47 protein-coding genes (1 of these 47 running past the window's edge) are annotated in these 57671 nt (G+C 72.8%); 30 read left to right on the forward strand and 17 right to left on the reverse strand.

Annotation, left to right across the window (positions count from 1 at the left end; genetic code table 11):
* Positions 1-612 precede the first annotated feature (612 nt).
* Complete coding sequence (locus tag P3T39_RS26935; RefSeq protein ID WP_280701604.1) at positions 613-1428, forward strand: tetratricopeptide repeat protein; 816 nt, start codon at positions 613-615, stop codon at positions 1426-1428.
* Between the two features lie 95 nt (positions 1429-1523).
* Here P3T39_RS26935 and P3T39_RS26940 read toward each other — a convergent pair whose 3' ends face one another.
* On the reverse strand, positions 1524-2894 hold the full coding sequence (locus tag P3T39_RS26940) for a DUF1015 domain-containing protein (RefSeq protein ID WP_280701548.1): 1371 nt from the start codon (positions 2892-2894) through the stop codon (positions 1524-1526).
* A gap of 112 nt (positions 2895-3006) precedes the next feature.
* Here P3T39_RS26940 and P3T39_RS26945 point away from each other — a divergent pair, with 112 nt between their 5' ends.
* Both P3T39_RS26945 and P3T39_RS26950 read left to right on the forward strand, forming a co-directional pair.
* The gene (locus tag P3T39_RS26945) at positions 3007-3528 is read left to right on the forward strand and encodes a tetratricopeptide repeat protein (RefSeq protein WP_280701549.1); all 522 of its coding nucleotides are present in this window, start codon (positions 3007-3009) and stop codon (positions 3526-3528) included.
* Between the two features lie 105 nt (positions 3529-3633).
* Positions 3634-4677 carry an HAD-IIA family hydrolase gene (locus tag P3T39_RS26950; protein ID WP_280701550.1) on the forward strand — a complete coding sequence of 348 codons (1044 nt, stop codon included), beginning with the start codon at positions 3634-3636 and terminating at the stop codon, positions 4675-4677.
* 86 nt (positions 4678-4763) lie between these two features.
* Here P3T39_RS26950 and P3T39_RS26955 read toward each other — a convergent pair whose 3' ends face one another.
* On the reverse strand, positions 4764-5111 hold the full coding sequence (locus P3T39_RS26955; RefSeq protein ID WP_280701551.1) for a sterol-binding protein: 348 nt from the start codon (positions 5109-5111) through the stop codon (positions 4764-4766).
* Between the two features lie 205 nt (positions 5112-5316).
* On the opposite strand from P3T39_RS26955, the gene P3T39_RS26960 reads away from it, so the two are divergent.
* The 5 genes from P3T39_RS26960 (at position 5317) to P3T39_RS26980 (ending at position 8780) form a co-directional block, all read left to right on the forward strand.
* Positions 5317-6126, forward strand: a complete 810-nt coding sequence (locus P3T39_RS26960; protein WP_280701552.1) for a hypothetical protein — start codon at positions 5317-5319, stop codon at positions 6124-6126.
* The gene (locus P3T39_RS26965) at positions 6119-6286 is read left to right on the forward strand and encodes a hypothetical protein (protein WP_280701553.1); all 168 of its coding nucleotides are present in this window, start codon (positions 6119-6121) and stop codon (positions 6284-6286) included. The genes P3T39_RS26960 and P3T39_RS26965 overlap by 8 nt, the downstream gene beginning before the upstream one ends.
* A gap of 52 nt (positions 6287-6338) precedes the next feature.
* A complete protein-coding gene (locus P3T39_RS26970) occupies positions 6339-7145 on the forward strand; it encodes a TlyA family RNA methyltransferase (protein WP_280701605.1) in 807 nt (268 codons plus the stop codon).
* Positions 7146-7322: 177 nt separating this feature from the next.
* Entirely contained in the window at positions 7323-8225 is a 903-nt protein-coding gene (locus P3T39_RS26975) for an NAD kinase (RefSeq protein WP_280701554.1), read from the forward strand.
* 12 nt (positions 8226-8237) lie between these two features.
* A complete protein-coding gene (locus P3T39_RS26980; protein WP_280701555.1) occupies positions 8238-8780 on the forward strand; it encodes an MOSC domain-containing protein in 543 nt (180 codons plus the stop codon).
* 24 nt (positions 8781-8804) lie between these two features.
* Here the strand turns inward: P3T39_RS26980 and P3T39_RS26985 are convergent, their stop codons facing one another.
* Positions 8805-10307 carry a PLP-dependent aminotransferase family protein gene (locus tag P3T39_RS26985; RefSeq protein ID WP_280701556.1) on the reverse strand — a complete coding sequence of 501 codons (1503 nt, stop codon included), beginning with the start codon at positions 10305-10307 and terminating at the stop codon, positions 8805-8807.
* A 130-nt stretch (positions 10308-10437) separates the two neighbouring features.
* Here P3T39_RS26985 and P3T39_RS26990 point away from each other — a divergent pair, with 130 nt between their 5' ends.
* The 3 genes from P3T39_RS26990 to P3T39_RS27000 all read left to right on the forward strand — a co-directional run bounded on the left by P3T39_RS26990 (position 10438) and on the right by P3T39_RS27000 (position 14538).
* Positions 10438-11142 carry a hypothetical protein gene (locus tag P3T39_RS26990; protein WP_280701557.1) on the forward strand — a complete coding sequence of 235 codons (705 nt, stop codon included), beginning with the start codon at positions 10438-10440 and terminating at the stop codon, positions 11140-11142.
* 185 nt (positions 11143-11327) lie between these two features.
* Positions 11328-13061 (forward strand): DNA repair protein RecN, encoded by a 1734-nt coding sequence (gene recN, locus P3T39_RS26995; protein WP_280701606.1) that lies wholly within the window; start codon positions 11328-11330, stop codon positions 13059-13061.
* A 289-nt stretch (positions 13062-13350) separates the two neighbouring features.
* Positions 13351-14538: a glycosyltransferase family 4 protein gene (locus tag P3T39_RS27000; protein ID WP_280701558.1), complete on the forward strand. Its 1188-nt coding sequence runs from the start codon at positions 13351-13353 to the stop codon at positions 14536-14538.
* 102 nt (positions 14539-14640) lie between these two features.
* Here P3T39_RS27000 and P3T39_RS27005 read toward each other — a convergent pair whose 3' ends face one another.
* Entirely contained in the window at positions 14641-16638 is a 1998-nt protein-coding gene (locus P3T39_RS27005) for a glycoside hydrolase family 15 protein (RefSeq protein WP_280701559.1), read from the reverse strand.
* 764 nt (positions 16639-17402) lie between these two features.
* Between P3T39_RS27005 and P3T39_RS27010 the strand changes: the two genes are divergently transcribed.
* The 10 genes from P3T39_RS27010 (at position 17403) to P3T39_RS27055 (ending at position 30544) form a co-directional block, all read left to right on the forward strand.
* Positions 17403-19037: a CTP synthase gene (locus P3T39_RS27010; RefSeq protein WP_280701607.1), complete on the forward strand. Its 1635-nt coding sequence runs from the start codon at positions 17403-17405 to the stop codon at positions 19035-19037.
* A 107-nt stretch (positions 19038-19144) separates the two neighbouring features.
* Positions 19145-19786, forward strand: a complete 642-nt coding sequence (locus P3T39_RS27015; RefSeq protein WP_280701560.1) for an NUDIX hydrolase — start codon at positions 19145-19147, stop codon at positions 19784-19786.
* Between the two features lie 219 nt (positions 19787-20005).
* Positions 20006-22453, forward strand: a complete 2448-nt coding sequence (locus P3T39_RS27020; RefSeq protein WP_280701561.1) for a tetratricopeptide repeat protein — start codon at positions 20006-20008, stop codon at positions 22451-22453.
* A gap of 243 nt (positions 22454-22696) precedes the next feature.
* Positions 22697-23812, forward strand: coding sequence for an alanine dehydrogenase (ald, locus tag P3T39_RS27025; RefSeq protein WP_280701562.1), 1116 nt, complete (start codon positions 22697-22699; stop codon positions 23810-23812).
* Positions 23813-24199: 387 nt separating this feature from the next.
* The gene (locus tag P3T39_RS27030) at positions 24200-25372 is read left to right on the forward strand and encodes a ParA family protein (RefSeq protein ID WP_280701563.1); all 1173 of its coding nucleotides are present in this window, start codon (positions 24200-24202) and stop codon (positions 25370-25372) included.
* On the forward strand, positions 25369-25899 hold the full coding sequence (locus P3T39_RS27035) for a hypothetical protein (protein WP_280701564.1): 531 nt from the start codon (positions 25369-25371) through the stop codon (positions 25897-25899). The genes P3T39_RS27030 and P3T39_RS27035 overlap by 4 nt, the downstream gene beginning before the upstream one ends.
* Positions 25900-26064: 165 nt before the next feature.
* Complete coding sequence (locus P3T39_RS27040; protein WP_280701565.1) at positions 26065-26973, forward strand: segregation/condensation protein A; 909 nt, start codon at positions 26065-26067, stop codon at positions 26971-26973.
* A 242-nt stretch (positions 26974-27215) separates the two neighbouring features.
* Positions 27216-27827, forward strand: a complete 612-nt coding sequence (gene scpB / locus P3T39_RS27045; RefSeq protein ID WP_280701608.1) for an SMC-Scp complex subunit ScpB — start codon at positions 27216-27218, stop codon at positions 27825-27827.
* A gap of 55 nt (positions 27828-27882) precedes the next feature.
* Positions 27883-29328: a pseudouridine synthase gene (locus tag P3T39_RS27050; protein ID WP_280701566.1), complete on the forward strand. Its 1446-nt coding sequence runs from the start codon at positions 27883-27885 to the stop codon at positions 29326-29328.
* Positions 29329-29563: 235 nt separating this feature from the next.
* Positions 29564-30544: a helix-turn-helix domain-containing protein gene (locus tag P3T39_RS27055; RefSeq protein ID WP_280701567.1), complete on the forward strand. Its 981-nt coding sequence runs from the start codon at positions 29564-29566 to the stop codon at positions 30542-30544.
* A gap of 234 nt (positions 30545-30778) precedes the next feature.
* Here the strand turns inward: P3T39_RS27055 and P3T39_RS27060 are convergent, their stop codons facing one another.
* The 10 genes from P3T39_RS27060 to P3T39_RS27105 form a co-directional block, all read right to left on the reverse strand.
* Positions 30779-31141, reverse strand: coding sequence for a DUF952 domain-containing protein (locus P3T39_RS27060; RefSeq protein ID WP_280701568.1), 363 nt, complete (start codon positions 31139-31141; stop codon positions 30779-30781).
* Between the two features lie 62 nt (positions 31142-31203).
* Positions 31204-32778 carry a mucoidy inhibitor MuiA family protein gene (locus P3T39_RS27065; protein WP_280701569.1) on the reverse strand — a complete coding sequence of 525 codons (1575 nt, stop codon included), beginning with the start codon at positions 32776-32778 and terminating at the stop codon, positions 31204-31206.
* Between the two features lie 3 nt (positions 32779-32781).
* Positions 32782-34839 carry a DUF4139 domain-containing protein gene (locus P3T39_RS27070; protein WP_280701570.1) on the reverse strand — a complete coding sequence of 686 codons (2058 nt, stop codon included), beginning with the start codon at positions 34837-34839 and terminating at the stop codon, positions 32782-32784.
* 431 nt (positions 34840-35270) lie between these two features.
* Positions 35271-36785, reverse strand: a complete 1515-nt coding sequence (locus tag P3T39_RS27075; RefSeq protein ID WP_280701571.1) for an MFS transporter — start codon at positions 36783-36785, stop codon at positions 35271-35273.
* Entirely contained in the window at positions 36782-38572 is a 1791-nt protein-coding gene (locus P3T39_RS27080; RefSeq protein ID WP_280701572.1) for an IucA/IucC family siderophore biosynthesis protein, read from the reverse strand. Before P3T39_RS27080 ends, P3T39_RS27075 begins: the two co-directional genes overlap by 4 nt.
* Positions 38569-39156, reverse strand: coding sequence for a GNAT family N-acetyltransferase (locus P3T39_RS27085; protein WP_280701573.1), 588 nt, complete (start codon positions 39154-39156; stop codon positions 38569-38571). Before P3T39_RS27085 ends, P3T39_RS27080 begins: the two co-directional genes overlap by 4 nt.
* Before the next feature lie 8 nt (positions 39157-39164).
* Positions 39165-40463 (reverse strand): SidA/IucD/PvdA family monooxygenase, encoded by a 1299-nt coding sequence (locus tag P3T39_RS27090; protein WP_280701574.1) that lies wholly within the window; start codon positions 40461-40463, stop codon positions 39165-39167.
* A 42-nt stretch (positions 40464-40505) separates the two neighbouring features.
* A complete protein-coding gene (locus tag P3T39_RS27095; RefSeq protein WP_280701575.1) occupies positions 40506-42065 on the reverse strand; it encodes an aspartate aminotransferase family protein in 1560 nt (519 codons plus the stop codon).
* 114 nt (positions 42066-42179) lie between these two features.
* Entirely contained in the window at positions 42180-43049 is an 870-nt protein-coding gene (locus tag P3T39_RS27100; protein ID WP_280701609.1) for a siderophore-interacting protein, read from the reverse strand.
* A gap of 17 nt (positions 43050-43066) precedes the next feature.
* Positions 43067-44107, reverse strand: a complete 1041-nt coding sequence (locus tag P3T39_RS27105) for an ABC transporter substrate-binding protein (protein ID WP_280701576.1) — start codon at positions 44105-44107, stop codon at positions 43067-43069.
* A 281-nt stretch (positions 44108-44388) separates the two neighbouring features.
* On the opposite strand from P3T39_RS27105, the gene P3T39_RS27110 reads away from it, so the two are divergent.
* From P3T39_RS27110 to der, 8 genes are all read left to right on the forward strand, one after another.
* Positions 44389-45351, forward strand: a complete 963-nt coding sequence (locus P3T39_RS27110; RefSeq protein ID WP_280701610.1) for an iron chelate uptake ABC transporter family permease subunit — start codon at positions 44389-44391, stop codon at positions 45349-45351.
* Complete coding sequence (locus P3T39_RS27115; protein ID WP_280701577.1) at positions 45348-46376, forward strand: iron chelate uptake ABC transporter family permease subunit; 1029 nt, start codon at positions 45348-45350, stop codon at positions 46374-46376. Before P3T39_RS27110 ends, P3T39_RS27115 begins: the two co-directional genes overlap by 4 nt.
* 92 nt (positions 46377-46468) lie before the next feature.
* Positions 46469-47287 (forward strand): ABC transporter ATP-binding protein, encoded by an 819-nt coding sequence (locus P3T39_RS27120; protein ID WP_280701578.1) that lies wholly within the window; start codon positions 46469-46471, stop codon positions 47285-47287.
* An 84-nt stretch (positions 47288-47371) separates the two neighbouring features.
* Positions 47372-49489, forward strand: coding sequence for a penicillin acylase family protein (locus P3T39_RS27125; RefSeq protein ID WP_280701579.1), 2118 nt, complete (start codon positions 47372-47374; stop codon positions 49487-49489).
* The gene (locus tag P3T39_RS27130; protein ID WP_280701580.1) at positions 49479-50096 is read left to right on the forward strand and encodes a GNAT family N-acetyltransferase; all 618 of its coding nucleotides are present in this window, start codon (positions 49479-49481) and stop codon (positions 50094-50096) included. The genes P3T39_RS27125 and P3T39_RS27130 overlap by 11 nt, the downstream gene beginning before the upstream one ends.
* Positions 50097-50236: 140 nt before the next feature.
* Positions 50237-51322, forward strand: coding sequence for a prephenate dehydrogenase (locus tag P3T39_RS27135; protein ID WP_280701581.1), 1086 nt, complete (start codon positions 50237-50239; stop codon positions 51320-51322).
* Positions 51323-51510: 188 nt separating this feature from the next.
* The gene (gene cmk, locus P3T39_RS27140) at positions 51511-52224 is read left to right on the forward strand and encodes a (d)CMP kinase (protein WP_280701582.1); all 714 of its coding nucleotides are present in this window, start codon (positions 51511-51513) and stop codon (positions 52222-52224) included.
* A gap of 141 nt (positions 52225-52365) precedes the next feature.
* Positions 52366-53823, forward strand: a complete 1458-nt coding sequence (der, locus tag P3T39_RS27145) for a ribosome biogenesis GTPase Der (protein ID WP_280701583.1) — start codon at positions 52366-52368, stop codon at positions 53821-53823.
* A 162-nt stretch (positions 53824-53985) separates the two neighbouring features.
* Here der and P3T39_RS27150 read toward each other — a convergent pair whose 3' ends face one another.
* Complete coding sequence (locus tag P3T39_RS27150; RefSeq protein ID WP_280701613.1) at positions 53986-54732, reverse strand: hypothetical protein; 747 nt, start codon at positions 54730-54732, stop codon at positions 53986-53988.
* 346 nt (positions 54733-55078) lie between these two features.
* Positions 55079-55900, reverse strand: coding sequence for a hypothetical protein (locus tag P3T39_RS27155; protein WP_280701584.1), 822 nt, complete (start codon positions 55898-55900; stop codon positions 55079-55081).
* Between the two features lie 575 nt (positions 55901-56475).
* Between P3T39_RS27155 and P3T39_RS27160 the strand changes: the two genes are divergently transcribed.
* Positions 56476-57195 (forward strand): transglycosylase family protein, encoded by a 720-nt coding sequence (locus P3T39_RS27160; RefSeq protein WP_280701585.1) that lies wholly within the window; start codon positions 56476-56478, stop codon positions 57193-57195.
* A 121-nt stretch (positions 57196-57316) separates the two neighbouring features.
* Here the strand turns inward: P3T39_RS27160 and P3T39_RS27165 are convergent, their stop codons facing one another.
* Positions 57317-57671: the end of an MBL fold metallo-hydrolase gene (locus tag P3T39_RS27165; protein WP_280701586.1), read on the reverse strand. 449 nt of this gene lie beyond the right edge of the window; the window shows 355 of its 804 coding nt (coding positions 450-804); its start codon lies beyond the right edge, outside the window — the gene reads right to left on this strand; its stop codon occupies positions 57317-57319.

Here is a 57671-nt window from a genome sequence, read left to right on the forward strand (position 1 = left end):
CGTGATGACCGTCCGCGCCGTGACGACCGTCCGTCCGGTGGTTTCAACCGTGACGACCGTGGTGGCTTCCGCCGCGATGACCGTCCGCAGGGTGGTGGCTTCCGTCGGGACGACCGTCCGTCGGGTGGTTTCAACCGTGATGACCGTCCGCGCCGCGATGACCGTCCGCAGGGCGGCGGTTTCAACCGTGATGACCGTCCGCGCCGTGACGACCGTCCGTCCGGTGGTTTCAACCGTGACGACCGTGGTGGCTTCCGCCGCGATGACCGTCCCTCGGGTGGTTTCAACCGTGATGACCGTCCGCGCCGCGATGACCGTCCGCAGGGCGGCGGTTTCCGCCGCGATGACCGTCCCTCGGGCGGTTTCCGTGATGACCGTCCGCGCCGCGATGACCGTCCGCAGGGTGGTGGCTACCGTCGCGACGACCGCCCCCAGGGTGGTGGCTACCGTCGTGACGACCGCCCCCAGGGTGGTGGCTACCGTCGTGACGACCGTCCGTCCGGTGGCTTCCGCGACGACCGTCGGGACTACGACGACCGCCGTGGCAACTACGAGCCCGTTCGCCGTCTGCCGATCCCGGAGGACGTCACGGGTTTTGAGATCGACGCCGATGTGCGCCAGGACCTGAAGAGCCTGCCGAAGACGCTCGCCGACGATGTCGCGCGCAACCTGGTGATGGTCGCCCGACTGCTCGACAACGAGCCGGAGGAGGCGTACAACTACTCGCGCGTCGCGCTGCGGCTCGCCTCGCGGGTGGCCTCCGTCCGTGAGGCGGCGGGCTTCGCGTCCTACATGACCCAGCGGTACTCCGAGGCACTGACCGAGTTCCGGGCGGCGCGGCGGATGACCGGTCGTGTGGACCTGTGGCCGGTGATGGCGGACTGCGAGCGCGGTCTGGGCCGTCCGGAGCGGGCGCTGGCGATGGCCGGTGAGCCCGAGGTGAAGCAGCTGGACAAGGCCGGTCAGGTCGAGATGCGCCTGGTCGCGGCGGGTGCCCGTACCGACATGGAGCAGTTCGACGCGGCTGTGGTGACGCTGCAGAGCCCGGAGCTGGCCTCCAGCGCCATTCACCCGTGGACCGCCCGTCTGCGGTACGCGTACGCCGAGGCGCTGATCGCGGCCGGCCGTGCGGACGAGGCCCGGGACTGGTTCGCCAAGGCCGCCGAGGCCGACACGGACGGTGCGACGAACGCTTCCGAGCGGCTGGCCGAGATCGACGGCCTGGAGTTCACCGACGCGCTCGACCCCGAGCTGGACGAGGACGAGCAGGGCTCCGCGTCCGAGGCCGCCCCGGCCCGCCGCAACGTCGCGATCGACGACACCGGCGAGGACCGGGTGATCTTCGAGGACGAGGAAGACGTCGAGGAGTACTACGACGAGGACGACCTCGAGATCGACGAGGACCGCGAGGGCGAGGCCAAGAAGTAGTCGTCGCGTCGCCGCGAGACAACGCACCGGAGGCCCGGTCGGTACGCACTTCACCGTGCGCACCGGCCGGGCCTCCGGTGTTTCGACCCGCTGCCTCAGCCCAGTTGGAGGCTGCGGATCACGAGCCCGGTGGCCGGTTTGGGGCCGAAGGACGTGGACTTCCTGGGCATCGTCACACCCTGTTCGGCCAGGCGCCGGACCACGCTCTCCGCCACCGGGTGGAGCAGGACGGCCGTGCCGCCGCTGCGGGCGGCCTCCCGCTCGGCGGCCTCGGCGGCGTGCAGATAGCCGATGTCGTCGGGGCCGTCGGGGATCCGCCAGGTGTGGTCGAGCAGGGTGGCGTGCAGCACGGTGGCGTCCAGGCGGCGCCACTCCTCGGGCTTTCCGGCCGGCACAGTGGCGGCCAGCAGGTTCTCGTCCGGCTCGGTGAGCAGCCAGAACACGCCGTTGCCGCCCGTCAGCAGGAAGGCGTTGTCACCGTGCTGCTTGGCCTCGGCGAGGGCCTGGAGGGCGGGTTCTATCGACCCCGGTACCTCCTTGACCTGCCACTGGTCGCCGAGCCGGTCGAGTGCCTCGGCGATCGGCAGCCGGTACAGGACCCGGTGGATGGCCCGGACCCGCAGGGGGTAGCGGGCGGTGTCGACCAGCAGGACCATGCCCCGGTCCCAGGGGCTGCGCGGGAGGTGCCGGTGCTCGCGCTGGAGCCGCAGGTACATCTCCCAACGGTGGTGGCCGTCCGCGATGAGGGCCCGGCAGGTGGCGAGGTCGCGGGTGACCTCGGCGAGCTCGGTGGGGTCGGTGACGGCCCAGAGGCGGTGGTGGGTGCCGTCGCTGGTGGTCGTGGTGAGCAGCGGCTCGCCCAGGACGGCGCGCTCGATCACGCCCGCCGTCCCGCCCTTGCCGCGGTAGGTGAGCAGCAGCGGCTCCAGGTTGGCCCTGGTGGTACGCATCAGCCCGACCCGGTCGGCGACCGGGCGGGGCATCACGTCCTCGTGCGGCAGCACCACGCCCGCCTCCCGGCCGCTGACCGCGAGAGCTCCGATCAGGCCGCGTTGCAGGCTCTCGGTGCCGGAGCCCGCCTCGCCGGTGCGCTGCTCGTAGACGTAGAGCGCGGGTTCGGGGTCCGGGGCCAGGATGCCCTCGCGCTGCCAGTCTGAGAGCAGCCTGGCGGCGTGCCGGTAGCGGGTGTCGCGGTCGGGGCGGTCGCCGCTGTCCTCGGGCTCGGGCCTGGGGAGGATCAGCCGGACGATGTTGTAGGGATCGGCGGTCTCCAGGTCCAGTCGCCGGTTGGGGTCCACCACGTCGTACGGGGGCGAGGTGACCGCCGCCAGCGTGCCGACCCGGTCGGGGACGTACCGCAGGCCACGGAACGGCGAGAGGGACAGCCCCGCAGTGGCGACATGCCCGGGGTCACCGGGGCCGCCTGCTGGAGCCTCTGCTCCTTTGTCTGCACTGGGTGTGCTCATTCTGGGCATCGTAATCGGGTACGCGTTGTTCAGAGATCTCAAAGATCACAGTGCCCGGTCTTTTCGTCGGAAACGGCAGGAACGGGCAGTCGGACGGGAGGCGGGGTACGGGATGAGCGACGGGCAGCGGTGGCCGGACGGCGACGGCGAAGGTGCGAGCATTCCAGCGCAGGGCGGGCCCGGGGCGCCGGGGGGTGGGGTGTACGACTGGTTCCGGCGCGGGGCCCGGTTGCTGGAGCAGGGGCATCCGGCGGCGGCCGAGCAGTTGCTGGCGCGGGCCGCCGAGATGGAGCCGCACTCCAGGAGCATTCGGGAGACGCTGGCGAGAGCGCAGTTCGACGCCGGACTGTTCGAGGCGGCGCTGGGGAACTTCCGGGCGGTGGCGCTGGCCGATCCGGCGGACGACTACGCTCAGTTCGGATGGGGAGTCTCGGCGGCCCGGCTGGGCGACTTCGAGACCTCCGCCGAGCACCTGGCGCTGGCGGTCGCCATGCGGCCGCAGGCGGAGCACTACCGGGCCGCGCTGCGGCAGACCAGGGCGACGCTGGCGGCTCGGGCCGGGGCGTACGGGCCGTTGCAGCCCGGTGCGCCCGGGTACCCGGCGGTGCCGGAGGGGCCCGAGCAGACCGGTTGAGCCCGGCCGGCGGCGGTCCGTGCGGCGGTCGGGACGGACGGCGCGGGCCGGGACCGGCCGCCGGACGAGAGACGACGATGAGCAAGAGGACGAGGTAGAGCACTGATGACGGACACCGTAGGCAGCCAGGCCCGTACCGCCCCGGGAGGATCGGACCGCCCGCTGACCGAGGCGTACGACACCGCACTGCTCGACCTCGACGGTGTGGTGTACGCCGGGCCGCATGCGATCGTCCACGCGGTGGACTCGCTGGAGGCGGCGCGGGCGGCCGGGATGCGGCTGGCGTACGTCACCAACAACGCCTCGCGGCCGCCCCGGGTGGTGGCCGAGCACCTGACCGAGCTGGGAGTGCCCGCCGAGGCCGCCGACGTGATCAACTCGGCGCAGGCGGCTGCCCGGCTGGTGGCCGAGAAGGTGCCGGCCGGTTCCAAGGTGCTGGTCGTCGGCGGCGCCGGACTGGTGGAGGCGCTGACCGAGCACGGTCTTGTCCCGGTCCGTTCGCTGGACGACGAGCCGCTCGCGGTGGTGCAGGGCTACGACCCGACGGTGGGCTGGCAGCACCTCGCGGAGGCCTCGTACGCGGTGGCGCGCGGGCTGCCCTGGGTGGCGTCCAACACCGACCTGACGGTGCCCACCGCGCGGGGCATCGCTCCCGGCAACGGCACGCTGGTGGCGGCCGTCAGTACGGCGACCGGTGTCGAGCCGGAGGTGGCGGGCAAGCCGCTGCCGCCGATGCACCGGGAGACGGTGATCCGTACCGGCGCGGAGCGGCCCCTGGTGGTCGGCGACCGGCTCGACACGGACATCGAGGGCGCGTTCAACGGCGGCGTCGACAGCCTGCTGGTCTTCACCGGTGTCACCACGCCCGCGCTGCTGCTGGCGGCCCCGCTCCGGCACCGGCCCACCTACCTGGCAGCGGACCTGCGCGGACTGCTGGTCGCCCAGCCCGAGGTGACGGCGCTGGGCGGCGGCCGATTCCGCTGCGGCGGGTACGAAGCCCGGGTGGACGGCGGCGAGCTGCGGCTGGAGGGCGCGGGCGACGATTCGTACGACGGGTTGCGGGCACTGTGCGCGGCGGCCTGGACGGCGGCGGACGCGGACGGCAGCGCGCCGGACGGACGCAAGGCGCTCGCCGAGCTGGGGCTCTAGGGGCTACGCGCTCTGCCCTGGGGGTGCGCGGTTGGCCGGGTGTTCGTGACGCTTGGGTGGTGCGGGGTTGTTCGCGCCCCTGGGGGCTAGAGCAGGGAGCGCAGGCGGAGGAGGTCGCGGAAGCCGGCCTCCAGCCGGACTCGGCCGCCGGCCCAGGCGGAGGCGAAGTTGAGCTGTCCGCCGACCATGGCCACCAGGTCGTCGCCGCTCATGGCGAGGCGGATCTCCGCCTTGGCGGGCGGCGGGCCCGGGGTCTCGACCACGTCGGTGATCCGGCCGCCCTTGAGGCGGCCGGAGAAGGTCAGGTCGAGGTCGGTGATCCAGCAGGTGAGCGAGCGGTCGAGGGCGGCGGCCTTGCTGACGTCGCCGTTGGCGGCGCCCAGGTTGCGGCTGAGCTGCTCAAGTGCCTCGCGGCACTGCTCGATGGTCGCCATGGCTGCTGGTCTCCCGTTCTGCCCGTCTCCCGTTCTGGTTCCCGGGGTGTCGGCTGACCACGCTATCGCAGCAGTGTCGGGGACCGGCCGGGCGGCTGCGGCAGCGTGCGGCGGAGATGAGGCGGTAGCGTCGTGGGTGTGGTGGGGCCCGGTCCGGTACCGGTCGGGCTCGCGGGCGGTGCGAGGCGCGGAGGAGGCACTCGGGATGCTGCGGGATGCGGTACGGGGAGTCGTGGTGGTCGCCACGGAGCTCGCCGAGGAGACCGGCAAGCGGGTCGTGGGTGCGGCCGCAGGTCTGCTGGAGCGCAGTGGCGTGGACGTCGCGGCGATCGAGCGGACCGTGGGCGAGCAGTTCCCGCCGTCGGCCAAGTCGTTGCAGACGCTGGCCGAGGAGGCGGTGACGGCCGGCCGGGCCGGTCTGGACATGGCGGTGGGGGTCGCGCGCGGTGAGATCGACAAGGTCTTCGAGCGGGTCGGTGACCAGGTGGTGAAGGTGGGCGTGGTGCTCAGCTACCTGGAGAGCAAGCTGCGCGAGGTCGAGGAGCAGCCGCACGTCCAGTCGCAGGCCCGGCCGGAGGGGCGGGCCGACGGACTGTTCGACGCGGGCTGGGACGAGCGGGCTCCCGAACCGGAGAAGGCCGTCGGGACGGACGAGGCGGACGGGGCGGTCCGTCCCACCCCCGCGAAGCGGACCGGGGTGAAGCGGGCTGCGGCTGCGGCGAAGCCCGTCGCCAAGCCCGGGGTGACGACGGCGGCCGGCCGGGCGAGCGGGCGGAGCACCGCGAAGGCGGCCGGGCCTGGTGCAGCCAGGAAGACGGCCGCGACGAAGACGACGCCTTCGAAGACAACTGCTCCCAAGACAACTGCTCCTAAGACGGCTGCCGCGAAGCCGGCCGCGCCGAAGACCGGCGCGAAGGGTACGTCCGCGACGAGGGCGACGGCCAAGAAGGCCGGTCCGAAGAAGGGCGCCGCCGCGAAGAAGGCCGCGCCGAAGAAGGCCGGCGGCGATGTCTGAGGACGTGCGGGTGGAGCCGACGGGCCACCCCGAGGTCGATGCCGCGCTGGCCCGGCTGGAGGAGCAGGCCGGGGTGGAGACCGGTGCCCGGGTGGCGGTGTACGAAGATGTACACCAGCGGTTGGTGGACACCCTGGCCGCGCTCGACGAGCAGCAGTAGCCGAGCAGCCGAGCACAGCAGAGCAGCAGTAGGAGCTGAAGCACCAGTGGCAGTGGCACGACGCCGACTCGACGCGGAGCTGGTCCGCCGCAAGCTGGCCCGTTCGCGTGAGCACGCGAGCGAGCTGATCGCGGCGGGCAGGGTCACCGTCGGTGGCACTACCGCGACCAAGCCCGCGACGCAGGTGGAGACCTCGGCGGCCGTGGTGGTGGCCAAGGACGAGAACGACCCGGACTACGTCTCGCGCGGCGGCCACAAGCTGGCGGGGGCGTTCGCGGCCTTCGTCCCGCAGGGGCTGGTGGTGGAGGGGCGGCGCGCGCTGGACGCGGGTGCGTCCACCGGTGGTTTCACGGACGTACTGCTGCGCGCGGGTGCGGCCCACGTGCTGGCGGTGGATGTCGGCTACGGCCAGCTGGCCTGGTCGCTGCAGAGCGACGAGCGGGTCACCGTGATGGACCGGACCAACGTCAGGGAGCTGACGCTGGAGCAGATCGGCGGGGCGCCGGTCGACCTGGTGGTCGGAGACCTGTCGTTCATCTCGCTCGGCCTGGTGCTGCCCGCCCTCGCGGGCTGCTGCGCCGAGGACGCCGATCTGGTGATGATGGTCAAACCGCAGTTCGAGATCGGCAAGGAGCGCCTGGGCAGCGGCGGTGTGGTGCGCAGCCCGCAGCTGCGGGCGGAGATGGTCAGGCAGGTGGCGGACCAGGCGTGGGCGCTGGGACTGGGCGTACGGGCGGTGACGGCCAGCCCGCTGCCGGGCCCGTCCGGGAATGTCGAGTACTTCCTGTGGCTGCGCCGGGGTGCCCCGCAGCTGGATCCGGCCGATGCGGACCGGGCGGTGGCCGAGGGGCCGCGGTAGGGCGGTCGGTCCAGGTCGAGGGGGCGGATGACAGGGGGACCGGATGACAGGGACCGGATGACGGGGGCCGGATGACGGAGCCCCCGGATAGGGTGCTCTGCAGGCGTCCGACCGTCATGCTGAGTGGCGGCCGTACCGGGCCAAGGGCGACCCGGCAGGCGTAGGGAGAGGGCAGGCATGAGTGAGGAACGTACGGTCTTCCTTATCGCGCATACCGGCAGGGAGGCCGCGCTGCGCAGTGTCGAGGGCCTGGTGCACGGCCTGCTCAAGGAGGGGATCAGGATCAGACTGCTCGCCTCCGAGGCGGTCGGCCTGGACTTGCCCGACGGGGTGGAGCGGGTGCCCGGCGGGCACGGTGCGGCGGACGGCTGCGAGCTGATCCTGGTGGCCGGGGGCGACGGCACGCTGCTGCGGGGTGCCGAGCTGGCCCGGGAGTCCGGGCTGCCGATGCTGGGCATCAACCTGGGCCGGGTGGGCTTCCTGGCGGAGGCCGAGCGGGACGATCTCGCGGTGGTGGTCGAGCGGGTGGTCAAGGCCGACTACGAGATCGAGGACCGGATGACCCTCGATGTCCTGGTCCGGACCAACGGCGATGTGGTGCACGAGGACTGGGCGCTGAACGAGGCGTCGATCGAGAAGGCCGCGCGGGAGCGGATGCTGGAGGTCGTGACGGAGGTCGACGGCCGCCCGGTGTCCAACTTCGGCTGCGACGGGGTGGTGCTCTCGACGCCGACTGGTTCGACCGCGTACGCCTTCTCGGGTGGCGGGCCGGTGGTGTGGCCGGAGGTGGAGGCGCTGCTGATGGTGCCGATCAGCGCCCATGCGCTGTTCGCCAGGCCGTTGGTGACCTCGCCGAACTCGGTGCTGGCGGTGGAGGTGCAGCCCAAGACCCCGCACGGGGTGCTGTGGTGCGACGGCCGCAGGTCGGTCGAACTCCCGGCCGGGGCGCGGGTGGAGGTCCGCCGGGGCAGCACACCGGTACGGCTGGCGCGGCTGCACCGGGCGCCGTTCACGGACCGGCTGGTGGCCAAGTTCGCGCTGCCGGTGACGGGTTGGCGCGGGCGCGGCGGGGCCTGCTGAGCGGGGGGCGAGGTGAACGGGACGGTCGCGGCGGTCAGCCGTGGCGCGGAGCACGACTTCAGCAAGCCGAACGAGGAGTTCGTACGGCTGCTGGCCGGTCTCGGTGCGGAGGGTGACGCGCATCTGGGGGTGACCGTCCAGCACCGCTCACGGGTGGCGCAGGACCCGACCCAGCCGAACCTGCGGCAGGTGCACCTGATCCACGCCGAGCTGTTCGAGGAGCTGGCGGCGGCCGGATTCCGGGTCGGGCCGGGCGAGTTGGGCGAGAACATCACCACGTGCGGGCTCGATCTGCTCGCCCTGCCGCGCGGGACTCGGCTCCACCTCGGTGCACAGGCGGTGGTCGAGGTGACGGGGCTGCGCAACCCGTGCCCGCAGATCGACGCCTTCCAGCACGGGCTGCTCAAGCAGGTCGTGGGCCGCGACGGGCAGGGCCGTGTGGTCCGCAGGGCGGGGGTCATGGGAATCGTGCTGGAGGGCGGCGAGGTGCGGCCCGGGGACGGTATCCGTGCGGAGTTGCCGGCGGGGCCGTTCGAGGTGCTGGAGCGGGTGTAGGGGCGGCCTCGGGCCGCCCCTGCGTCAGACCGCGAGTGGTGGTGCTCCCTCGGAGGTGCGCCAGCGGCCGGTCGCTGCCAGACCGGCGATCGTGGCCAGCCGGGCGACGGCTGCCTCGGCGGCGGGGGAGGGGACGGTGAGCGGGATCCGGATGTGGTGCTCGAAGGCACCGTCCACGCCGAACCGGGAGCCGGCCGCGATGCGCACCCCCATGCGCTCTCCGGCCTGCGCGAGCGCGGCTCCCGAGACCTGGCCGGTGGTCGCCCACAGGCAGAGGCCGCCGGGCGGTTGGGCGAACTGCCACTCGGGGAGCTGTCGTTGGAGCGCCGCGGTGAGGGCCTGGGTGCTGGTGCGCAGTCGCTCGTGCTGGTGGGCGCGGACCTCGGCGAAGCGCTCGGTGAGCATCGCGGCGGCGATCAGCTGGTCGAGCACGGGCGTGCCGACGTCGGTGTAGACCCGATCGCTGGCCAACTGCCGTACCAGCGCCGGGTTCGCGCGCAGCCAGCCGATCCGCAGGCCGCCCCACAGAAGCTTGCTGGCCGAGCCGACGGTGACCACCTGGGCAGCCCGGTCGAGCGCGGCCATCGGCCGGGGAAGTTCCTCGGACCTTACGCCCCAGCCGAGTTCGGCGGGCGTCTCGTCGACGACGACGGTCGTCCCGGCGGCCCGGGCGGCGGTGAGCAGCTCGCGGCGCTGGTCCTCGTCGATCAGGGCGCCGGTCGGGTTGTGGAAGTCCGGGATGAGGAAGGCGAGCCGGGGTGCGGCGCCGCGCAGTACCCGCCGCCACTCCTGGACGTCCCAGCGCGGCTGCGCGGTCGGTCCGCCCGGCCAGGCGTGCGGGACGGGCACCAGGCGGGCGCCGCTGCGCCGCAGCGACTGGAGGGTGTGCGCGTAGCCGGGGGCTTCGACGGCGAGACGGTCGCCGCGTCCCGCCAGCGCCTGGCGGGCCAGGTGCAGGGCGCCCATGGCGCCGGTGGTGACCAGGATCTGGTCCGGGGTGGTCGGCAGGCCGCGCTCGGTGAAGCGCCGGGCGATCGCCTCGCGCAGGACGGGCACACCGGTCGGGTAGTGGCCGTGTCCGGAGGCGTACGCGGGCAGCTGTTCGATCACGCGGGCGGCCGCCTCGCCCAGGTACGGCTGCGGGGCGGGCAGTGCGGCCACGCCGAGGTCGAGGATGGACTCCTGCTCCTCCGGTGGCACCGGGTGCAGCGCGTCGCTGGGCGGCCGGCTGCCCTCGGGCAGGGCCGTCCAGCTGCCGGAGCCCCGGCGGCTGCGCAGATAGCCCTCGGTGCGCAGGGTCTCGTAGGCGGTGGCCACGGTGGTGCGGCTGAGCGCGAGCGCCTGGGCAAGCTCCCGCTCTGCCGGCAGTCGGGCGCCGACCGGCAGTCGGCCCTCGGAGACCAGGAGCCGCACCTGACCCGCCAGCGTCCGGTATGCGGGCCGGTGCCCGGCGGGCTCGGGCAGCTGCGTACCGCGCAGCAGCCGGGCCAGCGCGGGCGGGGTCACGACGCTTTGCCACTCACTCATGGGAATCAGTCCACCTGGCCTTGATTGGACCTGGATGTGCTCCGGTTGGACTGCCCATCATGGCAGTGCGGCCACCGAGGCCGCCATGACACGGGCGCCGACCCGACCGAGCACGATCCGAGGAGCCGCGATGGCTACCGCATCCCCGACCGCATCCCCGAGCGAACCCTCGACCGAACCGTCGACCGCATCCGAGTCCGCACCTGCGCCCACGTCCGCCGAGAGCGGAGCGCGGGCCGCCTGGAGCACCGACCGCCTCGGACGGCGGGTGCCGCAGCTGCTGTTCGGCCTCGGCCTGTACGGCTCCAGCGCGGCGCTGATGATGCGGGCATCGCTGGGCGTCAACCCGTGGGACGTCCTGCACCAGGGGCTGCAACGGCACCTCGGGCTGAGCATGGGCGCCTGGGTCACCATCACGGGGGCGCTGGTGCTGCTGTTCTGGATACCGCTGCGCCAGCTGCCCGGCATCGGGACGGTCGGCAATGTGCTGATCCTCGGTGTCGCGATGGACCTCACCCTCGGGGTGGTCGCCACGCCGGACGGCTGGGCGGCGCGGACGGCGCTGCTGGCGGCGGGCATCGTGCTCAACGGTCTGGCGACCGGCCTCTACATCGGCGCCCGCTTCGGCCCCGGACCGCGAGACGGGCTGATGACGGGGCTGCACCGGCGCACCGGCCGTTCGCTGCGCCTGATCCGTACCGGCATCGAGCTGACCGTGCTCGTGATCGGCGTCCTGCTCGGCGGCACGGCGGGTGTCGGCACGGTCGCGTACGCGCTGGCGATCGGGCCGCTGGCGCAGTTCTTCCTGCGCTGGTGCACGGTTGCACGACGCTAGGCCCTGTCCGGCCGATCTTGCCGGGCGCGCGATGAGGACGCGCCCGCCGGGATACACGCTCGGTGGCCGGTTGCGCACGGAGTCGGTGGCGACGATGCCGGATGGGATGAACTTGGGTCGCCCCGACCTGGGCTCGTCGCGCTGCGGGGGTCGGACCTCGTAAGGTCGTCTCCGTGTTGGACGAGATGCGGATACGGGATCTTGGCGTCATCGACGACGCGGTGGTCGAGCTGGCACCGGGCTTCACCGCCGTGACAGGCGAGACCGGCGCGGGCAAGACCATGGTGGTGACCAGCCTCGGCCTGTTGCTCGGCGGTCGTGCCGACCCGGCGCTGGTGCGGGGCGGCGCCGACCGGGCGGTGGTCGAGGGCCGCTTGGAGCTGCCCGCAGGCTCCCCGGCGGCCGCCCGCGCCCTGGAGGCCGGTGCCGAGCTGGACGACGGGGCGCTGCTGATCAGCCGTACCGTCTCCGCCGAGGGCCGCTCCCGTGCCCACGTCGGCGGCCGGGCGGTACCGGTCGGACTGCTGGCCGAGCTCGGCGAGGACCTGATCGCCGTGCACGGCCAGACCGACCAGCAGCGCCTGCTGCGCCCCTCCCGCCAGCGCGGCGCACTGGACCGCTACGCGGGCGAGGCGGTGGCCGGGCCGCTGGCCCGCTACCGCGAGGTGTACCGCACCCTGCGCGAGGTCTCGGCCACGCTGGAGGAGCTGACCACCAAGGCCCGCGAGCGCGCCCAGGAGGCGGATCTGCTCCGCTTCGGCCTGGACGAGATCGGCGCCGCCGAACCGGTGGCCGGTGAGGACGTCGAGCTGGCCGCCGAGGCCGAGCGCCTGGGCCACGCCGATGCGCTCTCCGCCGCCGCGACCCTCGCGCACGCAGCCCTGGCCGGAGACCCGGCCGATCCCGACTCGCTGGACGCGGGCACCCTGCTCGCCCAGTCCCGTCGGGCCCTGGAGGCCGTCCGCCACCACGACGAGCGGCTCGCCGCCCTCGCCGACCGCCTGAACGAGGTCGGTTACCTGCTCGCCGACGTCGCGGGCGACCTGGCCGGGTACGCCGACGATCTGGACGCGGATCCCGTACGGCTGGCGGCGGTCGAGGACCGCAGGTCCGTCCTCGCCCAGCTGCTGCGCAAGTACGGTGGCGCGGAGAACTCGCTCGCCGAGGTGCTGGAGTGGGCCGAGGCCGGTTCGCTGCGGCTCGCCGAGCTCGACGGCGACGACGAGCGGATCGACGAGCTGGGTGCCCAGGAGACGGCGCTGCGGGCCGAGTTGGCCGAACTGGCCGCCGAGGTCTCGGCGGCCAGGCACGGCGCCGCCGACCGCTTCGCCGCCGCCGTCTCCGCCGAACTCGCCGAACTCGCCATGCCACACGCCAGGGTGAGCTTCGCGATCAGCCAGGTCGACGACCTCGGAGGCATCGAGATCGACGGGCGCACGGTCGCGTACGGCCCGCACGGCGTGGACGAGGTCGAGGTGCTGCTCGCCCCGCACCCGGGGGCCCAGCCGCGGCCGATCGCCAAGGGCGCGTCCGGTGGTGAGCTCTCGCGCGTGATGCTGGCCGTCGAGGTGGTCTTCGCCGACGCCGACCCGGTGCCGACCTACCTCTTCGACGAGGTCGACGCGGGCGTCGGCGGCAAGGCGGCGGTCGAAATCGGCCGTCGGCTGGCCAAGTTGGCGCAGAGGGCCCAGGTGGTCGTGGTGACCCACCTGCCGCAGGTCGCGGCCTTCGCCGACCGGCACCTGGTGGTGGTGAAGACCAACGACGGCACGGTCACCCGCAGCGGGGTCAAGGTGCTGAACGACGAGGAGCGGGTCCGGGAGCTGTCCAGGATGCTGGCGGGCCTGGAGGACTCGGAGTTGGGCCGCGCCCACGCCGAGGAGCTCCTCGCCACCGCCCGCGCCCCTCGGAGCCACTGAGGCAGCCCCGGCTGTCGCCCCGGTGCAAGGGGGAACCCTTCAGGGGCGCGGGGCTCTGGGTAGTGCATGGTTGGCGAGCAGTTCCAGCGCCCGCGGCCGGTGCATGGCCGATCGTGCGCCCAGGAGGGCCTGGGCCGCGGCACGACGCGCCCGCGAGGGCCTCCGACTGTCCAAGACCCCTCTCGACCTGGCATGGTGGCGGCTGGACACTGGCATCCCAGTCCCGAGCGCCGCTCGCGGGGACTCCCGCACGCGGCGTGAGTTCGGATTCGAGTCGGAGCGAGACGACGTGGACCATTCCGCGACCCGGGCCACAGTGGCCGGTCCCACGGCGGCCCATGAAAAGCCGGGCCAGCTGCACGTGGTGCTCGTCCTGGCAGCCAGCAGCGGCGGCATCGGCGCGCATGTGCGTTCCCTCGCGCAGGGCCTGGTGGCGCACGGCGTCAGTGTGACGATCTGCGCCCCCGCGGGGACGGACTCGCTGTTCGGCTTCTCCGGCACCGGCGCCCGGTTCCACCTGGTGGACATCACCCCGACCGCCGGAGCACGCAGCGACGCGGCCGCCATCGGTGAGCTGCGGCGCGCCTTCACCGGCGCGGACGTGGTGCACGCGCACGGCCTGCGCGCCGGACTCCTGTCCGACCTCGCGCTGCGCACCGCCGGACGCTTCCCCGGCCTGCGTCCGCAGACCCCGCTGGTGGTGACCTTCCACCACGCGATGCTGGCCACCGGCATGGAGCGCCGACTGCAACGGCTGATGGAGCGCCGGGTGGCCCGCGCCGCCGACCTGGTCCTCGGCGCCTCCTCTGACCTGGTCGCCCGCGCCAGGGAACTCGGCGCCACCGATGCCCGGCTCGGCCCGGTCGCGGCCCCGCCGATGCCGCCCGGCGAGCTCGGCCGGGAGGAGTCCCGGGCCCGCCTGGTCGGTGACCGTCCCGACCGGCCCGTGGTGCTGGCGATCGGCCGGCTGGTGCCGCAGAAGTCCTTCGGCCTGCTGCTGGACGCCGCCCGGGACCTGGGGGAGAGCGATCCACTGGTGGTGATCGCGGGCGAGGGGTCGGAGCGCGCCGGGCTGCGGGAGCGGATCGCGGCGGAGAAGCTGCCGGTCGAGCTGCTCGGCTTCCGCATCGATGTACCCGAACTGCTGGCCGCCGCCGACCTGGTGGTGGTGAGCAGCCGCTGGGAGGCCCGCTCACTGGTCGTCCAGGAGGCGATGCGGGCGGGCGTGCCGGTCGTCGCCACGGCGGTCGGCGGTATCCCCGAGCTGGTCGGCGAGGCGGCCGTACTGGTGCCCTACGGCGATTCGGCCGCGCTGGCGGCGGCCGTCCGTGAGCTGCTCGCCGACCCGGCCCGCCGGGCCGCGCTGGCGGCAGCGGGCCGCTCCCAGGCCGAGACCTGGCCGGACGAGGCGGCCACGGTGGCCCAGGTGCTCAGCACGTACGACGAACTGGTCCAGCGCGAGGGCAACCGAGTCTGACCGGGCAAGCCGAAGCGGGGGACCCTGCGCCCCCCTGTTTCGCCTGCCCGATCGCGCTGAGTTCCCGTTACCCCTGAAACCTCTCTCATGCCCCCGGAGGGGTCACATCATGGCCTGCTCGGTGCGGTCGGCGGAGCGGGCGTCGGGCTGGGCGGAGAGGTAGGCGCCGCCGCAGGCGGTGAGGCGGAGGGCGGTGTCGATCAGCGGCACGTGGCTGAACGCCTGGGGGAAGTTGCCGACCTGCCGCTTGGCCCTCGGGTCCCACTCCTCGGCGAGCAGCCCGAGGTCGTTGCGCAGCCCGAGCAGCCGGTCGAACAGCTCGCGGGCCTCGGTGACCCGGCCGATCATCGCCAGGTCGTCGGCGAGCCAGAACGAGCAGGCGAGGAACGCCCCTTCGTGCCCGGAGAGCCCGTCCACGTTTTCGACGTGCTGTCCCTGGGACGCGTCGTGGGTGGGGTACCGCAGCACGAAGCCGTCCTCGGTGGACAGCTCGCGCTGGATCGCCTCGATGGTGCCGATCACCCGCTTGTCGTCGGCCGGCAGGAAGCCCATCTGCGGGATCAGCAGCAGTGAGGCGTCCAGTTCCTGCCCGCCGTAGTACTGGGTGAAGGTGTTGCGGTCCGGGTCGTAGCCCTTCTCGCAGACGTCCGCGTGGATCCGGTCGCGCAGCTCGCGCCAGCGCTCCAGCGGGCTCTCGCCCTGGAACTCGGTGGGGGACTGCTCCAGCGTCTTGATGGTGCGGTCGACCGCGACCCAGGCCATCACCTTGGAGTGGACGAAGTGGCGGCGAGGTCCGCGGACCTCCCAGATGCCCTCGTCCGGTGCGGTCCAGTGCTTCTCCAGGTAGCTGATCAGCTTGAGCTGGAGGTGGTGGGCGTGGTCGTTGCGGACCAGGCCGGTCATATGGGCCAGGTGCAGGGCCTCGATCACCTCGCCGTAGACGTCGAGTTGGAGCTGTCCGGCCGCGCCGTTGCCGACCCGGACGGGGAGGGAGCCCTCGTAGCCGGGCAGCCAGTCCAGTTCGGACTCGGTGAGCTCGCGCTCGCCCGCGATGCCGTACATGATCTGCAGGTTCTCCGGGTCGCCGGCGACCGCGCGCAGCAGCCACTCGCGCCAGGCGCGGGCCTCCTCGCGGTAGCCGGTGCGCAGCAGGGAGGAGAGGGTGATCGCGGCGTCGCGCAGCCAGGTGTAGCGGTAGTCCCAGTTGCGCTCGCCGCCGATGTCCTCGGGCAGTGAGGTGGTGGGGGCGGCGACGATGCCGCCGGTGGGGGCGTAGGTGAGGGCCTTGAGGGTGATCAGCGAGCGGACCACCGGCTCCCGGTAGGGGCCCTGGTAGGTGCACTGGGCGACCCAGTCGAGCCAGAACTCCTCGGTGGCCGTCAGCATCGCCTCGGCGTCGGGTGCGACGGGGGCGGGCAGGTGGCTGGCCTGCCAGGTGAGGGCGAATGCGATCCGCTCCCCGGCGGTGACTGTGAAGTCCGCGTAGGTGGTGAGGTCGCGTCCGTAGGTCTGCGCCTCGCCGTCCAGCCAGACCGAGTCGGGTCCGGCGACGGCGACGGTGCGGTGGCCGCCGTCGGGCTGCTCGACCCGGTGCACCCAGGGCACCACCCGGCCGTAGCTGAACCGCATCCGCAGGGCCGAGCGCATCCGGACCCGGCCGGAGACGCCCTCGACGATCCGGATGATCTGCGGCACGGCCTCCCGTCCTGCGAGCGGGCGGGGCGGCATGAAGTCGATCACCCGGACAGTGCCGCCCTGGGCGTCCCACTCCTGTTCCAGGATCAGTGAGTCGCCCAGGTAGCGGCGGCGGTCGGCGGGCACGGCCGGGGCGGCGGCGCTCGGCGGGGGTACCCGGATCTCACTCGAATCGGTGAACGGCGGACGCCAGGGCGATGTGGCGGCGGGGGTGACGGTGTCGTCCACGGCTTCGGCCGGACCGATCCGCCAGAACCCGTGTTCATCGGTGCCCAGGAGTCCGGCGAAGACGGCCGGCGAGTCGAATCTGGGGAGGCAGAGCCAGTCCACAGCCCCGTCCCTGCTGACCAGGGCGGCGGTCTGCATGTCCCCGATGAGTGCGTAGTCCTCGATACGGCCGGCCACGTGATTCTCCAGTTCGCAATTTGGGCGGCGGCATCAGACGGCTGGGAGCAGGCGGTCTGCGGGGCCGGAATCCGGGCCGGGCGGCCCTCGGCGCCTCCCGCCGTGTGTGCGGGGAGGGCCGTGGGTGCTTGGCGGGTCCCTTGGTCGGGTCCCTGGCCTGGACGAGTGAACTGGTACGGGAGGTGTCCGGTCGCGCATCGGGGACCAAGAGGTGTCGTCCTGACCCCCTCGCCCTCCGCGTGCTCTGCTGTCGGCGATGCGTCCGTGCAGGATACGTCGGTGGAACGGCGCGCGGCACGTGCAGAGCGCCGCGTTCGGGCGCAGTCACGCCCAGGACCGGCAAAGTGGTCCGACTGGAGCATCCGGAGGGACCCGGACGAACCATCCGGAGGTGATCCTTCCGGGCCTCCGCGAGGAGTCCGGACCACCCTGTCCGGGTGGCTGGAAGAGGCCCGTCCCGGTGGCGTGCGGGAGCCGCACGGCAGCCGGAAGGACGCCGGACGGGCACGCCGGAACGGCCGGGAACGCGTCCGGCGCAGCTCGCTGATACCCTGGTATCCCGTGGACTGGTGGGATCAACCACTCCGGATCCGCCGACCCGACGACCCCGTCGGAGCGCCCTTCGGGCTCTTCGGCCGAGTGCGAACTCCTCGTCGGCGCGGACGAACCGGGTACCCCTCCACCGGAGTCACCTTCGACACGCGACCCACGGGAGCCCCCTCTTGGCACAGCCCCATTCCGGCAAGGCAGCGAACGGCCGCGCCGTGACGACCAAGCACCTCTTCGTCACCGGGGGTGTCGCCTCTTCACTCGGCAAGGGCCTCACCGCCTCAAGCCTCGGTGCCCTGCTCAAGGCGCGCGGTCTGCGCGTGACGATGCAGAAGCTCGACCCGTACCTCAACGTGGACCCGGGCACCATGAACCCGTTCCAGCACGGCGAGGTCTTCGTCACCGACGACGGCGCCGAGACCGACCTCGACATCGGTCACTACGAGCGCTTCCTCGACACCAACCTGCACGGCTCGGCGAACGTCACCACTGGCCAGGTGTACTCGACGGTCATCGCCAAGGAGCGCCGCGGCGAGTACCTGGGCGACACCGTCCAGGTCATCCCGCACATCACCAACGAGATCAAGTCCCGGATCCGCCGGATGGCGACCGAGGACGTCGATGTCGTCATCACCGAGGTCGGCGGCACCGTCGGCGACATCGAGTCACTGCCGTTCCTGGAGGCCGTCCGCCAGGTCCGCCACGAGGTCGGCCGGGACAACGTCTTCTTCGTGCACGTCTCCCTGCTGCCGTACATCGGCCCCTCGGGCGAGCTGAAGACCAAGCCGACCCAGCACTCGGTCGCCGCGCTGCGCAACATCGGCATCCAGCCGGACGCCATCGTGCTGCGCGCCGACCGCGAGGTCCCGCAGGCCATCAAGCGCAAGATCTCGCTGATGTGCGACGTGGACGAGGAGGCCGTGGTCGCGGCGATCGACGCCAAGTCGATCTACGACATCCCCAAGGTGCTGCACGGCGAGGGCCTGGACGCGTACGTCGTGCGCCGCCTCGACCTGCCGTTCCGCGACGTGGACTGGACCACCTGGGACGACCTGCTGCGCCGGGTCCACGAGCCGCAGCACATCGTCAAGGTCGCCCTGGTCGGCAAGTACATCGACCTGCCCGATGCGTACCTGTCGGTGACCGAGGCGCTGCGCGCCGGCGGTTTCGCCAACAACGCCCGCGTCGAGATCAAGTGGGTCACCTCCGACGACTGCCTGACCCCCGAGGGCGCGCAGGAGCAGCTCGGCGATGTGGACGCGATCTGCATCCCCGGAGGCTTCGGCGACCGCGGTGTCGACGGCAAGGTCGCCGCGATCACCTACGGCCGTGAGAACAAGATCCCGCTGCTGGGTCTGTGCCTGGGTCTGCAGTGCGTGGTCATCGAGGCCGCCCGCAACCTGGCCGGGCTGCCGGAGGCCAACTCCACCGAGTTCGACTCCGCCGCCAAGTACCCGGTCATTTCCACGATGGCCGAGCAGCTGGCCATCGTGGACGGCAAGGGCGACCTGGGCGGCACCATGCGCCTGGGCCTCTACCCGGCCAAGCTGGCCGAGGGCTCGATCGTCCGCGAGGTGTACGGCGGCGAGCAGTACGTCGAGGAGCGCCACCGCCACCGCTACGAGGTCAACAACGCCTACCGCGCCGACCTGGAGAAGACCGGCCTGCAGTTCTCGGGCCTGTCCCCGAAGGGTGACCTGGTCGAGTACGTCGAGTACCCGCGCGAGGTACACCCCTACCTGGTCGCCACCCAGGCGCACCCGGAGCTGAAGTCCCGCCCGACCCGCCCGCACCCGCTGTTCGCGGGTCTGGTGGCGGCGGCCATCAAGATCAAGACCAGCGCAGAGTAGGACCCTGCCCAGGGGTTTTGGTCTGTTGTTCGACGGACGGCGGTCGTGCGGATCTTCGCACGGCCGCCGTTTGGCATAGGTTGGGGCCGAGCGACTAGGGGAGAGAGATGACGGACATTCAGCAGATCAGGGACGCGGCGGAGGACTGGCCGGTCCGCGAGTCCTCGGTGCCGTTCCAGGGGCGGGTCACCGGCGTGCGCACCGAGGAGGTGCTGATGCCCGACGGCAGCTACGCCCGCCGCGACTACCAGACGCACCCCGGCTCGGTCTCCGTCCTCGCCCTCGACGACCAGCAGCGGGTGCTGATCCTGCGCCAGTACCGGCACCCCGTGCGCCAGCGGCTCTGGGAGCTCCCGGCTGGGCTGCTCGACATCCCCGGGGAGAACCCGCTGCACGCCGCCCAGCGCGAACTCTACGAGGAGGCGCACTGCAAGGCGGGGGAGTGGCGGGTTCTCGTCGACTTCTACACCTCGCCCGGCGGGACCGACGAGGCTCTGCGGCTCTTCCTGGCGACCGACCTCGCCGAGGCGGAGGGCGAGCGCTACGAGGCGCACGGCGAGGAACTGGAGATCGAGACCGCCCGGGTCCCGGTGGAGGAGCTGGTCGGCCTGATCCTCGCCGGTGAGCTGCACAACCCGACGCTGATCACCGGCACGCTGGCCCTGCACGCGGCCCTCACCGGTCCAGGTCTCGACTCGCTCCGTCCCGGCGAGAGCCCGTGGCCGGCCCGGCCGTTCCGGGAGAGCTGAACGCTCTCCGGGCGCGCGCACGGTTCCGGCGGGGAGTTTGATCCACCGGGGTGACTTGCCGGTTGGTACTACCGGTGTCACCCCTGGTAGGTCGTACGGTCGAACTACGCTTCGCGAACGGGCCCGACCACGGGCCTGTGCCGGCTCGGACGTGCGTGCAGGGGGCAGGGCCGAACCGGGGCTCGGCTGGGGCTGGTCGGCTGGTCAGGAGTGACGCAGGTGGCGAGGAAGACCGCGACGATGGACGCACGGCCCGCCGAGCACGGCGTGAAGGACCGGCTGCCCGCAGGACCGGCGCTCTTCACCGGCCGGCGCTCCGAACTCGCGGCGCTCGCCGCTGCCGCCGCCCGCCCGGTGCGGGGCCGCTCCCCGGTCGTCGTCCTGGCCGGGCGGCCGGGCTCCGGGCGCACCACGCTCGCCGTGCGATTCGTCCGCTCGGTCGCCCAGGACTACCCCGACGGTGTCCTGTTCACCCGGCTCTCCGCCCCGGACGGCAGCCGTGTCCCGCCCGGCCAGGTCGCCCGGCGACTGCTGGAACAGCTCGGGCCCGTCCCGGACGCGGTGCTGGTACCCGGCAGCGGGGACGGTGCGGACGACCCGGCCTGCGGTGCGCTGCGCAAGGCCCAGGCGGGCAGGCGACTGCTCTTCCTGCTGGACGACGTGCGTGACGCCGGGCAGCTGTGGCCCCTGCTCGCCGACGAACCCGGCTGTCTGCTGGTCGCCACCACTGCCGGGCCGCTCACCGGGATCGAGGACATCGACCCGGTGATCCTCGGCGGTCTCGACCAGTCCTCGGCGGGCGACCTGCTCAGCGGCCTCGTCGGCGGTACCCGGATCAGCTGCGACCCGGTCGGCGCGGCCGACCTGGCCGAGGCGTGCGGTGCCCGCCCGGCGGCCCTGCGGCTGATGGCCGGCTGGCTGCGCACCAACCCGAAGGCCGCCGTGACCGAGGCCGCCCGGGTGCTGGCGGCGGCGGGTCCGGCGCTCGGCACGGGCACGGTGGCCGGTGGGGGGATTCCGGCCGGGCAGGGAGGTGCCGGGGCCGACGGCCGTACGGGCCAGGGAGAGGTCGCGGCGCCGGACCAGGTGGGTGCGCCGGCCGAGGGTGAGGGGCGCGGCACGCCCCGCCGGGGAGCTCCTGCGGGGCGGATCGGCCTGCCGGGCCGCGCCGGGGGTGGGCTCTCACGGCAGGGAGCGGAGCAGCAGACGGGCCCGGCGCAGGGCCGCTCGAGTGCCGGTGCTGCCGAGGCGGTGCGGCGGGGTGTCGGCGAGGGTGCCGGCGGAGCCGACGGCCGGCAGCGCACGGGCACCGGTCTCTCGGTGCAGGACACCGGGCAGCAGGGGGCAGGGCGGATCCACGGCCAGGCGCGTGCGGGTGCCGGCGGAGCCCGTACGGACCGCAGCTCCGCGGGTGCGGGGGGCGAGGCCGGCAGAGCGGCGGCGCGGGTCAACGGCCAGCGTTCGAGCGCCGAGCGGTCCGACGGCGTCGGCGCGCAGTCCGCCGCGGGGGAGCGGACGACGGTGCCGGGGAAGCAGCGGGGGGCGCAGGACGCGGAGGCCGCCGCGCAGGGGCCGGTACCCGTGCCGGACACCGATCCGCTCAGCGCCGCGTTCACCCTGCTCTACCGTTCGCTGCCCGCCGCCCAGGCGCGGATGCTGCGGATGCTCACCCTTGCCCCGGCCCAGCTCGCCGATCTGCGGACCGCCTCCGCGCTGATCGGCTGCCCGGCGCCGGAGGCGGAGGCCATCCTGCGGCAGCTGGCCGAGCGCGAGCTGCTGGACGAGGAGCCGCCCGCCGTCGACGGCACGCCGCGCTACCGGGTCCCCGGACGGCTGTTTGTGCGACTGGTCCGGCTGCGCGACACCGTCGACCGGCCGTCCGAGGTGCAGTTGGCCCGGGCCAGGATGCTGGAGCGGCTGGTCCGGCTGGTGGACTCGGCCCGGTTGCTGATGGATCCCGCCGCCCCTGCGGTGACCGATCCGCTCCCGGGCGCGATCCGGCTGCGGACCGCCGCACAGGCCGCCGACTGGCTGCTCGGCGAGCGGGAGCTGCTGTTCGGCGCGGTGGCGGAGGCGATCGGCCAGGCCGACCTGGACGGTTCGGCGGGCAGGCTGGTCACCGCGCTGCTGCGCGCGCTGCCGCTCACCGGTGCCGCCGCCCCGGCCGACCTCTACCAACTGCACGGCCTGGTACTGAAGGTGGCCGAGCGCGGCGGCGCCACCCGCCGGGCGGCCGCCGCGCTGCTCAACCTGGGCGGTCTTCAGGCCGCCGCCGGGCGCTGGGAGCAGGCCGCCGCCCGCTACCGCGCCGCCCTGGACCACGCCAGGACCGCCGCCGACGAACCCGCCTGCGCCCGCGCGCTGGAGGGCGTCGGCGAGTGCCACCGGGCGCTCGGCGATCCGGTGCGGGCAGCGGACTGGTACGGCCGGGCCCTCGCGCTGCGCCGGAGCCTGGGGGACCGCCCGGCGGAGGCCCGGCTGCTGGCCAGGACGGCCGAGGCCCATGCCGGGCAGCGCCGGTTCGAGGAGGCCGATCGCGAGTACCGGGCCGCACTGGCGCTGCTGCGGCGCCTCGGCGACGAGCGCGGCCGGACGGTGGTGGCGGGGGCCCTGGATTCGTTGCGGCAACAGGCCGGAGACGGGTGGGATCGCCCTTCCCGGGAGTAATGTCGTATATGGGTGGTTGATCCCCCTTGGTGGCGTGATCCCCGCCGCAAGCCTACGAAAGTGCCAATGTAACGGACTGATTTATTCAGTTTGGAAGGCTGGCGGATTCGCTGGGCTTCATTACACTCGACAGCAGTCGCGCAGCGAAGTGTGCCTCGGTGTCTTCCGATGGTCTCCCCCCATGCGCGCCGCCCGCCGGTCTTCTCCGGTAGGGACCCCCATGGCAAGAGGACGTGTTTAGCCGTGAAGGTCGGCATCCCCCGCGAGGTCAAGAACCACGAGTACCGCGTGGCCATCACGCCCGCCGGCGTGCATGAGCTGGTCCGCAACGGACACGAGGTCGTCATCGAGGACAACGCCGGTGTCGGCTCCTCGATCTCCAACGAGGAGTACGTGGCCGCCGGTGCCACCATCCTCCCCACCGCCGACGAGGTGTGGGCCGCCGCTGACCTGCTGCTGAAGGTCAAGGAGCCCATTGCCGAGGAGTACCACCGCCTCCGCAAGGGGCAGACCCTCTTCACCTACCTGCACCTCGCCGCCGACCGCGCCGGCACCGACGCGCTGCTCGCGTCCGGCACCACCGCGATCGCGTACGAGACCGTGCAGCTCGCCAACGGCGCCCTGCCGCTGCTCGCCCCGATGTCCGAGGTGGCCGGTCGCCTGGCCCCGCAGGTCGGCTCGTACCACCTGATGCGTCCGGCCGGCGGCCGTGGCACCCTCCCCGGTGGCGTGCCCGGCACCCACCCGGCGAAGTGCGTGGTCATCGGCGGTGGCGTCTCCGGCTGGCACGCCGCCACCATCGCCATCGGCATGGGCTACGAGGTGACCCTGCTCGACCGCGACATCAACAAGCTGCGTGAGGCCGACCGTATCTTCGGTACGAAGATCAAGGCCATCGCCTCCAACGCCTACGAGCTGGAGAACGCCGTCCTGGAGGCCGACCTGGTCATCGGTGCGGTGCTGATCCCGGGCGCCAAGGCCCCGAAGCTGGTCACCAACGAGCTGGTCTCCCGGATGAAGCCGGGCTCCGTGCTCGTCGACATCGCCATCGACCAGGGCGGCTGCTTCGAGGACTCCCGTGCGACCACGCACGCCGAGCCGACCTTCCAGGTCCACAACTCGGTCTTCTACTGCGTGGCCAACATGCCGGGCGCCGTCCCGAACACCTCCACCTACGCGCTGACCAACGCGACGCTGCCGTACGTCGTCGAGCTGGCCAACCGCGGTTGGAAGGAGGCGCTGCGCCGCGACGCCGCGCTGGCCAAGGGTCTGAACGTCCACGAGGGCCAGATCACCTACGCCGCCGTCGCCGAGGCCTTCGGCCTGGAGTCCATCTCCCTGGACACCGTGCTCGCCTGACCTCGCATCAGCTGAACGGGCCGCCCTCCGGGGCAGCCCCGCGCCCCCGACCCGCTCCCCTCGGGCCGGGGGCTTCAGCATGCCTGGAACCTGCGGTGAAGGTCGGGTGGCGTGGCGATGTCAATTCATGTGCGACACGTCACCCGCCCTGTGCGGCAGGGAGGGCGACCCGCCCGGCGGGGCGTGACGGCGTCCGCAGAAACGATAGGGTCATCGGCCCTCTCAGCCCTTGACAGCGACCGGTCCGACGGCCGACACATCCTGCCCACTACCGTGGATTGTGTTGCTGCGAACGCCGCAGACGGCCTAGAGTCGCAAACCGTCGGCATGCTGCCACGCTGACGAATCGACATAGAGTCCTGGATGCCCAAGGAGGTAAGACGACTTGTGAATGAGTCGACATTTGCTCCCGGGGGTGGTCAGCCAGGACTGGCGGAGCACGCCGCCGGACAGTCGAACGAGGACCTCGCGGCCCGGCAGGCCACCGTGGGATCGGTAGAGGTCGGCTCGGTCGCGGTCCGCACTTTCGAGGCACGCCAGACCTCCGGCGTCACCGGCGCCACCACCGTCGCCGACTACGAAGCCGACCTGGCCGCCCACGGCCTGGTCTACGGCGATTTCGCCTACGGCTCCTACGACGACCCGGACGCCGAGTACGAACCCGACCCGGAGTACGCCGCCACCTTGGCCCCTGACGCAGCACGCCAACGCCGTGAGCGGATCGGCCCCACCGGCCGTCCGCAGCCCTACTTCCCGATCCCCGCGCCGCTCGCCGAACACGGCCCCGCGCAGATCATCGCGATGTGCAACCAGAAGGGCGGCGTCGGCAAGACGACGTCCACCATCAACCTGGGCGCCGCACTCGCCGAGTACGGCCGCCGGGTGCTGCTGGTCGACTTCGACCCGCAGGGCGCGCTCTCCGTCGGACTGGGCGTCAACCCGATGGAACTCGACGTCACGGTCTACAACCTGCTCATGGAGCGGGGCCTGACGGCCGATGAGGTGCTGCTGAAGACCGCCATCCCCGGTATGGACCTGCTGCCCTCCAACATCGACCTCTCCGCCGCCGAGGTGCAGCTGGTCAGCGAGGTCGCGCGAGAGTCCGCGCTGGCACGGGCGTTGAAGCCGCTGCTGCCCGACTACGACTACGTCATCATCGACTGCCAGCCCTCACTGGGCCTGCTGACGGTCAATGCCCTGACGGCGGCTCACAGCGTGATCGTCCCGCTGGAGTGCGAGTTCTTCGCACTGCGCGGTGTCGCGCTGCTCACCGAGACCATCGAGAAGGTCTGCGAGCGGCTCAACCCCGAGCTGCGCCTGGACGGCATCCTGGCCACCATGTACGACTCGCGCACCGTGCACAGCCGCGAGGTGCTGGCCCGGGTGGTCGAGGCGTTCGGCGAGCACGTCTTCCACACCGTGATCGGCCGGACCGTGCGCTTCCCGGAGACCACCGTCGCCGGTGAGCCGATCACCACGTACGCCACCAACTCGGTCGGCGCCGCCGCCTACCGTCAGCTCGCCAGGGAGGTGCTCGACCGGTGCCGCCCCGCCGAGTGAGTCTCCCGGGTGCCGACGAGCTCTTCCGGACCACGGGCGGGATGGCGCTCTCGCCCTCCCTCGCGAGGCCGGCCGAGGCGCCCAGACCGGAGACCGCCCGCGCGGCCGAGCCCGGCACCGGGGCAGGGTCGGCGGACGTCCCTCGGGAGGCGCCCACCGCCCGCCCCGAGCAGTCACAGCCCACCGCCGGGAACACGGCGGCAATCCCCCAGCCGACGGGCGGGCGGTACCCGCAGCCCGGCGCGGCCGAGGAGCAGCCGGGGGAGGCCGCCGCCCGGCGGGGCCGCCCCCGTGGCCGGGGCACCCGCCGGCCCACCGGACGCGAGCGGCACGACGAGAAGATCACCGTGTACGTCTCCGCCGAGGAGCTCATGGACCTGGAGCACGCCCGCCTGGTCCTGCGCGGCGAGCACGGGCTGGCCGTGGACCGCGGCAGGGTGGTCCGGGAGGCGATCTCGGTCGTCCTGGCCGACCTGGAGCAGCGCGGCGAGGCGAGCATCCTGGTGCGGCGCCTGCGCGGCCGCTGAGGCCGCGGCGTCGTACGGCCGGGCCCGGCGGGCACTTCCGCGGATGCGGGCCGTGCGCTGTCCGGGTGCGCGGGGCTCCGGGACGGCGCACGGCCGAGCAGGTGCACTGCGTGTCGGAGCCCCTCGGGCGGGGTGAGCGGACGGTACGGGTGAAGATGGACCGTCATGCCGACCACCGTTGAACCCCCCGGGATCGCCCGAGCGCCCGCAGGGACCGCAGAGCCGGCCGCCGGGGCCGCCGGCGCGCGTACGGGTTTTCTGGTGCGGCTGGACAACTTCGAGGGTCCGTTCGACCTGCTGCTCAGCCTGATCGCCAAGCACCGGCTCGATGTCACCGAGGTGGCGCTCTCCAGGGTCACGGACGAGTTCGTCGCCCACATCCGGGCCATGGGCCCCGACTGGGACCTGGACGCGGCGACCGAGTTCCTGGTGGTCGCGGCCACCCTGCTGGATCTCAAGGCGGCCCGGCTGCTGCCCGCCGCCGAGGTGGAGGACGAAGAGGACCTCGCCCTGCTGGAGGCCCGGGACCTGCTCTTCGCCCGGCTGCTCCAGTACCGCGCGTACAAGCGGGTGGCCGCCGTTCTGGGCGAGCGCTGGGAGTCGGAGCTGCGGCAGCGGGCGCGCGGGGTCGGCCTGGAGCCGCACCATGCCGAGCTGCTGCCCGAGGTGGTCATCGGAATCGGTCCCGAGCGGTTCGCGCAACTGGCGGCGAGGGCGATGGCGCCCAGGCCGAAGCCGGTGGTGTACGTGGACCACATCCACACCCCGTCGGTGAGCGTGCGCGAGCAGGCGGGGGTGATCGTCGACCGGCTGACCGCGCTCGGGTGGGCCACCTTCGACCAGCTGGTGGCGGACACCGACGACGCCCTGGTCGTGGTGGCCCGCTTCCTGGCGCTGCTGGAGCTCTACCGGGAGAAGGCCCTGGACTTCGAGCAGCCCGAGGCGCTCGGCGAGCTGCTGGTGCGGTGGGTGGCCGGGACGGACCGGCCGATCGAGGTCACGGACGAGTTCGACCGTCCGCCGGGGGCGCAGTCGGACGGGCAGCGGACTGCGGAGGAGGGCAAGGCGTCATGACGGAGCAGCCGGACGGCCCCGGACACCCGAAGCCGCCCAGGCGGGCCCTGGGCGTCCCCGGGCAGGCGCGGGCGCAGGAGTGGCTGGAGCCAGCCTACGAGCCGCGGGAGCCCGCCTGTGGCCCTGCTGGGCCCCCTGTGGGGGCGTCCGCCGGGGGCGAGGAGCCGTGGGAGGCCGACGGGCCCCGGCCGGCCGTCCGGGAGGAGACCCGGGAGCAGCCCGAGCCGGAGACCGGGGACGGTGTGCCGCTGCGGGCGGCGCTGGAGGCGATCCTGCTGGTGGTGGAGGAGCCGGCCACCGAGGCACACCTCGCCGACGTGCTGGAGCGCCCGCGCGCCGAGGTGGCCGCCGCGCTGCACGAGCTGTCCGCCGAGTACGCGGCCCAGGGCCGGGGTTTCGACCTGAGGTCGGTGGCCGGAGGCTGGCGGTTCTACACGAGGGCGGAGTGCGCGCCCGCCGTGGAGCGCTACGTCCTGGACGGCCGTCAGTCCCGGCTCACCCAGGCCGCACTGGAGACGCTGGCGGTCGTCGCATACCGGCAACCGGTGTCGCGAAGCCGGGTCTCCGCGGTACGCGGTGTGAACTGTGACGGCGTGATGCGTACTCTGGTACAGCGAGGACTGGTGGAAGAGACCGGGTCCGAGCCCGAAACAGGTGCGATCCTGTATCGGACGACGAACTACTTCCTTGAACGGATGGGGCTGCGCGGCCTGTACGAGCTGCCGGAGCTGGCACCATTCCTGCCCGAGGTCGACGACGTGGAAGCGGAGTCCCTCGAAGGCACGATGATCGCAGAGGCGGTCGCCGCGGCACGTGCGGCGGGCGAAGGCGGCGAGGCCGGTCGGGAGCAGTGAGGTCGGCCGAAACGACTTGCACTCCCGAAGACAGAGACGACGTACGGACTTTTTGATGCGTAGCAGTGGCAACGGCAGGAACAGCAGCGGCGGTGGCGGGAGCCAGGGCCGCGGCGGACAGGGCGGGGGCCGGGGCGGCTCGTACGGCGGCTCCCGGGGCGGTTCGTCCTACGGTGGCGGTGGCGGGAGCCAGGGCCGCGGCGGACAGGGCGGCGGACAGGGCGGCGGCGGGCGGGGTGGCTCGTCCCCCTCGCGCGGCGGCTCGTCCCCCTCGCGCGGCGGCTCGTCCGACTCGCGTGGTGGCGGCTACGGCCGCGACGGCGGCTCGTACGGCGGTGGCGGCTCGTCCTTCGGTCGTGACGACCGCAGGCAGGGCGGCGGCGGCTCGTACGGTCGCGACGACCGTCGGCAGGGTGGCGGCTCGTCCTTCGGTCGTGATGACCGCAGGCAGGGCGGCGGCGGCTCGTACGGCCGCGACGACCGCAGGCAGGGTGGCGGCTCCGGCGGTGGCCGGGACCGTGACCGTCAGCCGCGCCCGGAGGAGCGCAGGTACGACCGGCCCGAGTACGGCGGTGGCCCCAACGCCACGCCCGGCCGCAGCAGCTTCTCCTCCCGGCGCCCCTCGCCGGCCCCCCGGCCGCGCCGTGAGGGTCAGGGCGCCCCGGGTGACCCGCGCCGTCAGCCGCAGCGCTCGCGCGAGCTGCAGGCCCGGATCGAGGACGCGGTGCTGGCCCGGCACGACAAGCCGGCCGTGAAGCTCCCCAAGACCTTCGGCGAGCCCGAGGGCGAGCGTCTGCAGAAGGTGCTGGCGCGTGCCGGTATCGGCAGCCGCCGCGCCTGCGAGGAGCTGATCGAGCAGGGCCGCGTCCAGGTCAACGGCGTCGTGGTCGGCGAGCAGGGCAAGCGGGTGGACCCGGAGAAGGACGAGATCAAGGTGGACGGCCTGACCGTCGCCACCCAGTCGTACCTGTTCTTCGCGCTCAACAAGCCGGCCGGTGTCGTCTCCACCATGGAGGACCCGGACGGCCGTCAGTGCCTGGGCGACTACGTGACCAACCGGGAGACCCGGCTGTTCCACGTCGGCCGGCTGGACACCGAGACCGAGGGCATCATCCTGCTCACCAACCACGGTGAGCTGGCCCACCGCCTCACCCACCCCCGTTACGGCGTCACCAAGACCTACCTGGCGGCCATCCAGGGCCCGATCCCGCGCGACCTGGGCAAGCAGCTCGCGCAGGGCATCGAGCTGGAGGACGGCTTCGCCCGCGCCGACAGCTTCAAGGTCGTCTCGAACGTCGGCAAGAACTACCTGGTCGAGGTCACCCTGCACGAGGGCCGCAAGCACATCGTCCGCCGGATGCTCGCCGAGGCGGGCTTCCCGGTCGAGAAGCTGGTCCGGACCCACTTCGGTCCGATCGCCCTGGGCGACCAGAAGTCGGGCTGGCTGCGCCGGCTGACCAACCCCGAGGTCGGTCAGCTGATGCGCGAGGTCGGTCTGTAAGGACCTGCGCCGCCGGGTGCCCTACCCGGCAGTAGCACCAGGTGATGAGGGCCTCCCCGCCGATCGGCGGGGAGGCCCTCTGCTGTGCTTCGGGGGTGCCGTGTGAGTCTGGCCGCACCCGGTTCCTCCCGGCTTGTCAGCCCCTTGATCCGTGGCGCACGATTGCCAGCGACTCGCGCCCGGCCGGGTGGCGGGACTGCGCCACCCGGGGGTGAGCCGTGGGGGAAGGAACGTTGTGCTCGACGCATTCGGAGTGCTCGGTCTCGGCCGACCGGACGGACAGCTGTACGCGGCCCTGGTGGCCGCGCCCCAGTCCACCGCCGAGGATCTCGCCGAGCAGTGCAGACTGACCCTTCAGCAGGGCCGGGCGGCCCTGGACCGACTGGCCGAGCAGGGCATGGTGACCCGCGCCCCGGTCGATCGCGAGCGCTACCTGGCGGTCGCCCCCGACGTCGCCATCGGCACCCTGATCGGACACCGCGAGGCCCAGCTGCGTGGCGCCCGCGCCGAGATGCACCGGCTGATGGACGCCTTCCGGGAGGCCAGCCGCTTCACCGACCCCGCCCACTCGGTCGAGGTGCTGACCGGGGGTGAGGCGATCGCCCAGCGGCTGGAGCACCTGGTCGAGACCGCCCAGTACCAGGTCCGCGGCTTCGACTGCCCGCCCTACATCCAGGACCCGGTGGCCAACCTGCCCAGGCAGCGCCGGCGGCTCAAGTCCGGGGTGCGCTTCCGTACGGTCTTCGACAAGGAGGCCGTGGCCTGGCCGGGCCGACTGGAGAAGGAGATCCTGGTCGGCGTCTCGGACGGCGAGGAGTGCAAGGTCCGCCCGACGCTGCCGATGAAGATGATGATGGCCGACGACCGGACGGCGATCATCCCGATCAGCGTCGGCGACGCCGTCCTGGACGCTGCGTACGTGATCCACCCGTCCGCGCTGCTCCAGGCCCTGGACGCGCTCTTCGAGGCGGAGTGGGACCGGGCCGTCCCGCTCCAGGCGGCGATCGGCGCGGGGGCGGAGGGGTCGGGGCCCGAGGAGGACCACCGCAAGCTGCTCGGCCTGCTCGCGGCCGGGCTCACCGACGAGTCGATCGCCCGGTCGCTCGGCTGGAGTGCCCGGACCACCCAGCGGCGGTTGCAGGCGCTGATGCGGCAGCTCGGCGCGACCACCAGGTTCCAGGCCGGGATGGCGGCCCGGGAACGCGGCTGGCTGTAGGCCCCGGGCGCGGAGGGTTCCCCCCGAGGGGCGGAGGGCACTACCCAGGGGCGCGGGGAACTGCGCGAAAACGGAAGGCGCAGACGTTCGGCCGGGCCCGGAGGCCACCTGGCACCTCGCGACCCTTCCGGGGGCGGTGCGGCCTGATCCCGGCGGAGTACCGTGCGGCGGGAGTGCCTTCCGTTTCGCGCAGTTCCTCGCGCCCCCCTGGGGTGTCCGGTTGCGTGGTGGGGGTCAGCTCCAGGGGAGGAGTTTGCTCCAGCGGCCGTCGGGGCCGCGTTCCAGCTTCTCCAGGCCGACCACGGCCGTCCGGTTGAGCCGCCCGTAGATGTGCGGGAAGAGCACCCCCGGGGTCGCGCCGGGCGGTGGTGCGCCGTGCGCGGCCTCCCACTTCACCATCGGCTCGACCAGGCTCTCCTCGATCAGCAGGGCCATCAGCGGCTCCGGCGCGTCCTGGTAGAAGGCGTTGGCGACGGCCAGTGCGGTCTGCTCGTCGGCCGAGCAGTGGATGAAGCCGTCGGTCAGCAGGGAGGCGGTGGCGTACGGCCGACCTGGGTCGCGGAGCCAGTCGTCAAGGGGCGAGAGGTGGTAGATCATGTGTCTTTTTTACCGTATTTGCACCGGAGTTGACGGTTACGGGCGTCGTCGGTCGGCTGCCGTCAGATCCCGGCCACCCTGGCCGCCGCCGAGACCTCGTACACCAGGGTGACGGTCCGTCGGCCGCCCGGTGGCAGGGTCACGTCCCAGCGGACGATGCCCTCGGCGTCCAGCGCGTCCGGCGCGGGGGAGCAGGACTCCTTGCGCAGCCGTACCTCGACCGCCGAGACCTCCGAGACCGGGATCCGCTCGCGCAAGGCGATCCGCTGGTCCTCGTGCTCGTGCGGGCCGGAGAAGCGGGACAGGTGCAGCCGGACCGTGCGGGTCAGCACCGTGCGCTGGGCCAGGGCGGTACTGGCCCTGGTCTCCTCGGTCTCGCGGACCACCCGGTAGCCGTCCGTGCTGCCGAAGGAGAGTTCGGCGAACGCGCCGGGGGCGGTGAAGCCCAGCTCCGCCCGGCCGGTGAAGCCGCTGCCCCGCACCAGGTCCACCGGGCCCGCGAGCAGCGCGTGCCCGGCGTCGTTGCGGAACCTGACCACCTCGGTGACCAGCGGCGAGAGCTCGGGTGCGCAGACGTACTCGCTGCTCGTGGGCACGGTGAAGGCGGTGAGCGGTACCCGGTGCGGGCGGCCGTCGCCGGGTACGGAGGCCGGTCCGGGGGCGCGCAGGGTGCGCACCTCGCCGCCGTCGTCCACACCGGGCAGGACGTCCACGTCCGCCGGTCCGGTGCTGCCGATCTCCTCCTCGCGCAGCTCGACCTCCACCGTGCGACGCTCCTCGGCGGACTTCTCGCGCAGCGACAGCACGTCCTCGACCAGGCGCGGCGGCTCGCCCGCCAGCGCGGACCGGGCGGTGGAGAGGGTGAGCCGGACCTGCGACCAGTCCTCGCCGGTGCGCTGCCAGACCATCGCCTCCGTCTCCAGCAGCAGACTGCCGCCGGTGAGCGTCGCCCGGTACGCCGGGCGCCACAGTGCGCACGGGGCGAGGTGGGAGAGGGTCAGTCCGTGCGGTCCCGGCTCGGTGGCCTCGACCGTCAGCTCCACGTACCCGAGCAGCTCGGCGGGCTCCTCCTCGGCCTCGTCCAGCGCCCGCTGGGCCTGCCGCAGCTCGTCCTCGACAGCACGCAGCCGGGCCCGTACGGTGCGCAGCTGCTCGCCGTACGACTCGCGCTCGGCGTCCACCCGGTCCAGTTCGCGCGTCCAGCGGGCCCGTTCGATCTCGCCGTGGCCCGCGCCCTCGCCGATCTCGCGCAGCAGGTCGGCGGCGAGCTGGGCGAGCAGGGCCAGCCGGGCCTCCAGACGGCTGCGGCGGCCGTCCGCGGTGAGCTGCTCCTGCTCCAGCGCGTGGACGCGGTGGCGCAGCTCGGAGTCGGCCCCGGTGGGCGGGAGCGGGGCGCGCGGGGTCCAGGAACGGAGGATCCGGGCGTCCAGGACCCTGGCCCGAGGTGTCGTCAGTTCGGCGCGCAGGGAGCGGTCGACGGCGAGCGCGGTGATCGGGCCGAGGCGCAGGCGCTGCACGCCCCGGTGCAGGTCGAGGGCGGTGGTGCGCTCGACGAGGGCGCGGTCCTCCAGACAGGTCACGGCCGTGACCGGGAGCGGAAGGACCGGGGAGGTTGTGGCGGGCGGGGTGGTGGTCATGGGTCAGTTCCTCCGGTTTCCGCCGAGGACGGCCTTGCCGGCCGGGATGCGGATCTCGTAGCCGCCGTCCAGCTCGGCCGTGCCGTTGGCGGGCAGCTCCACCCGCCACAGACGGGTGCTCGGCGGGTAGGTGTCCGAGGGGTCGGCGGGTGCCGTCCAGCCGGGCCGTTCCTCGATCCGGATGTCGGCGTCGGCGGTGACCGGGACGCGTTCGCGCACTTCGACGGTGACCGGGTGGCCGAGCCGGTTGGCCAGCTCCACATGGACGCGGTGGTCGAGCACGGTGGTGCCGTTCAGCATGCCGGCCGTGGACTCGCGCAGTTCGGAGCGGCGGGCGACCCGGATACCCTCCGCCACGCCCAGACCGACCCGGCGGGTGCCGCCGGGCGCGAGGGTGGGCAGCGCGGCGGTGAGCAGGAACTCGCCGTCCACGGTCACCTCGACCGGGCCGGCGAGCAGCGGTTCGGCGGTGGGGTTGCCCAGCACCAGGGTGCGGTAGACGGTCTCCTCGACGGAGGGGACGCAGACGTACTCCTGGTGCAGGCTGACCGGGAGCTCCGTGACGGTGACGGTGTGCCAGCCGGGTGCGGACGGGAGGTCCACGGGGGCGGCGGCGTCGTAGCGGTGGTCGAAGGAGCCGGCCGACTCGCGCGGGCGTACCGCGTGCGGTGGCAGTGGCTGCGCGGCGGCCTGCTCCGCGGCGCGCAGGCCGGGGCCGTGGTCGGTGGGAGGGGAGGCCGCGGGGGAGGGGAGCAGCTGGCCACGGCGGGCCGGGGGCTGGTCGGGGCCGTGCAGGGTGAGCGCGGCGTAGTCGAGCCACCGGGCGGCGGGATGGGGGTGCTCGGGCTCGGCGGCCGGGACGGCGGCCGGAGGCGGGGCGGCGGCCATCCGCATGCGCGGGGCCGCTGCGGGCGCGGGTGCGCCGGGTGCGCCGGGTGCGCCAGGTGCACCCGGCGCACCGGGGAAGGCGCCGCCGAGTGCGGGGGCTTGGGGCGCGGCGGCCCCGTACGCGACGGGAGCGGCGGGCTCCCGGGGTTGCGCCCGGACGGCGTAGCCGGGGAGGTCGTCGGGTACGTCGAACGGCCCGCCGGCGGCGGGGGCCAGCGGGCCGCGCGGTGCGGGGGCGGCCTGGACCGCGCCGGTGGCCGGGCCGCCGAAGGTCCGGCTGCGGTGCGGCTGCGGGGGCGGGCCCGCAGCGTCGTATCCGGTGAAGAGGTCGGACAGCCCGGTCGGGGCCGCCCGCCATCCCGAGGGGGCGGGGGCGCTCTGGCGGCGGCCGATCCGGATCGAACGCAGCTGTGGCAGTTCGGTGCGGCGGGCCAGGTCGGCGGTGGAGAGCGCCAGGCGGACGCCCGTCCAGTCCTCGCCGGTGAGCTGGAGGACGGAGGCGCGCAGCACCAGGGCTCCGGCGGCGTCGTCCTGACGGTGGTTCAGCCGGTACGAGGGCACCCAGACCGCGCCGGGCACGCCGTACTCGAGCTCGATCTCCACCTCGCGTTCGGTGCCGCTCCCGGTGAGGGTGAGCGCGGCGACGGCGCTGGTCTCCACCGGGTGGGCGGGCTCGGCGGTGGAGGCCCGGGCGAGCCGTTCGAGGGCGACGGAGAGCGTGTGTTCGGCCCGGCGGACCTCCTCGGCGAGCTCCCGGGCCCGGGTGTGCAGGGTGGCGAGGCGTTCGTCCACGAAGTCCGCCAGCTCCAGCCAGGCATCGGCAGGTGTACGGCGGTGCGGCTCCTCGCCCGTCCGGACGGGCGGGACGGCGCGCAGTGCGGCGATCTCCGCTATCCGGGAGAGCCGGCGGGAGTGCCGCTCGCGGGCTGCGTCCAGTGCGTCCTCGGCCTGTTCGACCTCGCGGCGCAGCCGGGGCAGTTGCTCGGGGCCGCGCAGCTCGGCGACTGTCTCAAGCCGCGCTTCGGTGACCCGCCAGTCGCTCTGCCCGGCCACCTTGGCGCGCAGCGAGGCGCCGTCCAGGGTGCGCGGCAGCCCCGCCAGCCGCACCCGGCCGTCCGGCGGTACGGTGCCGCGGGCCCGGCGCAGGCAGAGCGCGCCGGATGCGTAGACCACGACCGATTCGAGTACCGAGCTCCAGCTCCCTGCCGGGCCCCGTCCCTCATGCCCTGCCGCCTCAGCCGCCACCCCGCCCACCCTTCGTCCGTACCGTCCCCCGGGCGCCCAGTCTGCACCGGTGCTGCCCGGGTGTCAGTGGATTTCGTCCGCGCGCCGTCGAGCGGTGTGGACCCTGGGTCCGTGGTCGGCCGGGCCGCCGGGGCGAAGCGCGCCGTTCGGCGGTGCGCGAGAGCGGGGGGCGAGGATCGGACGGTACCTGCGGTGTTCGGACTCCACATGGCCGCGGGCCCCCGCGGCGGATCACGGGGGCCCGTTCGGCCCGGTACCCGTTGCCGGAGAGGTCACCGGACGTCGGGTCGGCCCAGCGTGCGGTCAGCCGGTCAGCCGGTCAGCCGGTCAGCCGGTCAGCCGGTCAGCCGGTCAGCCGGTCAGCTGTCCTGCTCGGCCGCATCGCGCCGGTCGGCCCTGCGCAGCAGCAGCGCCGTGACGCAGCCGCCGAGCAGGACGGCCGCGGCGCCGACCAGTTGGCTGGTCTCGATCCCGGCGGCGAAGGCGTCCACGACCCCCGCCCGGTCGGCCTCGGTGGGAGCCGCGGCCAGGGCGGCCGGGAGCGAGCCGGCGCCGACGGCGGCCGCCGGCAGCAGTGCGGTGAAGCGGGCGTTCATGACGGCGCCCAGGACGGCGACGCCGAGGCTGCCGCCGACCTCGGCCATGGTGCCGTCCACCCCGGCACCGGCACCGGCCTTGTCGGGCGGGATCGCGCTCATGACCGCTTCCACGATCGCCGGGTTGGCGAGTGCGCAGCCCGCGCCCATCAGTACGAGCCCGAGCAGCAGGACCCCGTAGCCGTCCGAGGTGAAGACGGCGACGACTCCGAAGCCGCCCGCCAGCAGGCCCATCCCTGCGGCGATGGCCGGCGGTGTGCCCAGCCGTCGCAACAGCCGCGCGGAGATCCCGGCGAAGTTGAGGAGGACGACGGTGAGCGCGAACGGCGCCATCCGCAGGCCCGCCTCCAGCGGTGAGTAGCCGCGGACGAACTGCAGCTGCTGGGTGAGCAGGAAGAGCACGCCCGAGCTGCCGAAGGTGATCAGGACCACCCCGGCGACCGCGCCGACGAACCGTCGGTCGCGGAAGAAGTGCAGGTCCAGCATGGGGTGTTGGATCCGGTGCTCCCAGCGGGCGAAGGTGCCGAGGACGAGCGCACCGGCCACGGCCGGGAGCAGTACTCGGGCGGAGCCCCAGCCGTGTTCGGGCCCGGAGATGATCGCGTAGACCACCGCGGCCATGCCGACGGTGGACAGCAGCGCGCCGAGCAGATCGGGCCGCCCGCCGTCCTGGTTCCTCGACTCGGGCACCAGGGCCCGGACCGCGAGCAGGCCGAGCAGCACGACGGGGATGTTGATCAGAAAGAGCGCTCCCCACCAGAAGTGGGCGAGCATCACCCCGCCGATCGGCGGACCCGCCGCGTAGCCGAGGGCGTTCGCGGCGGCCCAGACGCCGATCGCCCTGGACCGCTCCTCGGCGTCGAAGATCTGGATGACGACGGCGAGGGTGGTGGTCAGCAGCAGTGCCCCGCCGACGCCCATGCCCGCCCGCGCGGCGATCAACTGACCCGTGGAGTGGGCGAGTCCGGCCGCCAGCGAGCCGAGGCCGAACAGGGCGAGCCCGACGAGCAGCAGCTTCCTGCGCCCGTAGCGGTCGGCGGCGCTGCCCGAGGCGAGCAGCAGGCCGGCCTGGACGAGGGAGTACGCGTTGATCATCCACTGGATGTCGGCGGTGCCTGCGCCCAACTCCCGGCTGAGGGAGGGGATCGCCACGTTCAGGACGGTGTTGTCGAGCAGCACGGCGAGCTGGGCGAGACAGATCACCGCGAGGATCAGCCACCGGGTGGGGAGCCTGGTCGTGCCCCCCGCCCCGGTGGCGATCCCGGTGGTGACCGTCACGGCTTCGGCTTCGGGGCGAAGCGCGCGACGGGGTTCTTCAGGGTGCCGACCAGCTGGAGGGCGCCGGACGGGTCCGCCAGGTCGACCATCTGCTGGTTGTTGCGCAGTTGCAGCCGGTTGAGGCAGGAGAGCGCGAACTCCTCGGCGAACGGGTCGTACCGGTCGAACTTCTCGGCCAGGTGCGGCACCGAGGCGCGGTAGTCGGACACGCACTCGGCGACCGTCCGCCAGAAGGCATCCTCGTCGAGGACGCCCTCGCTCACCAGGATGGCGTTGAAATACCGGAAGAAGCAGTCGAAGACATCGGTGAAGATCGACAGGAGCTTCATGTGCTCGGGGACCTCCGCCCTGATGCGCCGGACCTCGGGCGGCAGCACCGCGTGCGGGTCCATCACGACGATCTCCTCGGCGATGTCCTTGAAGATCACCCGCTCGACCGTGCCGCCGTCGAGGACCATGACGACGTTCTCGCCGTGCGGCATGAAGGCCAGGTCGTAGGCGTAGAAGCTGTGCAGCAGCGGCGTCAGATAGGCGTCCAGGTAGCGCCGCAGCCACACCTCGGGGGCCAGGCCCGACTGTTCGATCAACGCGGCCGCCAGCGAACGGCCCTCGTGGTCGGTGTGCAGCAGCGAGGCCATGGTGGCCAGGCGCCGTCCCGGCTCCAGGGTGGAAACGGGGCTCTCGCGCCAGAGCGCGGCGAGCATCTTGCGGTACGGGGAGTACCGGCCGGTGGCGGCCTCGTACTGGCGGTGGTGGTAGCCGATGGCGGCCCGCTCGCGGATGATCGACAGACGGCTGGCCCTCAGGACCTCGTCGCCCGCGACGAGGCGGGCGAGCCAGTCGTTGATCGCCGGGGTGGCCTCCATGTAGGCGGCCGAAAGTCCGCGCATGAAGCCCATGTTGAGCACCGACAGGGCCGTCTTCACATAGTGCTTGGACGGCGCGCTGGTGTTGAAGAAGGTACGGATCGACTGCTGCGCCAGGTACTCGTCGTCGCCGGGGCCGAGGCAGACCAGCCGCTGCTGGGCGACCTCGGCGGCGAAGGTCACCGACAGCTTGTTCCACCACTGCCAGGGGTGGACGGGGATGAGGTGGTAGTCGGCGAGGTCGAGGCCGAGCCCGGACAAGGTGTCCGCGAAGCGGCCCAGGACCTGCTCGCCCAGCTCCTGCTGGATCAGGCCGTCGTAGTCGAGGTCGGAGCAGGAGGTGAAGGTGGAGTGCTCGCGCAGGGCGGCCAGCCAGATCAGCCGGACGGGGCTCGCGGCCTCCGGCGCGTACCGGTGGTACTCGTGCACGCCGAAGCCGATCCGGCCGTTGTTGGCGACGAAGCCCGGGTGGCCCTCGGTCATCCCGGTCTCGATCGCCTGGAAGTCGGCCCTGGCGAGCTCGGCGGCCGGGAGCTGCGGCTTGGCGAGCTTGTAGGCGCTGCCGGCCAGGGTGGAGCTGATCTCCTCCAGGTAGACCGGGAGGATCTGCTCGCTCAGCCCCAGTGCCTCGCGCAGCTCGATGCAGAAGTCGATGGCGTCCAGCGGGAGTTCGTCCTCGCCGCGGTGGCGGGTGATGCTGTCGGCGTCGATCTGCCAGTGGTCCAGGGAGAGCAGGCGGGCGGCGAAGCGGTACTCCACCGCGCCGTCGTCGCTGCGCACGGCGTAGCGGCCGTCATTGAGCGGCTCGGGGGTGAGCAGCCGCTCGTGGGAGAACTCGGCGAGCGCCTTGCGGACCAGCAGCCGGTTGGCGCGGGCCCAGTGCTCCGGCGTCAGATGGGCGACGGCTTCGAGCGGGGTCATACGGTCACTCCTCGGACGGCGGCAGCACCGGTGGTATTCACGAACTGCTCGCGGGTGCAGACGCTCAGCAGCGCTTCCTTCTCGGGCTTGGCGATCGGGCCGAGCACCTCGAAGCCGACGGCCGCGTTCAGCGCGTGGACGGCCGTGTTGCGCACATCGGGCTCGACCACGACCCGCCGGACCGCCGGGGCCTCGAAGAGGAAGGCCATCACGGTGGTGATCACGGCCCGGGTGAAACCGTGGCGCGGGGTGTCGGCCGGCGCGCACAGGAAGTGCATGCCGACGTCGCCCTCCTCGGGGTCGTACAGGCCCACGAGCTCGACCCTCGCAGGGTCGTAACGCTCCAACAGGAAGGCGGGGTTGCCGTCGACCGAGCCGATGAAGGCGTCGTGGTGGGGGTGATCGACGATCTTGCGGTACTCGTCGGCGACCTGCGCCACATCGAGGCCCTGCATCATCCAGTACGTCGCCTTGGGGTGGGTCACCCAGCCGTGCAGCAGTCCGGCGTCGGTGGCCGGGTCGAGCGGACGGAGGGCGAACTCGCCGAGCTGCTCGTCGGTACGGGTGAAGACGCTCTCACTCATACGAGCACTCATGCGACCATGCCTTCCGGCGCGCCGAACTCCTGGAAGGCGATGGACTTCTCGACCGGGTAGACCTCGCGGCCGGTCAGCTCGCGGATGATCCAGGAGTTGCGGTAGGGGCCCATGCCCAGGTCGGGCGAGGTGATGCTGTGGGTGTGGGTGCCCGCGTTCTGGAGGAAGATCCCGCGCCCTGTGGTGTCGATGCTGTAGTTGCGGGCGACGTCGAAGCGCCCGTGCCGGTCCCAGCGGATGCGGTCGCGGACCGGCTCCAGGAAGGCAGGGGTCCGGTAGCGGTAGCCGGTGGCCAGCACCAGGCCCTGGGTGCTGAGCGAGAAGTCCCGCTGCTGCTCCGTGTGGTGCAGCCCGAGCGTGTACGTGCCACTGGTCTCGTCGTACGAGGCCTCGGTGAGCGCGGTGTTGGTCATCAGACGGGTGGGGACGGGGCCCTTGATGCTCTTCTGGTAGAGCAGGTCGAAGATGCCGTTGATCAGCTCCGCGTCGATGCCCTTGAACAGGCCCTTCTGCTCGGCCTCCAGCCGGTAGCGGGTGTCCTCGGGCAGGGCGTGGAAGTAGTCCACGTACTCGGGGGAGGTCATCTCCAGGGTGAGCTTGGTGTACTCCAGCGGGAAGAACCGCGGGGACCTGGTCACCCAGTTGAGCCGGTAGCCGTGGACGTCGGTCTCGGCCAGCAGGTCGTAGTAGATCTCGGCCGCGCTCTGGCCGCTGCCGACGACGGTGATGCTCTCCTTGGCCTGGAGGGCCGCCTTGCCCGCCAGATAACCGGAGTTGTGCAGGAAGTCACCGTCCAGGCCGTCACAGGTCTCGGGGAGGTACGGCGGGGTGCCGGTGCCGAGGACCAGGTGCCGGGCGTGGTGCTCGGTGCTCTCGCCGGTCGCAACCTCGACGGCGCGGACGGTGTAGCGGCCCCGGCTCTCGTCGTACTCCACCGAGGTCACCTCGTGGCCGAAGCGGACACTGCGCAGCCTGGCGGCGGCCCAGCGGCAGTACTCGTTGTACTCGCTGCGCACCGGGTAGAACATCTCGCGGATGTAGAACGGGTACAGCCGCCCGGACTCCTTCAGGTAGTTGAGGAAGGAGTAGGGCGAGGTCGGGTCGGCCAGCGTGACCAGGTCGGCCATGAACGGCGTCTGGAGCGTGGCGGATTCGAGCAGCATCCCGGGGTGCCAGTCGAAGTCCGGCTTGCTCTCCAGGAACAGGCCGTCGAGGTCCTCGATCGGATCGGTCAGACAGGCGAGGCCCAGGTTGTAGGGGCCCAGACCGATCGCGATGAAGTCATGGGTGGACATGCGTTCTTCTCCGGTGCAGGGGGTGGCGAGGGGTGTGGGCGTTCAGCCGGCGCGGCGGCAGAGCTCGGAGGCGGTCTTCTCCCTGAGGTACCGGTCGGCGTGCCCGGCGAGGAGGTCGAGGACGTGCGCGATGTCGTCCAGCGAGGTCTCCGGGTTGAGCAGGGTGAACTTCAGGTAGTGCCGGCCGTCGACCTTCGTCCCTGCCACGACGGCCGCACCGGAGGCGGCCAGTGCCTCGCGGGCGTACAGGTTGGCGTCGTCGGCCAGCTTGCGGCCCTCTCCCGCCGGGGGGAGGTAGCGGAAGACGACGGTGCTCAGCTGGGACTTGGTGACGACTTCGAAGCGCGGGTCCTGATCGAGCAGTTCCCAGGCCGCGGCGGCACGGTCGACCACCTCGTCGAAGAGCTCGCCGATCGCGTCCGCGCCCATGATGCGCAGCGTCAGCCAGAGTTTGAGCGCGTCGAAGCGGCGGGTGGTCTGGATGCTCTTGTCGACCTGGTTGGGGATGCGCCGCTCGGCCATCCGGACCGGGTTGAGGTAGTCGGCGTAGTAGGTCGCGTGGCGCAGGACGGCGGCGTCGCGGACCAGTACGGCGCTGGAGGAGACCGGCTGGAAGAAGGACTTGTGGTAGTCCACGGTGACCGAGTCCGCCCGCTCGATGCCGTCCAGCAGATGGCGACCGGTGAGGGAGGCCAGCAGCCCGCAGCCGTACGCGGCGTCCACGTGCAGCCAGGTGCCGAACAGGGCGGCGAGGTCGGCGATCTGGGGCAGCGGGTCGATGGTGCCGAAGTCGGTGGTCCCGGCCGTGGCGACCACCGCCATCACCAACAGGCCCTCCTCCTGGCAGCGTTCGAGCTCGCGGGCCAGCGCGTCCGTCCGCATCCGGCGGCCCCGGTCGGTCTCCACGGTGATGACGGCGTCCATGCCGAGGCCTAGCATCTTGGCCGACTTCTGGACGCTGAAGTGGCCGGCCTCGGAGGCGAGGATGCGCAGCCGGGGCAGGATGTCCGCTCTGGTGAGCGGAGCCGGGGAGTCGGCCGCGGCGAGGGCGCAGGTCTCCTCGCGGGCGAGCAGCAGGGCCTGGAAGTTGGACTGGCTGCCACCACTGGTGAACACGCCGTCGGCGCCGGGGCCGAGGCCGATCCGCTCGGCGGTCCAGTCGATCAGGCGGCGCTCGATGAGGGTGCCGCCCGCGCTCTGGTCCCAGGTGTCCAGTGAGGAGTTGATCGCGGTGAGGACCGCCTCGCCGAGCAGGGCCGGGATCACCACCGGGCAGTTGAGGTGTGCCAGGTAGCGGGGGTGGTGGAAGTAGACGGCGTCGCGGAGGTAGATCTCCTCCAGCTCGTCCAGGGCGGCGGCGGGGTCGCCCAGCGGCCGCTCCAGGTCGATACCGGATATCTCGGGGGCCAGCAGGTCGGGGGATATCCCGCTGAACGGCCGCTCGGTGCGGGCGATCCGGGCGGCGACCCGGTCGACTCCCTCGCTCAGGGAGCGCCGGTAGGTGTCCACCGTGAGGTCGTTGAACAGGTGCGCTCGTGCGCCTGACGCCTCGGCCGTGGTGCCTGTCGACGGGAGCTCGGCGGTGTGCCCCTGGAAACTCATGCTCAGTCAGTCCTCAACAGTCGCGGACGAAGTGTCTAACTAAGGTTAGCCTAACCTAAGCTCGCGGGGAAAAGTGACGGCCCGCCCTGCGGAAGGGCGGGCCGTCGGGTCGGCTCAGCTGTCTTCGGAGGCGCGGCCGGACAGCGCCTCGGCGCGAAGGTCCTCCTCGGAGGCGCCCAGGCGCCAGTAGCCCGAGAACTCCACGGACTTGCGGTCGAACCCGCGCTCGCGGACCAGATGGCGGCGCAGCGCCTTCACCGCTCCCGACTCGCCCGCGATCCAGGCGTACGGTGTGCCCCCGGGCAGCTCGGCCGCGCGGACGGCCTCCAGCAGCGGGCCGCTGACGGGGCGTCTGGCGCTGTCCCGCACCAGCCAGGTGATCTCGGCTTCGGCTGCGCTCGGCAGGTCCTGGATGTCCTCCGCGTGCGGGACTTCGATCCAGACCCTGGCCCGCACCCCGGCCGGCAGCCAGTCCATGATCCCGCCGATGGCGGGCAGCGCGGTCTCGTCCCCGGCGATCAGCAGCCAGTCCGCGTCGGGCGGCGGACGGAAGCCGACGCTCCTGTTGCCCTCGACGGCCGGGCCGAGCAGGACCACCCGGTCGCCTGGCCCGGCGGCGGCGGCCCAGCGGGCGGCCGGGCCTGCCGCCGCGGACGCGGCCGGTGCCTGGGTGCCGTGCAGGGCGAAGTCCACGTCCACCTCCGCCCGTTCGCGGTCCTGCGCGCGGACGGTGTACGAGCGCATGACGGCCCGTACCTCGGGGGGCAGGGCCCGCCACTCGTGGAACCAGCCCTCACCGGCCTCGGTGGGCAGGACCGGCGCACTCTGGCCGGGGTGCGGCAGGAACAGTGAGAAGCTCTGGTCCCGGCCGCCGCCGGCGAAGTCCTTCAACTGCTCGCCGCCGAAGGTGACTCGGACCATGCTCGGACCGAGGCGCAGCGTCCGGACGACGTGCGCCTCGAAGAAGCGGAACTGGACGGCCATGGCGGCGGGTTCGGTCGTCACAGGACCTTCTTGGCGCTCTGGACGGCCTTGGCGAGGTTCTCCAGCAGCGGTGCCGCGCCCGCGTAGGAGAACCGGGGGACGGAGTTCCACGGGGTGATCTGGTTCGCCCTGACGGCGGGCAGCTGGGTCCAGGCGGGCTTGGCGGCGAGGTCCCCGGGTTGCAGGGCGGCGCCGCGGTTGTCGAGCAGGATCAGGTCGGCGCCGTACTTCCCGGCGTTCTCCCAGCTGAGGCTCTCGAAGTAGTCGCCGGCCTCCAGCTTGGTCGGGACGACGAAGTCGACGCCCAGCTCGGCGAAGTACATCAGGTCGGTGCTGACCTTCGGGTTCGACACGTAGAACAGGTCGGCGCTGCCGGAGGCGGCCATGACCTTGATCCCGCCGCTCGCCCTGGCCGCCCGGCGCACGCTCTCGGCGGCGGCCTCGAACCTGGCCTTGGCGTCGGTGACCTTCTTGGCCTTCGGATCGGCGCCGAGGGACTCGGCCAGCTTGGCGTAGTGCTCGATCGGCTGGGTGATCGGAACCCGGGCGGTGGTGATGGCCACGCTCGGGGCGAGCCGGAGGATCTTGTCCCTGCTCTCGTCCGGCACGTACCAGAGCGCGTCGGGGGTGTACATGTGGGTCACCAGCAGCTGGGGGTTGAGCGCCGCGTACTTCTCGACGCTGAACTCGCCCCAGACATTGCCGAGGATCGTCACCTTGTCGACATCGAGGTCGCCGGCCTGCGGATCGGGCCTGCCGTCCCCCAGTCTGGTCTCGCCGAAGACGCCGACGATCTGCCGGTCGACGCCGAAGTCGACCAGGGCCGCCGCGGTGCCGGTGAAGGCGACGATCCGCGACGGAGCGGTCTTGGCGGTGACCTCCTTCTTCCGGTCGTCGGTGAACGACCAGGGGCCGCCGCTGCCGCCGCCCTCCGTGGCGGAGGCGGACTTCGAACCGCTGCTTCCTCCACAGGCGGCGAGCACGGCACCGAGAGCGGTGACACCGCCTGCGGCGAGCAGCCCGCGACGGGAGAGGTTGGCGGTTCTGAAGTGCGGCATAGCGGTGTCTTTCTCGCAGTGGAGGGGAGGTGCGGTCGGGGGAGGCGCAGTTGAGGGGAGGTCAGCGGGCCCGCGGTGACCTGTAGGTTAACCTTACCTAAGTAACGGTAGGTTAACCTAACCTAAGTTCTTGTCCAGTGGGTCCTCGCAGCCAATCCCACCCGAACCGGAGCCCGCCCGTGTCTGTCACCAAGTCACCACCGGCCCAAGGGGCTTCGACGCTCCCGCAGCCAGCCCGCGGGCGGCCGCCCGGCGCCCGCAACGCCTGGCGGGCCGCCGGTCTGGCGGGCTCCGTGCTGGTGCTGCTCGCCGTCCTGGCGCTCAGCATCGGGGTCGGAGCCAGGCAGCTCTCACTCGGCGAGGTCTGGCACGGGCTCCTCGACGGCGACTCCCCGGCCTACACCGTGGTGCACCGGATGCGGCTGCCCCGGACCCTGCTCGGGCTGCTCGTCGGGGCGGCGCTCGGCCTGGCCGGCGGCGTGATGCAGGCGCTCACCCGCAACCCGCTCGCGGACCCCGGACTGCTGGGGATCAATGCGGGCGCCTCGGCAGCGGTGGCAACGGCGGCCTCCCTGCTCGGAGTTGCCACCTTCGACGGCTATGTGTGGTTCGCGCTGGCCGGGGCGGCGGGCGTCTCGGTGCTGGTCTACGCGGTCGGCGGCGGACGCGGTGCCACCCCGGCCCGGCTGGCCCTCGCCGGAGCCGCGCTCAACGCCACGCTCTACTCCTACGTGAGCGCGGTCATGCTGCTGGACACCTCCTCGCTCGACAGGATGCGCTTCTGGACGGTCGGTTCACTGGCCAGTGCGCAGCCCTCGACGGTGGTCAAGGTGCTGCCGTTCGTCGCGGTCGGCCTGCTGATCGCCCTCGCGCTGGCCCGGCCGCTCAACGCCCTGGCTCTCGGCGACGACTCGGCCCGGGCCCTGGGCGCCCGCCCCGCCCTGATCCGCGCGGCCGCCATCGTGGCGGTGACCCTGCTGTGCGGGGCGGCCACCGCGGCCTGCGGGCCGATCGTCTTCGTCGGGTTGATGGTGCCTCACCTGGTGCGCGCCCTCACCGGTCCCGACCTGCGCTGGATGCTCCCCTACTGCGCGGTCCTCGCTCCCGTCCTGCTGCTCGGCGCGGACGTGCTCGGCCGGGTGCTGGCCCGGCCCGGCGAACTGCTGGTCGGGGTCGTGACGGCGGTGCTGGGCGGACCGTTCTTCCTGTACTTCGCACGACGGGGCAGGGTGGCGCGAGTATGAGTGTCATACGTTTTGCCGGAGGCCGCTCGATCCGCTACCGGCCGAGGGCGCTCCTCGTGGGAGCGGGATGCATCCTGCTGGCGCTCGCCGTGGGCGTGCTCTCGATCGGCAGCGGCGACTACCCGATGAGCCCGTCCGACGTGCTGAGCACCCTGCTGGGCAACGGCTCCCCGGCCGAGGACTTCATCGTCAACGAACTCCGGCTGCCCCGGCTGGTCACCGCCCTGCTCGTCGGCGCCGCCCTGGCGCTGGCCGGCGCGCTCTTCCAGACACTGGTGCGCAACCCGCTGGGCAGCCCCGACATCCTCGGCTTCACCCAGGGCGCGTCGGTCGGCGCCCTGCTCGTGGTCGTCACCGGGGGCAGCAGTCTGGCCCTGGCCTGCGGTGCGGTCGTCGGCGGCATCGTCACCGGTGCCGCGATCTACGCCCTGGCCTGGCGCAACGGCGTCCACGGCCACCGTCTCGTGATGGTCGGCATCGGTGCCGCCGCCATCCTCACCGGCATCAACGGCTACCTGCTGACGAAGGCCCAGCTGATGGACGCGGCCCGGGCCGTGCTCTGGCTCACGGGAAGCCTCGACGGCCGGGGCTGGCAGGACGCCCTGCCGCTGCTCATCGCCATGGCGGTGATCGCCCCCGTCGTACTCCTCGGCTGCGGACGGGCCCTGCAGATGATCGAGATGGGGGACGAGGCCGCCGGCGCCCTGGGCATCCGGGTCGAACGGCTGCGCCTGGTCCTGCTGGCGGCGGCGGTACTGCTCGCCTCCCTCGCGGCCGCCGCCGCCGGCCCGGTGTCCTTCGTGGCGCTCACCGCACCCCAGCTGGCCAAGCGGCTGACCAGGGCACCCGGGCCGAACCTGCTCCCCTCGATGTGCACGGGCGCGGCCCTGCTGGTCACCGCCGACTGGGCCGCACAGCAGCTGTTCACCGGACACCAGCTCCCCGTCGGCGTGCTGACGGGCGTCCTCGGCGGCGGCTATCTGATCTGGCTGCTCGCCACCGAGCGCAGGGCAGGCCGGATTTGAGCGGCCCAAGGACCTCCCCCCGGTCCCCGGGGGGTCCATGCGCGCACGGAAACCCCAGCAAGCAGCACAAGCACGGGAACGGAGTACCGACCATGGAACACGGCGGATCACGCCTGAGCGGCAGTGAACTGACCCTCCGGTACGAGCAGCGGACCATCGCCGAGGGCCTGACCGTCGCCATCCCGGACCAGTCCTTCACGGTCGTCGTCGGCCCCAACGCCTGCGGCAAGTCCACCCTGCTGCGCGCCCTGTCGCGCACCCTGAGGCCGGCCGCCGGGTCGGTGCTGCTGGACGGACGGGACATCACCGGCATCCCCGCCAAGCAGGTCGCCAGGACCCTGGGCCTGCTGCCGCAGTCGTCCGTCGCACCCGAGGGCATCACGGTCTGTGAGCTCGTCGCGCGCGGGCGCTACCCGCACCAGGGCCTGCTGCGCCAGTGGTCGCCCGAGGACGAGCGCGTCGTCGAGGAGTCCATGGCGGCGACCGGCGTCGCCGAGCTCGCGGACCGGATGGTCGACGAACTCTCGGGCGGCCAGCGCCAACGCGTGTGGATCGCCATGGCCCTCGCCCAGGAGACGCCGCTGCTGCTCCTGGACGAGCCGACGACCTACCTCGACATCGCCCACCAGATCGAGATCCTGGACCTCTGCGCGCGCCTGCACGAGGAGCAGGGCCGCACGCTGGTGGCCGTCCTGCACGACCTGAACCACGCCGCCCGCTACGCCACCCACCTGATCGCGATGCGCGACGGGCGGGTGGTGGCGGCCGGAGCGCCGAAGGACATCGTGACCGCGGAGCTGGTGCAGGAGGTCTTCCGGCTGCCGTGCCGGGTGATCGAGGACCCGGAGACGGGCACGCCCCTCGTCGTCCCAGCCGCCCGGCAGCGCGCGGTCGCCACCGCCCGGGCGTGAACCGGTCCCTGATCCGGTTTCCGTCCCGGTTTCCGTCCTGACTTTCCGTCCTGTATTCCCGATCCGAGAGAGATGAGAAGTGCCATGAGTACCGAGGTCTACCGGGACTCCTGGGGGATACCGCACCTGCGCGCGGACAGCGCTGCCGAACTCGCCTTCGCACAGGGGCGCAACGCCGCCACCGACCGGGCCTGGCAGATCGAGGTCGAACGGCACCGGGCCCAGGGCACCTCCGCCGCCTTCCTCGGCGCCGAGGCCCTCGGCTGGGACCGCTTCGCCCGGCAGTCCCGGCTGGAGGACACCGCCCGGCGCTGCTTCGACCGGCTCGACGCCGACACCGCCGCCTGGGTGCGCAGCTACGTCGCCGGGGTCAACGCCGGACTCGGTGAACAGGCGCGGCAGGAGCCGGAGTTCGTGACCACCGGGCTCGTCCCCGGGACGTGGCAGCCGTGGACTCCGCTGGCGATCTGGCTGTCCCACCACATCCTCTTCGCGGGCTTCCCCGCCAAGCTGTGGCGCGAGAAGGTCGCCGAGCGGCTCGGTGCCGAGCTGATCGGACTCTTCGCCACCGACGGACCCGGCACCTCGGGCAGCAACGGCTGGCTGGTCGGCGGCGAGCGCACCGCCACCGGTGCCGCCCTGATCGCGGGCGACCCGCACCGGTTCATCGAGGACCCGGGCATCTACCAGCAGATCCACCTGGCCTGCCCGGAGTTCGACGTGGTGGGCCTGGCCGTCCCGGGCGTTCCCGGCATCGCCCACTTCGGGCACACCGGCACGGTGGCCTGGGCGATCACCAATGCGATGGCGGACTACCAGGACCTCTACCGCGAGAGGCTCCGGCGGCGCGGAGAAGAGGTCGAAGCGCTCGGCCCGGACGGCTGGCAGCCCGCCACCGTCCACCTGGAGACCATCGAGGTCGCGGGCGGCGAGCCGGTCGAGATCGAGGTCGTCGAGACCGAGCGCGGCCCGGTCGTGATCGGCGGTGCGGACGGAGGTGCGGACGGAGGTGCGGTCGGCGAGGGGGAGGCGATCAGCCTCCGCTACCCGCCCCGGGTGCGCGGGGACCTGGGGTTCGCCGCGCTGCCCGCGCTGCTCAGGGCACGGACCGTCGCCGACGTGGACCTGGCCCTCGACCACTGGGCCGAGCCCGTCAACGTAGTCCAGGCGGCGGACACGGACGGCGGCCTGCTGCACCGCGTCGCAGGCGCCGTTCCGCTCCGGGACCGGCAGAACGGCCTGCGCGTCGTACCGGCCTGGAAAGCGGAGCACGAGTGGCGCGGCTGGCACGGCCCGATGCCCCGCGAGACGGTCGACGGCCTCGCCGTGATGGCCAATCAGCGCGGCCTGGCCGAGCCGCTCGGCATCGAGTTCGCTCCGCCGCACCGGGCCGAGCGCATCCGCCACCTGCTGGACGCACCCACCGCCGGGGCTGCCCGTACCGCCGAGGCGGGACAGACCGCTTGGACCGCCGCAGACATGGCGACCGTCCACACCGACACCCACCTCGCCTCGGCCGGGCCCCTGCTGGATCTGCTGGCCGGGCTGGACGGGCTCGGCCCGGACGCCGTGGCCCTGCGCGACCGACTCCTGCGCTGGGACCGGCGGATGGACGCCGACAGTACTGATGCTGCGTCATATTCGGCCGTGCGAGCAGAAGTCGTGCTTCGGATGGCGGCCGATCCGGTGCTTGCCCGGCTGGCGGAACCCGCGCGGTACCCCGAACTGTTCCTGCCCTGGCTGGCGCTGGTCCCCCGGGTCGCGTACGCGCTGGAGACCCTGCTGACCACCGAGCTGCTGCCCGGCCTGGACCGGGCCGGCCTGGTCAGGGCCGCAGTCGAGGCGGTGGCCGCGCTCGGCGAGCCACCGGTGCCGTGGGGCGAGCTGCACAGGCTCGCGCCCTGGCAGGCCGCACCCGACCCGGCGCCCGAGGTCTGGCCCGGACTCTCCGGCGACCACGACTGCGTCCTGTCCACATCGAGCGTCCCCGGTATCACCGACCGCAGCGCGCGCGGACCCGCCGCGCGCTACGTCTGGGACCTGGCACGGCGCGAGGACAGCCTGTGGGTGGTCCCGTTCGGCGCCTCCGGCACACCAGGACACGCCCACCACCGCGACCAGTTGCCGCTGTGGCTGCAAGGGGAGCTCGTCCCCGTCATCACCGACTGGAACCACCTGACCGAGGAGCGACATGACCAGTGAGCCCGCCGCCCGCCGCGAGGCCGTGCACGAGCAGCAGATCGACGGCTTCGGCACCGTCCGGATCCTCCCCCTGGACCCCGCCGCGGACGCGGACGTGATCCACGGCTGGGTCAGCCAGGAGCGGGCCCGGTTCTGGGGCATGCTCGACGCCGACCGCGACCGGGTCCAGGAGATCTACGAGTACGTGGGCTCCCTCGCCACGCACCACGCCTTCCTGGTCCACCGGGACGACCGGCCGGTCGCGCTCTTCCAGACGTACGAACCGGCGGAGGATCCGGTCGGCGAGTGCTACGAGGTCGAGCCCGGCGACTTCGGCATCCACCTCATGGTCGGCCCCGCCGAGTGCGGGGCGGAGCGCGGCTTCACCGACACCCTGCTCTCCGCGTTCCTCGACCACGTCCTCGCCGTCCCGGAACGGCAGCGGATCGTGGCCGAGCCCGACGCCCGCAACGACAGGGCCATCGCCCGCCTGCGCCGCACGGGCTTCGTCCTCGGACCCGAGATCGAACTCCCCGAGAAGCGCGCCCGATTGCTCTTCCTGAGCCGGGACACCTTCCTCGCAACGCGAACCCTCGGAACCCAGCCCCCGGCGCCCGGCCTGCGGTAGACCGTCCACTTGTTCAGGGGCGCGGGGCTCCCGGAAGCTGCACGGCCGACCACGTAGTGACCCGCAGCCGCAATCGGGCCACCGGTAGGAGAGGATGGCGTGACCACAGGATCGGCACCCCTCCAGGAGACGAACCAGCCATGCGCACTGTCGCCGTCGTCGGCACCGGACTGATCGGCACCTCCGCCGCCCTCGCGCTCACCGGCCGCGGTCTCAGCGTGTATCTGGAGGACGCCGACCCGGACGCCGCCCGGACCGCGGCCTCGCTGGGCGCCGGAACGACCGAGCCGCCGACGGGCCCGGTGGACCTGGGGATCATCGCGGTGCCCCCCGCCCTGGTGGGCAAGGTGCTCGCCGACTGCCAGCGGCGTGGACTGGCCCACTGGTACACCGATGTGGCGAGCGTGAAGTCCGGACCGAGGGCCGAGGTCGCAGCTCTCGGCTGCGACACCTCCCACTACATCGGCGGCCACCCGATGGCCGGGCGGGAGACCTCCGGCCCGCTGGGAGCCCGCGCCGATCTCTTCGAAGGCCGTCCGTGGGTGCTCACGCCCACCCCGGACACCGACACGGACACCCTCAACGCCGCCCTCGAACTGGTCGCCCTCTGCGGCGCCATGCCGATCGTGATGGACGCCCCGGCGCACGACCGCGCCGTCGCACTGGTCTCGCACGCCCCTCAGCTGCTCTCCTCACTGGTCGCGGCCCGGCTCGAGCACGCGGACGAGACCGCCATAAGGCTCTCCGGCCAGGGCGTCCGCGATGTGACCCGGATCGCCGCCTCCGACCCCGCGCTCTGGGTGGACATCCTCTCCGCCAACGCGGGCGTGGTCGCCGACATCCTGGACGAGCTCGCCGTGGACCTCGGCGAGACCGTCACCGCGCTGCGCGCCCTGCAGGCCGCCGACGAGGACGAGCGCCGCAGCGGTGCCGCCGGGATCGAGGCCGTGATGCGGCGCGGGAACACCGGCCAGTCCCGGATCCCGGGCAAGCACGGCGCCCCGCCCACCCGCTACGAGAGCGTCGCGGTCGTCCTCGGCGACCAGCCCGGCGAGCTCGGCCGGCTCTTCGGCGAGGTCGGCGCACTCGGCGTCAACATCGAGGACGTCGTCATCGAGCACTCCTCGGGCCAGCAGGTCGGTTTCGTCCAGCTCTCCGTCGCCCCGGCGGCGGTGCGAAGGCTCACGTCCGCACTGCGCGAGCAGGGCTGGAGCGTGCGGGACTAGGACCCTCGCGCCCCTGGCCAGTGCAACTGATTCCGGTGAGTGCCCACTGGCGGAGCTTCTGAGACCGACCGGCAACAGGGCCTGCGGCGTCGCGCCCTGTTGCCGGTCGGTCTGAGCGTGGCCGGGCACCCGTTGCCATTCCACTACCCTTGAGTGAGTCACCCAGGCTTCAGAGAGAGGTTCGCCCCGTGGAAACTGCCGACCGAGCGTCCGCCCCGGTCGTCGTCGCCATCGACGGACCCTCCGGCTCCGGCAAGTCGACCGTCTCCCGTGCGGTCGCCGCCCGGCTCGGCCTGAGCTTCCTGGACACCGGCGCGATGTACCGCGCGATGACCTGGTGGATGCTGACCAACGACGTCGACGTCGATGACGCCGACGCGGTGGCGATCGCCTGCGGCAAGCCGGTGATCGTCTCAGGTACGGACGCCGCGGGCCCGACCATCACGGTCGACGGCCAGGACGTCTCCGGACCGATCCGCGGCCCCGAGGTGACCGCCGGGGTCAGCGCCGTCGCCGCCGTCCCGCAGGTGCGGACCCGGCTGGTGGAGCTGCAGCGCGGCTGCGCCGAGGTCGCCGAGCACGGCATCGTCGCCGAGGGCCGGGACATGGGCACCGTGGTGTTCCCGGACGCCACGGTGAAGGTCTTCCTGACCGCCTCCGAGGCCGCCCGTGCCGAGCGCCGCGCCGCCGAGCTGCGCGCCAAGGGCGTGGACGAGGCGACCATCACCGCGATGGCCGCCGACCTCGCCCGTCGGGACGCCGCCGACTCCTCCCGGGAGACGGCCCCCCTGACCCAGGCCGTGGACGCCGTCCTGGTGGACACCAGTGACCTCACCCTGGAGCAGGTGATCGACAGGATCGCCGCCCTGGTCCAGGACCGCCAGGTCCGGACCGGGGCCTGACGAACTCTCAGGCACACAAGAGCCTGCAGGCAAGAATCCGCGTCGCCCGCTACGAGGGCCGACCGCACCGCGCTGCCCTCCTGGGCAGGTACGCACGGCACGTCCCTGGGAAGGGCCGTGCCGGGAAACGGAAACACGAAGATGAGCAACGAGACCGCTCACGGCTCCCACGGCGAGCTGGACGCGTCCGAGTACGCGGAGTTCATGGCGCTGGCCGCCGAGGAGGGCTTCGACACCGACGAGATCGACGCCGAGCTCGACGGTGCCGGGCACGGCCCGCTGCCGGTGCTGGCCGTGGTCGGCCGGCCCAATGTCGGCAAGTCGACTCTGGTGAACCGCATCATCGGCCGCCGCGAGGCCGTGGTCGAGGACCGCCCGGGCGTCACCCGCGACCGTGTCACCTACGAGGCCGCCTGGAACGGCCGCCGCTTCAAGCTGGTCGACACCGGCGGCTGGGAGGTCGACGTCCTCGGCATCGACGCCGCCGTCGCCGCCCAGGCCGAGTACGGCATCGAGACCGCCGATGCGGTGCTCTTCGTCGTGGACGCCACCGTCGGGGCCACCGACACCGACGAAGCGCTGATCAAGATCATCCGCAGGGCCGGCAAGCCCGTGGTGCTCTGCGCCAACAAGGTCGACGGCCCGTCGACCGAGGCCGAGGCCGCCTACCTCTGGTCGCTCGGCCTCGGCGAGCCGTACCCCGTCTCCGCGCTGCACGGCCGCGGCTCAGGCGACCTGCTCGACGCCGTGATGGCCGCCCTCCCCGAGGCCCCGCCGCAGACCTTCGGCGAAGGTCTCATCGGCGGCCCGCGCCGCGTGGCCCTGATCGGCCGGCCCAACGTCGGCAAGTCCAGCCTGCTCAACAAGGTGGCCGGCGAGGACCGGGTGGTCGTCAACGAGCTGGCCGGCACCACCCGTGACCCGGTCGACGAGATGATCGAACTCGGCGGCAAGACCTGGAAGTTCGTGGACACCGCCGGCATCCGCCGCCGGGTCCACCTCACCGCCGGTGCCGACTTCTACGCCTCGCTGCGTACCGCCTCCGCGCTGGAGAAGGCGGAGGTCGCGGTCGTCCTGATCGACGCCAGCGAGACCCTCGCCGAGCAGGACACCCGGATCATCTCGATGGCCGTCGAGGCCGGGCGCGCCGTCGTCATCGCCTACAACAAGTGGGACCAGATCGACGAGGAGCGCCGCTACTACCTGGAGCGCGAGATCGAGCGCGATCTCGTCCAGGTCCGCTGGGCGCCCCGGGTCAACGTCTCGGCGAAGACCGGCCGCCACATGGAGAAGCTCGTCCCGGCGATCGAGACCGCGCTGGACGGCTGGGAGACCCGTATCCCGACCGCGAAGCTGAACGCCTTCCTCGGCGAGCTGGTGGCCGCCCACCCGCACCCGATCCGGGGCGGCAAGCAGCCGCGCATCCTGTTCGGCACCCAGGCCGGCACCCGGCCGCCGCGCTTCGTGCTCTTCGCCTCCGGCTTCCTGGAGGCGGGCTACCGCCGCTTCGTCGAGCGCCGCCTGCGCGAGGAGTTCGGCTTCGCCGGAACGCCGATCTCGATCTCGGTGCGTGTCCGGGAGAAGCGCCGCAAGAAGTAGCAGCAATCGGCCGGTCGTGCCGGACCGACCGACGACGGAGGCCGGGTACCCCGCTGGGGTGCCCGGCCTCCGCGGGTTCCCGGCGGAACGGGGCTTCGCGGCAGGCGGTGCCGAGTACTGGGTGCTGAGTGCCGCGTACCGAGTGCCCCGGGGCTTCGAGGGTCAGCCCTGTCCGGGGGTGCGGCCCGGGGGCAGCGACAGCATGCTGCGGTGGCGTCCTCCGACCCCGCCGGGCTCCGGGACGACGCCGACGGCGGTGGCGACGGGCTGCGCTGGGGCGAGGTAGCCGGAAGCCACCCAGCCCTGACCGCCGGAAGCCTGGGGCGCCCCCGGGTACTGGCCGCCCGCGTACTGGCCGCCCGAGGACTGCGCCGGGGCGATCTGCCCCGACGCGATCTGCCCCGACGCGAACTGTCCAGCCGTGAACTGTCCAGCCGTGAACTGACCGGACGTCACCTGCCCCGCCGCGAGGTATCCCGTCCCGTACTGCCCGCTGCCGCCGCCCTGCTGGTTCGGCATGAACTGCGGCGTGCCCTGCGCGTGACCCGGGAAGGTGTCGAACGCCTGGTGCTGCGGCGGGTATCCGCCCAGCTCGGGGCGGGAGCCGTACGGCTCACCGCGAGGGCCGTAGGAGTCGCCGGGCGCGGGCGGGAGGGCCTGCCGTACCGGGTAAGAATCCCGGCCGAAGTGCCCGTCCCGGACCGCGAAGCCGGTGAAACGCAGGTCCTCCTCGCCGGTCCGGTCGCCGGGCAGCGCCCGGAAGAGCCGTCGGTACTCCGAGTACAGCGTGTCGTAGATGGGAGTGGGGGAGGAGGGGTGCTCCGCGTCGCACGACGGGCGCATGCCCGGGATGGACCGGGGGGTGGTGGCGGACGGGCGGTGGGTGGCGGCGACGTCGTAGCTGTACACGTAGGGGCCAACGAGTGAGGCGGCCGGGGGATGCGGGACCGGAGCAGGGCGTCCTGTGCCAGTCTCGGCACCCGCCCGTCCGCCCCGCCTGCCCGCCCCGCCCCCGACCATCCCCACTCCGTCCGTACCGTTCCGCAGCGCTCTGTCCGTACCGCTCCCGCTCGACCTCCCCAGGCGCGCGCTCCGGCGTGCTCCCGCCGCTACGTGCCTACCGTCCGCCTCGGCCGCCCGCGTACCGGCCGGCCGACGGCGCTGTCCCGGCAGGTGCTCTCCCGGCAGGGCTCCGGTGGGCGGGTACACGGGCGACCGGTCCGCAGACCGCTTCCGGTCTGCGCAGAGCTTCCGGTCAGGTTCCGGCCAGCGGCAGGACGGCTGCGACCAGCAGGCCCTGCGCGGCGGCACGGTCGAGCGCCAGGCGGAGCAGGTCCTCCCGGGGCTGGCGGCCGATGGCACCGGCCGGAACCGCGTACATCGTCACCTCGTTCTGCCGGCCGGCCGCCTGTCGCCACGCGTCGGTGACCTGGAGCGGCTGGTGCGCCTGCCACCAGGCGGAGCTGCCGCCCGTGGCCGAGGGCTGCAGGATCGCGTGCAGCTTGCCCATCGCCATCAGCACCGACCAGCCGGGCAGCGGCGGCGCGGGGGCCTTGTCGACATTCTCGACCAACTGGAACTGGTGGTCGGTGAGCAGGGAGAGGAACTCGTCCTCGCCGGAGAGGCTGCCGGGCCGTCCCACCGGGCCGGTCGGCTCGACCACCAGGGCGGCGTGCGCGGTGTCCCCGCACAGCACCAGCCCGCAGGTGATCCCGAGGACGGCAGGCTGCCCGGCAGCCGGTGCGGTGGGCCTCGCGGCCTCGGCGCCGGCCTGCTCCCGGGAGGCCGGGACGCTGCCCTGGGTCTGGCTGATGCTGCGGACGGCGCCGAGCAGCTGCTCCTCGGAGACCGGTACCACCTGGGAGGGGATGCAGCGGGCATGGGCGAAAGCGAGCACTGCGGTCTCGTCGCCGACGAAGAGCACCGTGCTGGTGGCCTCGTGCGAGGAGTCGCCGGGCGTGCGGCATGAGGTGCAGTCGTAGGTGTCGGGTGCGTGGGCACCGGCGAGCAGGCGATCTGCCTCGTCGTCGCCGATCTCGGCTCGGACCTCGTCACTGACAGCGAGCATGCGCGGCAAGGGGACTCCTCGGTTCGTCAGGTAATGGCGGTCGGGCGAGCCCGACCGCCATTACCAACGGGCCGTTGTGTCTGGGGTCACGGGTGAACGCGCCCGCGACGGGATTTGCCGCGAATCCGACTGCGATGTGTGAACACCTGGTCGCAATATGTCGACCCTGTGCCCGAGCTCACAGGGTCCAAACTGTGATCCAGGCCATATCCGGACGATGTTTGATCATGGAATGTCCTCCGAAGCGGGCATTTTGCGCTTCTTTGCATGATCTTTACCATCGGTAACACCGCTCTGAGCTGGGGGGACTTGAGGCTGTTTGGTGGCTGCCCTGGTTACTCGTAGTTTCTTAGCCGGTGCAACGAGCACTACCCGGGTTCACCCCCGGCGCACGGCCCGCGGTTCACACCGGTGGGGCGGTGCCCACCAGCGCGACGGCCGACAGGGCGGCGCGGCTGAGCGGAGGGTGGCCGGGGCGGCGCGGCACGTCCGACACGTGCACGGCCGCCTTGCGAACGCGGCGAGCGAATCAGCCCCCAGGGCTTGGTTCCGCATGCCTGCCCGGGGCTGTCGAGAGGACTCTCATGACTTTCCGTAACGAGACCACCGCTGCCACCACCGCCACCAAGCGCAACCGCGTCCGGGTGGCCGTCCTGGGCGGCGCTGTGGCCGTCCTCCCGGTGGCCGGCCTCGTCACGGCCACGACGGCCTCGGCCGCGTCCGTCGCCACCTGGGACAAGGTCGCCCAGTGCGAGAGCACCGGCAACTGGAGCATCAACAGCGGCAACGGCTTCTACGGCGGCCTGCAGTTCACCTCCTCCACCTGGGCCGCCTACGGTGGCACCCAGTACGCCGCGCAGGCCGACCTCGCCACCAAGGCGCAGCAGATCGCCGTCGCCGAGAAGGTCCTCGCCTCCCAGGGCCCCGGCGCCTGGCCGGTCTGCTCGGTGAAGGCGGGTCTGACCAAGGGCGGCGCCGCCCAGGTCGACACCGGCAGCTCCGCCTCGGCCGCCGCCAAACCCTCGACCGAGAACAAGGTCGCGAAGGACGGCGCCGCGAAGAACAACGTCGCGCCGAAGCCGGTCGAGAAGAAGCAGGCCGAGCAGAAGCGTGCCGAGCACAAGGCTCCGCGGGCCCCGGCCAAGAGGAGCAACGGCGGCACCTACACCGTCAAGGCCGGCGACACCCTGAGCTCCATCGCCGCCTCCAAGGGCCTCGACTGGAAGACCCTGTACGGCAACAACTCCGGTGTCGTCGGCGGCAACCCGAACCTGATCTTCCCGGGCCAGGTCCTCTCCGTCTGACCCACCGGGCCACCGCGCACCGCGTCGGCCGCCGCCGACTCCCACGGCCGTCCGTCCCCTCTCCCGCAGGGGGCGGTCGGCCGTGCGCCGTCCGCCGGTGCTCACGGAGCTCCGACGGCCGTCAGCCCCAACTGAGTTCACCTTTCGCGACCTTGGTGCCGAGCTCGGCGGCCAGCCTCAGGCCGGCGTCCGGGTAGTGCCGTTCCAGTGCGGCCCGGGCCGCCGCCGCGTCCTCGGCCTGGCCGATCTCGGTCTCGAAGACCCGAAGGTACTCACGGGTGTAGCGGATGGCCGAGGCGTCGGCCGGTGCGCCCGCCCTGCGGTGCCCGGCTGCGACGAAGGACGGCTCGAGCGCCTCCATCCCGTCCAACAGGTCGATCCAGGCGCCGCGTTGAGCCGGGGTGGGTGTGTCGGCGGTCCACACGTGCAGTCCCTGGAACAGCAGGACGCCGCCGAGGACGGCCCGCCGCTGGCGT

The organism is Kitasatospora sp. GP82 (assembly GCF_029892105.1).
Lineage (GTDB): Bacteria > Actinomycetota > Actinomycetes > Streptomycetales > Streptomycetaceae > Kitasatospora.

Coding starts and splice junctions, on each gene's coding strand:
- P3T39_RS27100 (WP_280701609.1), bottom strand. CDS start 43,049: ATGGCCGTCCAGTTCCGCTTCTTCGAGGCGCACGTCGTCCGGACGCTG.
- P3T39_RS26990 (WP_280701557.1), top strand. CDS start 10,438: ATGGCTACCGCATCCCCGACCGCATCCCCGAGCGAACCCTCGACCGAA.
- P3T39_RS26950 (WP_280701550.1), top strand. CDS start 3,634: ATGACGGACACCGTAGGCAGCCAGGCCCGTACCGCCCCGGGAGGATCG.
- P3T39_RS27095 (WP_280701575.1), bottom strand. CDS start 42,065: ATGAGTTTCCAGGGGCACACCGCCGAGCTCCCGTCGACAGGCACCACG.
- P3T39_RS26975 (WP_280701554.1), top strand. CDS start 7,323: ATGAGTGAGGAACGTACGGTCTTCCTTATCGCGCATACCGGCAGGGAG.
- P3T39_RS27060 (WP_280701568.1), bottom strand. CDS start 31,141: ATGATCTACCACCTCTCGCCCCTTGACGACTGGCTCCGCGACCCAGGT.
- P3T39_RS27120 (WP_280701578.1), top strand. CDS start 46,469: ATGGAACACGGCGGATCACGCCTGAGCGGCAGTGAACTGACCCTCCGG.
- P3T39_RS27085 (WP_280701573.1), bottom strand. CDS start 39,156: ATGAGTGAGAGCGTCTTCACCCGTACCGACGAGCAGCTCGGCGAGTTC.
- P3T39_RS26985 (WP_280701556.1), bottom strand. CDS start 10,307: ATGAGTGAGTGGCAAAGCGTCGTGACCCCGCCCGCGCTGGCCCGGCTG.
- P3T39_RS27050 (WP_280701566.1), top strand. CDS start 27,883: ATGCGTAGCAGTGGCAACGGCAGGAACAGCAGCGGCGGTGGCGGGAGC.
- der (WP_280701583.1), top strand. CDS start 52,366: ATGAGCAACGAGACCGCTCACGGCTCCCACGGCGAGCTGGACGCGTCC.
- P3T39_RS27080 (WP_280701572.1), bottom strand. CDS start 38,572: ATGACCCCGCTCGAAGCCGTCGCCCATCTGACGCCGGAGCACTGGGCC.
- P3T39_RS27065 (WP_280701569.1), bottom strand. CDS start 32,778: ATGACCACCACCCCGCCCGCCACAACCTCCCCGGTCCTTCCGCTCCCG.
- P3T39_RS27090 (WP_280701574.1), bottom strand. CDS start 40,463: ATGTCCACCCATGACTTCATCGCGATCGGTCTGGGCCCCTACAACCTG.
- P3T39_RS26945 (WP_280701549.1), top strand. CDS start 3,007: ATGAGCGACGGGCAGCGGTGGCCGGACGGCGACGGCGAAGGTGCGAGC.
- P3T39_RS26965 (WP_280701553.1), top strand. CDS start 6,119: ATGTCTGAGGACGTGCGGGTGGAGCCGACGGGCCACCCCGAGGTCGAT.
- P3T39_RS27015 (WP_280701560.1), top strand. CDS start 19,145: ATGACGGACATTCAGCAGATCAGGGACGCGGCGGAGGACTGGCCGGTC.
- P3T39_RS26940 (WP_280701548.1), bottom strand. CDS start 2,894: ATGAGCACACCCAGTGCAGACAAAGGAGCAGAGGCTCCAGCAGGCGGC.
- P3T39_RS27125 (WP_280701579.1), top strand. CDS start 47,372: ATGAGTACCGAGGTCTACCGGGACTCCTGGGGGATACCGCACCTGCGC.
- P3T39_RS27115 (WP_280701577.1), top strand. CDS start 45,348: ATGAGTGTCATACGTTTTGCCGGAGGCCGCTCGATCCGCTACCGGCCG.
- P3T39_RS27160 (WP_280701585.1), top strand. CDS start 56,476: ATGACTTTCCGTAACGAGACCACCGCTGCCACCACCGCCACCAAGCGC.
- P3T39_RS27130 (WP_280701580.1), top strand. CDS start 49,479: ATGACCAGTGAGCCCGCCGCCCGCCGCGAGGCCGTGCACGAGCAGCAG.
- recN (WP_280701606.1), top strand. CDS start 11,328: ATGCGGATACGGGATCTTGGCGTCATCGACGACGCGGTGGTCGAGCTG.
- P3T39_RS26960 (WP_280701552.1), top strand. CDS start 5,317: ATGCTGCGGGATGCGGTACGGGGAGTCGTGGTGGTCGCCACGGAGCTC.
- P3T39_RS27105 (WP_280701576.1), bottom strand. CDS start 44,107: ATGCCGCACTTCAGAACCGCCAACCTCTCCCGTCGCGGGCTGCTCGCC.
- P3T39_RS27040 (WP_280701565.1), top strand. CDS start 26,065: ATGCCGACCACCGTTGAACCCCCCGGGATCGCCCGAGCGCCCGCAGGG.
- P3T39_RS26955 (WP_280701551.1), bottom strand. CDS start 5,111: ATGGCGACCATCGAGCAGTGCCGCGAGGCACTTGAGCAGCTCAGCCGC.
- P3T39_RS27135 (WP_280701581.1), top strand. CDS start 50,237: ATGCGCACTGTCGCCGTCGTCGGCACCGGACTGATCGGCACCTCCGCC.